We start from the raw sequence: 53,975 nt of genomic DNA on the forward strand, positions 1-53,975 counted from the left end.
GCTACCAAAAGTAACGACTAGCCGAGAAGCCCCCACTTCAAACAGTCCGTTAGGACGTTAAGTGGCGGGTAGTTCACTTTTGTTTACACACTTAAAAGAAACAAGCATATGATATTATATACTAATCCAAAAACCATATAGTCTACTTTCTAAGAGCACTGATCTGTGTTCTTTTTTTAATGAAGCTTTTGTTCATTTTTTTGCTATATTTTTTAAAATTTATTTATTACACTTAAAAAATATTCACGAAAATATTTACATATTAATTAGATTTTTCTAGTTGCTCGAGATTTCCATCAATACGATCAAAAATTTAAGCCTTGTATTTCATCCTGTTGAAATACCATCCAGCACAACCCCATGTACCCGTAATTTTTCACTTAACAATTTTGGTTCATATTATTTGGAGCTTAGAATAGCTATTCACTAGATCATACAATATCTCAAAAATAAACCTTCTGACCATCATATATTTTTCAACCCTGTGTATTGTAGGCTTTAATAGTTCCCAAATTGAATATGAACGAATAAAACCCAGAAGTGACTTCTATTAGTCCAAACACTTCACATTACTATTACATACTCTATAAAATGTTTGGATTTTATTATTTCAATCAAAACTTAAAGTTAGGAGGATTTAATATGGCAGATTGTACAGGTTTAGCTTGTTTTTTATTCTCTTCGTGGCCAACAGGAACAGTTGTTACAGTTACTACTAGATCAGGTCAAATTATTGGACCTGCTACTTTTTCACTTTTCTTTCCAAATATATGTGCAGTAGTATTGGTAGAAGATGATGTGATAACCCCCTCTTCTACCAATACTATATTCATCAGTTGTGAAGATATAGAAAGTGTTACTTTAACCACTCCTTAAGATGATTCATAGTGTTCTCGCTTAATCCATATTTAAGACATTCTAATGAATGTCTTTTTTTATGAAAAATCTAACCAGTATACCCTAAAATGTATCATTCTATTGTATCTAGTATTTCAATAAATTACTTTAATTTAAATTTTTTCTCTTCTAAAGGTTACTTGTCTACACATCGTTCTATAAACTTTCATATGATATAGTATATTGTTTTTAAAGGAGGGATAAATTTGTTCTTATGCAATTTATTTGGTTGTTCGGGTGGAGTATGTAGTATTTTTAAAAATTTACAACCAGGCGAAGTCGTTACTGTGACAGGTAAATCTGGGAATATTATTGGACCTGCTATCTTTACAAATTTTAACCCTAATACTTGTATCGTCACATTAGAAGAGGAAAATTCAGTTACTCCTCCTACTACAAGTATTACTAAGATTAGTTGTAAAGAAATAGAAAGTGTTACGTTTATCTCATAATATATTTTAAACCTAGAGCAGGGGTTGAAATATGAAGCTCTTATACATTACTTCTGGTTACTCAAAAATCTATCAATATCTAGATCAAAGCATACAAGGGGCTCTTATCGATCAAAATTTCGAATGGTCAGCAGTTCAGCCAAGTGAATTAATACCGCAATTAGATTTCATTACAACAACATTTCATCCCGATATTGTTTTCACCTTATTAGGAAATCATCTACCACAAAAAGCAATTCAATATTTTAAAAAACGGAACATTAAATTAGCTGTCTGGCTAACTGAGGATCCATTTTATATAGATACTTCTCTTCTTCTATTAAAAAACTTCGATTTTATATTTACTATTGATAGTGAAGCACTTAAATATTATGCAGCTTTAGGATATACCAATGTATATCATTTACCATTAGCAACTAATATAGATGTATTTAAACCTAATCTAAAAAATCCAAAATATAAAAGTGAAGTATTGTTCATTGGATATCCTTATCCTAACCGAGTAAATTTGATGCAGTTTCTCTTAGAAAAAACGCCTTATCACTATACTATTATTGGTCAACACTGGAGAAATAAGTTATTAAAAAAATGGAAGAATCACCAAAGAATTAAGGTTATAGAAGAATGGATTCCACCTCAAGAAGTTGCGCTCTATTATAATAACGCTAGTGTTATTTTAAATCCTCACCGTAGTCATCTATTTCCACAGAATAAAAATAAAAATAAAGTAAAAAATAATACAATTAATAATCGTACTTTTGATATTGCGGCTTGCCAAGGCTTTCAAATTATTGAAGAAAAACCTGACATTTCATCTTTCTTCAATGAAGATGAAATTATATCCTATAACAGCTTTGAGGACTGTTTAAACAAGATATCTTTTCATTTAGATGATACAATTCCGAAAAAATTAATGGTCGAAAAAATTTATTCAAAAGTGATTACACAGCACACTTTTTATGAGAGAATATACTTTATTTCTACTATTTTACAATCACAACTTCAGTAATTTACTAAATTAATAATATCTTTTCTTCTATAATCATTCTGAATAAATAAAAATGCTTTTTCAATTTCATGAAGAGGCATTTTTATTTATCTTTTTCCTATAAATAGCCCTTTCACAATTTCTCTGAAAGTTTTATTAAGCTCGTTTTCAATTCTACATGTTATTCTAAATTCTGCTTATATTATAACTACATCTAGAGTAACATCCCTGGTCAGAGTGGTTAACTAATAAAGTTAACCACTTTGTTGCGCCAAATACTTTTTATTTCTCGATATTTAACTCCTGGAATGAATTCTCGTTTATTAATACTATATTAGTGACATTGATTTTCCTCATAAGCATTTTTTGTAAAGGACCTGTTCTTCCACAGCAAGTCCTTTTTAATTTGTTTACTAATATATCGTTTTTGTTGATTTTCCGTTGACATCTTGTTGATTTTTTATGCACATTTAAAAGAAACAAACATACGCTATGGTATGTAAACTCTCTGCTCATAGAGTTCTACCTTTCTTATCGAAGAGCATACTTATATGTGTCCTCTTTTTCGCTTGTTATGAAATATCGTTTGTGTTATAATTCCTCATTACCCAGTTCCTTTAATGACAGGCTCCATAACTGCAAGCAAAGCATACAATATTAAAAATTTACTCATGAAAATCTGATTACTATCTACAGATTTTTTCATCTCATAAGACATTCACCTACCTTACTAAGAGTGCATATAAAAATGCGCTCTTTTTATTTGTTGTTAAATACAAATTACATCTATTCACTAACCTCATACTTGTACATATTATAATTACTATCTTTCTATATAATGTGAGCATATCACCTCCATTATGATTGGGTATAAGGATCGCTCTTTTATATTTCTAATGCATATTTTTATACACAATTCATATACATTAAATAACCTGATATGTCTTCAACTAATATTTTGATGACATTCCACTTTTTTAGACAACAAGCCCTCCGGTCGTTGTCTTTTTTCTTTTTCCTCTCCCAATGAGGACTTTGTTTTCACTTGGCACATACACTTAAAACATACATAAGATATATTGCTGTCACATCTTCACTTTTCGATATAAATCTTGCTCAAGGGGCGCTTTCTCGGGCGCTCCTTTTTTATTTTCAATTAACTATTATTCGAAAAATCAGAAAAGAATATACAGTTTTTTTTCTGAATACTCGTGATATTATTTTGTTACTGGTGTTCATCAACTCGAGCATTCAGTAACACCATCCACAGACTCTACTCTCATCCTTCCCTTTTGAGAGTAGAAATACTATTTTTGAACTATCCTAATTAGTATTTTTTTTATTGATTAAACCTATTTTAAAATGGGGTAGCAAGTTCGTTTACAAACTAGTTAGCACTTTTTATATTTCTTATATATAAATTTCCACAAATACATCATACTTAGTTGCTAATTCCTCCAGAGCTGGATTCTTTAGTTTTTATAATAAAATTCAAATTAAACTGCACAATGAGGGTACATAAGATAAATATCACCTAGAATTAACTATCTATTTCCGGTAGAAGATTCCCTCCCCAATCTGTGTGAAGGTGTGATAACATCAGCAGATAGATGGGAGATGAGCGTATGTCAAAATGTTTACAACTATACCATTGTACATATCACCCCTTTATAACAGAATATGTGAGTTTGGTTGCAGAAAAATCCACGCAATCGTTAAATTATCAATGTTCTATCGTCCACACTTGCTGAAATTGTGAAAAAAAAGCTAAGGTAGGGACAGTGGTTAGTCAAAGTACAATATATTTCAGTTCTCACCGTAGGAACTACGGACGAATCCTGCAAAGATAACTGGTGGATACACCGGAGTTTAATTAGTCACATATCTATATAGCCTACATAAACTAAAAATGTACAATTGCTTACTTTATATTTTTTATCCTGCAATATAGAAAATGAACATCAAAAATTAAACGTTCAAAAAATTAGATAGTTTAATTCCTTTCAAGAAAGCTATGGTCACTTGAAAATATCATAGGTATTTCGTTTAAAATAAACATTTTTTATGAGAAGGGAATGGAAATTATGCACAACTTTCATTTCATTTGTGATCAATTTGCTACAATCCTTAAAGGAAAAAGTAAAATAAGTCAAAGTGGTTGTTCCGTGTCTTTTCATCGTGATTTTAGGGTACTAGTTCAAGGAAAACCAAGTGCGTATGTAGTACCCGTTGGAGTAAGTTTCGAATCTATGGATCAAAATGGTAATGCATTAAATTTAGGAGAAATTGCTGTTCTACAAGAAGAAATCCCTTTATTTTTGAAATCAATTGTACAACAAGGAATTATCGTTAGTGCTTTACATAATCACGGGTTATACATGACCCCATTAATCATGTATATTCATATCCAATCAGTGGATCCCCCGTTACATTTTGCGAAAAAATTAGCAACTTCCTTTTTATCTTTAAGTAGCCCTCCTATTGCAGATATCAATGATGACCAATAAATGAATTATATGTATTTATTTTTTTGTTAATAGTTTTATTCATTACATGCCACCTCATTTCAAAATAAAAAAGGACACCTATCCCTAAAATAGCTTTAATTGCTGTTTTAATGAATTGGCGTCTTCTAATTTTCTAACCGGGCCTAGTCTTAATTCATTTCGTTTTCAGAAATTATTTTTTATAAAATCAATCCTAAACACATTCTTAACTTTTATTTTACTTGAAACATGTATTTTTTATAATTTTTATGCACCGATAAGATAAGCCCCATCATTATCATATTTGAAAACAGTGAACTCCCTCCATATGACAAAAAAGGAAGTGCAATTCCTTTTACCGGCATTATCCCAACAATCATACCGATATTTTGGAAGATTTGCAGTGTTAACACACTAATTGTCCCCGCACATAGTAATGTACCAAACAGATTTTCTGCTGAATAAGCAATTATAGTTACTCGATATATAAGAAGTAACAAGACCAATACAACGAGAGCCGCTATTATAAATCCACCTTCTTCAGCGATGGTAGCAAAAATAAAATCAGTATGCTTTTCAGGAATATATACACTTCCTTGACCGAATCCTTTTCCATTCAATTCACCACTTCCAACAGCTAAAAGAGATTGTTGCGTTTGATACCCTTGATCTGCATTTTCAGCTGGATTGAGCCAACCTATAATGCGTGATTGTTGGTGAGGTTTTAACCTAGTAACTAATTCTTTAAAGAAAAAATCTGGATATCTTACGTATGTAAATATTAATGTAGATAATAGAGTTACCGGAATGAATGTACAAAATACAATTAATTTCTTTTGAATCCCCGATATAAATAAAATAAATACAATAGATGCTGCGTATAAGAACACCATCCCTGTATCTGGCTGACTGTATACTAGAGCAATAGGAGGAATTGAAACTAACATAATTTTTCCAATCAACATGAAATCAGTTTTATATGTCCGCATCATATATTTAGCGTTATGATTCACTACTAAATTTGCGACAAATATAATTAGTGCAATTTTGAAAAACTCCGATGGTTGAATTTGACCAATAACAGGAAATTGAAACCATCTTTTTGCTCCCAATTTAACGGGAGTAAACGTTGATTCTGGTAGTATTTTTAATATAACAATTGACGCAAATCCAATAATATACAATGGCCAAGATAACTTTTGCCATTGATCCCAATCAATACTTGCAACAAATATTAACAGTCCAAAACCAATTATATAGTTCCTACCTTGCTGAAATGCAAAGTTTGTACTTCCATACTGGCCAGTTTGTTGACTACTATAAATTGCAGTGATACTAATAATACAAAACATGCATAAAATCAAAGTTAATTTTTTATCTAAACTACTTAGTAATTCTATTATTTTACTCATGAAACCCTCCTATAATACTCAACAAATTCCATACTTCATAATAATGACTAGCATCTTTTTTATATGCTTTTAATTATTCAAATGAAAATTATATTATAACGCAAAATTTTATTTTTTTTAAACTTTCCCTTAAGGTTTCACTTTAAATAGTTAAAGTAATAATAAGTAAATCTTAATTTTTTCTAAACTAAAATAAATCAGTCTTTTTTATCCAGAATTACTTAGTTTCTAACTTCTTTAAAAAATAATAGGCACTCTAAAGACCTTAATAATCCTATTTCTAGCCTACAAAGGAGGACTTTTGTTTAAAGCGGACAATCTGATACTAAAAAACTGTAATAATTGTTTTTCATATTAAATACTTAATTCTATTTCTTTTACTTCCGCCGCCTCATAATTCATAAATACCCCTACTGACTGTGTTCTCATCAAGTAATTCAAAATTGAATGTCCTGTATATTTCCCCTCTAGACACGTGAATAAAACTTAACATGTCGTCAATACTGTAGGCGAGGCTTTTAATAAATCTGCCTTAAATTCTTCCCACTCTAACTCTCTTGGTCGAGAGCCGAGCAGTTAGCTTTTGTTGGCTGCTCTTTTTTATTTCATCGTCACATTATGATGAAATAGTCATATATTATCTTGAATTTAAAAAACCTAATTCACTTTTCAACATCACACTTTCCCCTTAAAAAGGTCTTTTTATAGATGCTCTGTTTAGGTTTGTCAGCATAAAACGAAACATTCCGTCAATACTAAAGATAGGCGAAAGCCAGAACTCATTTAACCGTCCCTGTAGTTCTTCTCTTTTCTGTATTAAGCAGCTAGCTTTCACTAGCTGCTCTTTTATTTACACATATCGTAAGACTTCGAATACACTATGTTTGAAAGTGCTCTGTTTTATCAAAAGGCAATTCAGCGACGATTACCTTTTTTATTTCTCAATACTAAGTACATGGTATCAAAATCCCAATAATGGTAATATAAAGGTACCTTCAGTTGTTGAATGTCATGCCCTTTTAAAAGGCCCTGTCTAAAAACAGGGCCTTTTAAATTTATCTCCTACTAAAATAGCATTTTCATTATAAATCTTTCTATAAACGCTCTAATTTCCTCGGTATCAAATTATATCCCATGAAACAGGCGTCCCTTTTTCGATATCCTTACTCGCTTTTTTTCCGATAATTTTGGATAAGTGTTTTGGTAATAAGCCATTCCCTGGCCTAATAGCTTTAACATTTTCATTTGTAAAGACTTCTCCCGCTTTTATGTTTTCTACTACATATAATGATCTTCTAAATTTTAAAGAATCTTTTTCTATATCAGTAGGGCCATAATATACATTCCCCAAAGATTCCCATGCTTTTTCAGTTTCGCTTACTAATAATTTAAATTCAGCTGGTTCCATTGAAAATTTAGCGTCAACTCCTCCATCCAATTTCGAGAGCGTTAAATGTTTCTCAATTACTGTGGCCCCCAAAGCAACGCTCGCTACAGATACACCTACTCCCAGTGTATGATCAGATAAACCTACCTCACATTTAAATAACTCCTTCATATGAGGTATAGTAACTATATTTGTAAATTTTGGAGATGCAGGATACGTACTTGTACATTTTAATAGAATTAGTTCTTTACACCCTTCTTCTCTCGCAGCCCTTACTGTTTCATCTAGTTCAGCAATTGAAGCCATACCTGTCGAAATGATTAGTGGTTTTCCTGTTGCGGCTACTTTACGTATGAGAGGAATATCAGTATTTTCAAAAGATGCGATTTTATAACATGAAACATTTAATGTCTCTAGAAAGTCTACAGCTGTTTCATCAAACGGCGTACTAAATGGTATCATTCCTAACTCTATACAGCGATCAAAAATTGGTTTATGCCACTCCCATGGTGTATAAGCCTCTTTATATAAATGATAAAGTGATTTGCCTTTCCATAAACTTTTTGTATCGTGAATTAAAAAATCACCATTTTCTATATTTAAAGTCATTGTATCTGGTGTATATGTTTGAATTTTAAATCCTTGTGCCCCAGCCTCCGCAGCTGCCTCTACAATTTTCAACGCCCTATCTAATGATTGATTATGATTCCCTGACATTTCTGCAATAATAAATGGTGGCAGGCTATTGCCAATCTCTCTACCTCCGATATATATATTACTCATTTTTTTCACCTTCAAGTTCTTTTTTTATAGCTTCTTTTCTTGCCTCCCATTGTTCGCGGGACAAGGTCATTGTAATGACATCTATATAATCATTGTCCCTATAAATATAATCTTCATATCTTCCATCTTCTTTGAAACCAAGTTTCTGATGGAAGTTTAAACTAATACGGTTTGATTCTATTATTTCTGCACATACTTTGTGTATGTCTTTAATCTCAAAAATAAAGTCTAATGCTAATAAACCTAATACAGTTCCGGCATGTCTTACACTTTGTTTTTCACCTATATAAAATCCCCAATAACAAGTTCGATCCATTTTATCTATTTTTGTAAAATTAACAAAGCCAATTGGTTTTTCTTTATATGTTAATAATTTTGCAACCTTTGTATCATCTATTAATAGCTTTTCATACCACTTTAAATGTTCGTCTATTGTTATTTGATGATCTTTATACATAACCGACCGAATTTCTTTTGTATTCCGCCAATTTAAAATAATTTCTAAATCTTTTTTTTCTAAACTTTCCAATTCAAAATCCTCAATATCTAACATACTATCCTCCTAAAATAATTTTTGCTATTTCATTTGTATTACTGGCACACTGTATAGAAAGAGCTTTATTAGACATTTCTTTCACTATTTTAGAATCTGATAAAAGTTTGTTTAGATATTTTGTAATTGCTTTATCCGAAACACTTTCAGCTGTACCAATATTCCATGTAGCTCCAACTTTCTCTACAGCCTTGGTTACTGCAATTTGATTTTGGGCAGTTGTAATTGTTATAGAAGGTAATCCAAGAAAGCATCGTTCCCATGTGGTTGTGCCCCCAGCTCCTATCCCTAAATCCGCTCGTACGAGAAGCTCTTCCATATTCTCTATTTGACAATAATATGAAGCGTTAGAAACACTCTTACAATAAGTTTGAATCTCCTCTTTATTCGGATTTTGACTTCCTACCACAACGTCTATTTTTAAGCTATCTTTATTTATATTTTGTAAGGCTCTTAACGTTTTTAGTGTCTCATTTGTTACATCATGGCCACCAAAAAAAATAAAAATCTTCTCAATTTCTCCTGTTCTTTTTCGTACAGTTTTCTTAGCGGCATGAAACTCTGGCCGTAATATAGCGTATTTAGGCCCCAATTTTACTAATGAGTGCTCTGGTATTAAATCTTTATAGCGACCATTAAGGTTATCGTATAAATTTTGGTCTAGTAACAAATCACAGTCGTGCATTCGATTTGCAAGATCATCGATTACCATAATTTTTCGTACAGTTTTTCTTAAAGCAGACTCCCACTTATTATCTAATCCATAATGATCAACAATTAACCAATCACACTTGGGCAGCTGCGACAAAATATCATTGGTCTGCTGTGCATCAACAAACCAATGATATTTTAGCCAATTTATATAACTCCCGTTTTCTGAACTTAAGAAATTCGTATTTTCACCATCTCCATCTAATACAAACACATGAAATCCTTTATTTAAAATATATTGATGCAAATCACCTTGCAGCTTACGACAAATGAAATATACTTGAGCACCTTTATTTCGCAACTCTTGAGCCAGTGTTAAACAACGCATAATATGACCGGTACCTATTTCAATAGATGCGTCGGCGCGAAAGGCAATTTTTTTCTCAAGCAAGATACTCCCTCCTCACTAAAAGTACTATAACTTATTAACTTATAATTTCGTTTCCCTATTTAGCTCATCTACTAATGATTGTTGATTTGCCCATTTCAATTTCACATGATTATTCATTTCAATAAGTTCAGGATTTCTAAGGATGTAATCTTTTATTTGATGAAAAAATAAAGGTTTAGATTTTACATTCAGACCTTTATAAAGTTCATTGAACATATCTAAATCCGGTTGTTCATCTAATGTTAACCTCCAAGTAGGGTAACAAAATGGTGGAGGAAGTTTCACTATATTGATACGAAATAAATGTGGATTATTAATAAAATAAAACGGAAGGTATTCTGCATAGGTTAAAGGTTTTGGGGTTTGTAGTAGTCGTTCAATTGCCTCTAATGTAAAAATATCGCCTGCTGTTCCGACAGGTAACGTACTTAACTCTGCCTGTGTATAATCTGCACCACTTTTCAAATGTTCATCTAGTAAAAAAGTATTAATTTCTGGTGACACAGCTGGGCAATCTCCTGTAATCCGTATGACAATGTTTGCATTTTCTTGTTTTGCAGCTTGGAACATGCGATCAGCGGTATTTTCAGGATCACCTCTAAAAATCTTAGCCTTTCCATCTAAATTAAATTTTTCCAAAGGGTCATCTTGTGCAATATCTGAAGTAGCAAGTATGACCTGGTGCTTTCCTGGAATAGCTAATGTATTTATAAGACATCGTTCAATGGAAGGAACACCTTGTATTGGCAATATTGCCTTTAAAGGTAACCTAGTAGATTTTAACCGGCAAAGTACAATTATTACTACCTTTGGAGGTTCAATAACCTCTTTTGTTAATGGGGTACCTGCAGGCAAACTATATACAGCTACCTGAGGTAATAATTTCTCTGCTTCAAACTCGTTCAGCGCATTTTCTATAACGTTTAATTCCATTGTTACTTTATTAGCTGTAATAATCTCTCCTTTTTTAATATCAACTTTTGTAACCGCTCTTAACAATTTTGGGTTTTGCAATTTTAATAGCACCCCTTTCATTTAATTTTTAGCAACTTTATAAAACGAAAGAACTTTTCTCACAGCTTGTATTACATCCCGCACATCAGCTTCTGTCATTTTAGGAAATAGAGGCAGCGTAATAATTTCCTCATATACGTTTTCTGCTTGCGGACAAATACCTTTTCCATAACCTAATTTTTGATAAAACGGTTGTAAATGTACGGGTATATAGTGCACATTCACACCGATATTTTCTCTTTGTAACGCCTCGTAAACTTCTTTTCGATTACATTTTAATAATTTAGTATTTAAACGAATAATATAAAGGTGCCAGCTTGAATCGGTTTGAGGCAATTGCTTTGGTATGATGATTTCAGATAAACAACTAAATTCTTTATTATAGATGTCTACATATTTCTTTCGAATCTTAATAAAAGAGTCTAATTTACTTAACTGTGATAAACCAAGAGCAGCTTGTATATCCGTTATTCTATAGTTGTAACCTAAGAATTGCATTTCATAATACCAAGGCCCATGATTTTCAAGAAGTTTTCGAGGATTCCTTTCAATTCCATGCGTACGGAATTGAACAAGTTTTTCATAAAACAGAGGATTATTTGTGGTAATTACTCCGCCCTCTCCGGTAGTAATATGTTTCACCGGATGAAAGCTAAACATTGTCATATCACCAATTGAACCAATCTTTTTATTATTAAATGTAGCTCCTAATGCGTGGGCTGCATCTTCAATGATAATCAAATTATTTTCTTGTGCTATTTTTTGTATTGCTTCTAACTCTACAGGCTGCCCAGTAAAGTGTACGGGAATAATGGCTTTTGTTTTGTTTGTAATCTTTTCCTCTATAGATTTAGGACTAATGTTATATGTTTCATTGTCAATATCGGCGAATACCGGCTTTCCCCCCTGGTATAAAATACAATTTGCACTTGCTACAAATGTCATAGGAGTTGTAATTACCTCGTCTCCCTCAGTTATGCCAGCTGCATAGCAGGCAGCATGCAATGCAGCTGTACCATTTGAAAAGGAAACAGCGTATTTCGCTCCCACATATTTCGCTATAGCCTCCTCAAACTGTTGAACCATTGGTCCTGTTGTTAAAAAGTCCCCTTTTAATACGTCTACAACAGCCTGAATGTCATATTCATCAATTTGTTGCTGACCATATGGTAAATAAGTTTCTCTAACAGGCTTTCCTCCATGCATACCGAGAATTCCCCTTACCATTACTCTTTCTCCTTAGGATAAATTTTTAAAGATTTAATCCACTCTTCTGTTTTACTAACTCCATCTTCTAAAGAAACTTTCGGTTCCCAATTTAATATTGTTTTTGCTTTTTCATAATTACATAATAATTTTTGGATTTCACTTTGCGGATGGATATGAGTTACATGTTGAATACTTACTTTATTTCCCGAAATCAATTCTGCTAATTTATTAATGGATATATCTTGTCCTGTTCCAGCGTTGATAATATGACCATTTGCTTTTGCAGAGTATCCTGCTGCCACAACAAAATCTGCACAATCTTCAACGTATAAAAGGTCTCTCGTTTGTTTCCCATCCCCATAAATATTTAATGATACATTATCTAATTTATTATTTATAAAAATGGCAACAACCCCACCTTCACCACCTGTTTTCTGGAATGGACCATACGTATTAAATGGGCGAATAACCACTGCAGGTAGCTTATAAGCATAATAGTAAGATAAAACCATGTTTTCAGCAGCAATTTTCGATCCAGCATATGGAGAAGCTGGTTTAATCGGGTCTAATTCTGATATTCCTTGTATATTAGTAGCTTTATCATATACCATACAAGTGCTCATAAAGACCATTTTGACATGATACTTAAGACATTGTTCTAGCAAATTAAAAGTTCCTATTGTATCATTCTCAAAAGTTGTTCTAGCATCATCTATACTATCTTGAACATTGATACTCGCTGCTAAATGATAACAAAGGTCAAATGAATTATTTTCAAATAATTGAGCAACTAATTTTTTATCTTTAATATCCCCTTGAATGCATTGCTTTAAATTTAAATCGTGTGCAAATTCGGTAATATTTGCAGTAGTTGAATTTGCTAAGTTGTCTAATATCCATACTTCATGCTTATCCTGCAATAATCTCTTTACAACCCACCTACCAATAAAACCTGCACCACCTGTTACTAATATTTTCATAGTTTCTCCCCTCCTGTTAATAGTTGCTGGTTTAATATTAAATTTCTAAGCTCTTCTTTTGAAATCGCATTTTGATTATCAGAACGGTAAAACCCTGCTTTCGCCTTTTCTGCATTTTCATATTGTGTATCCTTTTTTAATGGGCTAGGAATGATAAACATATCTGGTAATTCAAAAGCCTGTAAAGACTCATCATGTGTCATAAGTTCTTCATACATTTTTTCACCTGGTTTTAATCCAATTTCTTCAATTTTTATATTCTCCTTAGGCAACCCATATAACTTTGTAACTTCTTCTATCATCACTTCACTTAAATCTTTTAATGAAATAACTGGCATTTTTAATATAAAAGTTTCACCACCCTTTGCTATTTTCATTGCTTCAATTGTTAACATTGTTGCTTGATTCAGTGTCATCATAAATCTACTCATATTAAGATCCGTTACAGTTATTTTTTGGTTTTCTTTAATTTGATTTTTAAATAAAGGAATGACAGAGCCTCTTGATCCCATCACATTTCCGAAACGAACACTTGCAAATATCGTTTCACTTGAACCTTTTGAATATTCCGCTGATGTAATCAACCTTTCAGCAGTCAACTTTGTTGCACCGTAATTATTTGTTGGTGAAATTGCTTTATCAGAACTCGTAAAAACCACCTTTTTTACTTTCTGAGCAATTGCCGCTTTTATTACATTTTGTGTTCCAAAAATATTGGTCAAAACTGCTTCAAACGGATTATATTCACAAAAAGAAACATGCTTCATCGCGGCCACATGAAATACATAATCAATATTTTCCATCGCACTAAATACTCGATCATAATTGCGTATATCCCCAATTAAATAACGAATATTTTGACTTTTATCTCTAAATTCTTCTTGTAATAAAAATTGATTATGTTCACTTCTACTAAAAACCCTTACCACTTTTGGCTTTTCCTGTAGAACATTATAAAGAATGCTTTTTCCAATTGTTCCTGTTCCACCAATAATTAATACGTTTTTATCTTTAAAAAACATGAAAATATATACCTCCTCATATTAAAAAATTACTTTTAGCTAAGAAGAACCTCTCTTCAATTTGTGTGTAGTTCCATAGGCATGTCATTTGTTGAGAGCTAAACTAGGTTGCTGGATATTAAAACGTATGTTCCTGTCGCGAGTTTAAGATACATATTAATCATCGAAAACTGAGGATATAATCTTTCACTTCAAATATTTATAGATGGTGATGCGTTTAATCTTTTTCACCTTGAATTAAATTTATTAATCTTTTTGTGCATGCTTCTTGCGGATAGTTTTCATTAATAAATTTTTTTCTTAATTCTTTTGCTAAATCAGATTGTAAAGGATCATGTAGAACTTTTTTAATCGTGCTAGTCATATCCTCCATGGAATGATTTACAAGCCAATCTAATGTATCGTAATATTTATAATCCCTTTCCTCTAATAAAGATTTATAAACAACTACAGGTATGTCTAACAACATTGCCTCTAATCCTACTGTTGAATTTGAGATAACCACAAGATTTGCATGTAAAATAACATCATACATGTTCACTTCATTTGTTATATATTTAACATTTGGATATAAGTTACTTAATTTAATATATTCTCCTACTAAATTACGCCCTTTTTCCCAAGGGTGAGGCTTTATAATAACCGTAATATTTTTGTCTTTCACTAGCTTTTCTGTCAGTTCAGTATAAAATGAAGTTTTAAATGGCTGGGTTGCAATAAAAACCACTTTTGTAGAGGGGTCTATTTTTAATTTATTAAAAAGATTCTTTTTATCCATATATAACCTATCAAAGATTTCATCATATCTGGGGTGCCCTAGTATTTCAATTTGAGATTCACTTACCCCTTTTTGAAGGTACCAATCTTCTTCATATTTCCCATATACGACCTGTTTTGTTGCGAAAACCGGAAAGTATGCTTCTTCTCCCATTATTGCACCATGCTGCAGACAATAACTTGGTATCCCCTCACTACTAGAAAGAAACGTAAGCGCTCTACTTGTTATATCTTCCGTAGTACCAACAATCACACCAGAAATATCTTGTTCTTTAAAAATAAAATGCGCCATATTAAGTTTCTCGATCATGATAGGAAGGTCGCTGAGTAATTTTTTTTGAAAAAACATGTTTGAAAATAGTGGGTGCTTATTAAACTTTAAAAAGATTTCTTTAGCTTTTTCTATAAAAACATGTGCGGTATTAGTGGCTTTATTTATATAATCAAGTGCACAAACTGTAGGAAGACCGTAGAGTTCGGTCTTTTTTGATCTAGTTAATATCTTTGTTTGATTTGGATTAAAGTGGGTAAAGTTACTTACTGAAAAACGGAGATAATCTGAATTTAGGAGAATTGCTCCATTTTGATTTTTTCTTTTTATTTTTGATTGAAATGCAGAAATTATTTTTTCAAACTCTAACTGTAACTGTGCTTCTGCTATTGGCTCAATTGACAATTGCTTGTAAAAATTATTATCTTTCATTTTATTTTTTATATCTTCATCTAAATATTGGTAAAAATTACTTAGTAATGGTAATGGAATGTTATAATGCTTTAACCCTGAAAAAATATTTATATACTCTAGATTTAATAGCCAGTAATTTTTCAAATAAATGTCACTCAATTTTTCACCCTCTTTTTTTTCTTAGATCTTCTCTTAATTCTTTGCATGTTCTTTGTGGTGGTAATAATTGTACAAATTCATTTTTTTCTTCTGCAAATAACTGTGCATGTATTGAATGAGGAGTAATATAATTAATATCTAAAATTTCATCTAAGGGATAAAAATCCCAATAGTGATTTAATCTCCAAAAGAAACGTGCATCTCCTATCCGGTAAAACTGAGGATCTTCATCCCAGTAAGAATTCCACCTTTTTTCAAGAATTGGTAAAACAGATGCTCTATGCATAATAGAACAATGATCAATGGTACATGGTGCATTATTCGTAATTTTTTTTGCAGGTCTTTCAACCGTTTTAATAGGCATATCTGATTCATCTATATGAATCGTTTTTGATGCAGAGTAAATAATTTGAACATCTTCATTCTCATCAAGATAACTAGACATCTTTTTAAGACGTTCTTCTTCATATTGATTATCATCTGTAATATAAGTTATATATTCCCCTTTAGCATGCTTAAGTGCCTCATTAATTAAAGCAGCATATCTTACTTTTTTTGTCCTTTCAGAAATATGAGCTACATTACTTTTATAAAAATGTACATTTTCCTTATTTATGAATGGGTGAATCACCTTCTGGGTCAATTCATCTGAATCATCATCCATTATAAAAAGCTCGAAATCCTGAAAGGTTTGGTTTAATACACTTAATATCGATTTTTCAACAAATGCAGGCTTATTGTAACTTGTCATTATAACTGAAATTTTAGGCAAATATCCCTCTCCTCCTTATCAATAAATACAAAAACAGTTACGTTATTATATAAATAGAAAGGACAAACCGTTCCGATAATTTTAAAAAAGGTTACTTTATCTATAAAAAATTAATAGCAGTATTTATATTCACCTATGTCCTTTTTTTTCGATTATAGTCCATACCATATCTATGAAGAAGTAATAAACTATTTAAGTATAAAAAAGAAAGTGTCGATAAAGCTTTAATTATTAGATTTCAACAGAATAACACATTCAATATTCTCAATAGAGGTGAATACTTTGCAACCCAAAATATCAATTATCCTTACTAGTTATAATAAGCCGTCATTAATTAATCAAGTTATTGAAAGTGTTCTAATGCAAACTTATAAAGAATGGGAACTTTTTATTATGGATGATAACTCCTGTCTAGAAACTATAAATGTCATAAAAAATTATTTAGAGGATCCTCGAATTACTTATAAGAATAGTTTTATACAAGATGATGAACGATATAAAACTACAAGATATGCAACACTTATCAATGAGGCACTTCCATTAACCTGTGGGGATTATATTTGCTATTTAACGGATGACACTATATACCTTCCAAACAGATTAGCTGAAATGTTATCTTTCTTAGAAAAAAACCCTGAAATTGATGTAGTCTACTCTTCCCAATACGTTAAATATGTTGATTATAACCTACAACCTACAAATGAATTTGTAAGAGAAGCTTCGAAAATTTTATATACAGCTGCTAATGTTGTAGATCACTGTTCAGTTATGCATACTAAAAGAATATTATTAAAAGTCTATGAAAAGTACCGTGGATATTGGGATACAAACCCTTTATATTGGTTTGCTGGAGATGCAATGTTTTGGAAACGCCTAAATACATTTCAACCTTTTTATCCCATTCCCAAAGTGCTCGATATTACTTTTAAAACACCATTCTCTTTCCAAAACCTATATGCTAACCTCCCTTCTAAAGATTTAAATGGTATTTTGTTTAGTAATTCATACGGAGAAGTATTTTTAATTGATAACTTTAAACGCAGGCTTATTTCAAAAGACATGCTTTCTTACTTCAAATATAATCAAAATGAAATTGTTTTAATTCCCGATCCATTTATCTACAAATATACAGAAGGTCCCCCCATAACCCTTACAGAGTCAATTCCAAATCTACGGGTTGTGCAAAATGAAAAAGGAGAGTTATTTTATATAGAAAACAATCAAAAACGTCCGTTTATTAACACCGTAGCATTTCGCAAATTTAAATTTTCAGTTCAAGAAATTATTAAAGTTTCACAACGTAGTTTAAATCAACTTTCAGATGGATCACCTATTTATCCAAATTTATCTCATCATGCGATTTTACCGGAAGGAAAAGTATTTATCTACCATCACAATTATTTCATCATGACAGATTATATGCTTCATCCCATAGATAAAGATATATTGCAAAAACTATATTTATTAAAGAACTGTATACCAATTTCAAAGACCAATTTATCCTACTTTCATATGGGCCCTCCTATTTCAACATACCCTTCTTACCTAGCTGAAAAATACTTAGAATAGTACTAAGAAGGAGTGTTATCAATAAAATAATAGAAAAAGCTCCTGAACTAAGTACTATGCTTGCCTACAGTATTATTAAAGAATTAAACGGATTGATAAAAAAGGACCTAAATAAAAGTCCCTATTGTTATACTAGTATCTCCTAATAGGGTGCTAGAATTTATTTAGATGATCAAAGATTCTTCTTAACTTGTAAAATAAATTATCATAAAAAGGGGACGCAAATAAAAATGCGTCCTCTTTTTATATCGAATCAAACTAATCCATTAAAATGTTTTTCATGAATATGGATTAGTAATATTTTTAAGAAAAACATTATCTAACATCTTAGCTGTTACAATAAGTAGATTCGTATAATTCACACCAATGACAAGTATTACTTATTACTTATGTTTTTACCCTTTTCTGTATATTATAATAAAAAATTGTGAAATTTTATCGCATTATGTAAGACACTTAATATCAAATGTATTACTTTTACTATGAACTAAATGTATTTTATAGGACTATTATAGATAAACAGGGTGCTAAATTGATTCTTAAGAAGTCATTAGCATTTAATTTATCTAAAAATTGAAAAAATATGTGTAGATAGATATCATCTTAAATACATATATAATTAACTTTAATTTTCTGACACAATTTCACATAATTATTAAACTGATTTTTTGCGTACATTATGAAAAGAATTGCACCGTGTCAGTCTTTAAAAGATTATATATCATAACTTTAAGAGAGGAAGGAAAACTATGAAGATGAAAAGAAAAATCATTATGACAACAGCACTTGCAGCTACATTAGCTACAGGTGCACTACCTACTACCTCGGTGTTTGCTGCAGAAAAAGAGGCTCCTATTCAACCAAAAGAGGCACAATTGAGTATTCAGCCTTTTGCACAAAATAATTTGGAAACAGCCGTTCAAGCTGCCTTAAATGGTCCAGAAGTCAAAAAAATTAAAGTATTTGAGCATGAGTTTAATGTAAAAGAAATAGAAGTAGTAAATCTAGGTGCAGGAAAAAAATATGTTAAGGGGCAAATTTCTCATCATTTAAGTTTTCGTCCAGATGATCAATTTTATTATGAGTTTACAGTACAAGATGGAAAGGTACTAGATAAACCTGTATTTAATATTGATAGAGGTGGTTGGACACCATTTGCTGCTCCACTTTTATCAATTCTTGCTGCGTATAATGGAATTCCAGTTAATCCAAATGATCTAAATGCACTTGGTCAGCAGATTGGTAAAGTTATAGATGGAAGCTGGGAACATGCGGCCCAATCAATTGCAACTGTAGTTAGTCTAAGTTTTAATGAGTAAAATTTTTCAATTTTTATTATCATTGTAGAGATTCACTTTTCGTAATTAGCCTAGTTATAAGAGAATCTAAAACAGCTATTAATAAATTTTTACCGCTCAGTCACATTATCTTGATTTGTTTACCACCTTATCATTCATTATATGTCACAAAATAGAAGTCTTTTTTAAGGCTTCTGTTTTGTTTGTATAAAATACGAGCACCGGTTGCTTTTTGAAGGCTATACTTCGATTTTTCAAAAATACGTTTGGCTATTAGGCACAATTCATAAAAACAAATTATTAAAGTCTCAAATAATTTACTCCCCCTATTTTCCAAAAATACCTTTAAAGTATATAAAGTGGTAGTTCATTCATAAAAAAGAAAGAGATAATTAGAACGTTGCTTCATTTTCACAGAAATAAAAAAGGAATCCTTTACGGATCCCTTTTTGCAATGCACTCTTTTTCAAATGGTACATTTTGCACCTACTTTTAGTATAGCTTACAATTCCAATAAAATAAATAGGATTAAATAAAATTCAATTCATGTATTTTCATAAAAGTATATGAATCTAGAAATTAATACTACTAGGTTCACTTACAAAAGATTTGTGTTCTTTCACTATTAATAAAACATCATACTTCTTTATAATATTACAAATATAATTACGTATTTTTAAACCTTTCTCCTGAACATTCTATTAGTTGTTCCACAGCAATCTTTCGCGCATGTTCCTCACTATCTATCAAAGTCAATCCTTGTGATATATAACTCCAAAATTCATATCCACAATCCTCCATCCATCTATACGCTTCTGTTGTGTATAGACCATCCTTTCTTTTAATGATTTGAACCTTATAGTTTTTACTTGGAGAAAAAATCTCTTGTATAACCCGCTCCATTTATGCAATATCCCCCTAAAATAAGGGCTAGGCTTTTTCACCTAACCCTACTAATATATTTACCCGTGTTTAATCAATCTCATACGGACATCTTCGTCTGCACTATAAAGTTGTAACGTATTTAAATCATAATTTTGTACCTGATATCTAAAACTCTCAGTTCTCTGAGTCTTATGACCGTTCTCAGTTACGCTTGTTAGTTTTAATGTTAATTGTAAAGAAGGTACATCTAACTCGTATGTTCCCTTCATTAGATTATCTCTACTTGGAAAATCCCCATACTTATAAAAAGAAAATGTCATATCACCTTTTAAATCAAATATTGTTTTGAATCCGTCTCCTAAATCAATACCATACTTACCTACAATAGACCTTTCATTTTTAATGTACCTAGATGTATTAGAATCGTTTATTCCTAACTCTTCATCAGTACCAACTATACCTTTGAACATACCTGTTTCGGCTTGGCTCTTGTCTGATTGACTTGAGTTAGGTGAAGATGATTTGGGAACAAAACTTGATGAAGCGTCTTCACTAGATGAATCAGAAGAACTTTGTACTCCTTTTGATTCATTCTTTAGTTTTTCAAACACTGGTAGCCAAATACGATTACCTTCTGATAGCCTACTGTCTGCCTTTTCAATTACTTCCTTATCCGCTTCCATTGAGAAGTCTTTTTTCTTGAATACCTTTTCTATTTCTTCAAAGGAGCCCCTATACTTACTGACTGCTTTAAGGACTTCTTTGTGATCTTCCTTGTATTTAGAAGGGGCATCTATAGACTCTATCTTATCCAGTACTTTCATATAGTCTTTAATGGAAACTAAGACTTCTTCCCTTGATTTACTACCTTTTTGGTAGTATTTTATTGAATCTTTATAAAAAATTAACCGCTTCACTAAATCTTTCTCCATGTCTAACATGTATTGTGGATAATCCTCTTCTAAAACTCGAATCCTTTGAATATCTTTCTCGTCATCTTTTAAGCTAGTAGACTTTTTATCTTGTTCAGTAGCTTTCGCTTTGCTTGACTCTTCTGTCTTTACTTCTGTCTTTGCTTCTTTCTTTGGTGAATCTTGAATCGTAGCACAACCCCCTAATAACATAACCGGAATCGCTAACTTGAGTAGTTTCTTCGATTTCATACGTCATACCCCTTTAATAATCGTTGTTATTTTCTTAACCGCTTACCTTTTTAGGATTTAATTTATAAATACGGAATTCACCTTCTGTATCATCATTTAAATTCCTTTCTACTTTCTTCTCTGCTTTACGTTTCGCATCAGGGAGGTCTTTATCTATTTCATCAAAAATCGGTTGCCATGTACTCAGTACGTCTATAATCATATCATTGGCTTTGCCGAATCCCTCAGGTAGTTTAATCATCTTATCTGCTTTAAACTCTTTATCTACCTGTCTGAAATCTGACTGTGTAAGTCCATATGTTTCAGTTGTACAACCTGTTATAACATAACAGGTAAGGTTAATGTTACAAGTATCTTTTCTTTCATTTTTTGCAACCCCTATAAAAAGCAGCAACTATACAGTTGCTGCTTCTAATATTTCTTTTTGTATTTCAACACGCTTAACTTGGTGGGGATCTTTTGAAAGAATTGTAAATGCATATCCTTCACTAAATAACGTTTGTCCTTCCTGGATATCATAATTCTGCATTAGAATCCAACCACCAATTGTATCAACATCACTATCATTCATATGTAATCCTAACAAATCATTTATTTCACTAATACGTACTTTACCTTCTACGACAACATGATCATTATTCATTTGCTGAATTGGTGAAAGCTCATCTCCATCATATTCATCACGGATTTCGCCTACAATTTCTTCTAGTATATCCTCGATTGTTACCAAACCAGCTGTGCCGCCGTATTCATCATATAATACAGCCAATGGAATACGTTTCGTTTGCATTTTTAATAATAAATCATGTATTGGTATGGTTTCTATTGCTTCAATTACTGGACGCGTATACGAGGAAATAGAATTAAATTCTTTTGATTCATTACTCATATAACGAATCAAGAAATCTTTCACATTCACCATGCCGATGATTTCATCTTTGTCTTCTCCAAATACAGGGTAGCGTGTGTACTTTTCATTACGGATTATATTTATATGATCCGCTAAAGAATTGTCTACATGAAGCCCTATAATTTCTGTACGAGGGACCATTATTTCTTTTGCAATACGATTATCAAATTCAAAAATATTATTTACATATTTATATTCAGCTTGATTAATTTCTCCACGTTCATAACTTTCCGAAAGAATCAATCGTAATTCTTCTTCTGTATGTACGACATCATGCTCTGATGCTGGTTTTAAACCAAATAGTCTTGTTATCATCCTTGCAGAGCCATTCAACAAACTAATAAACGGATACATGATTTTGTGGAACCAGATAAGCGGTGCTGAAAGCAATAAAGTAACCTTATCAGCCTTTTGAATCGCAAATGTTTTGGGTGCCAATTCACCAACTACAACATGTAAGTACGTCATAAAAGTAAAAGCAATTCCTAAAGATAATACACCTGCAATGGAAGGATTGAGATTCCACTTATCAAATAAAGGATGTAAAAGTCTCTCAATAGTTGGTTCACCTAATGCCCCTAGTCCCATTGCTGTAACTGTAATACCTAATTGACAAGCCGACAAATATTCATCCAGGTTTGACGTTACTTTCTTAGCTGCCAACGCACCCTTCTTTCCTTCTAATACAAATTGATCAATCTTTGATCCTCTTACTTTTACAATAGCAAACTCAATTGCCACGAAAAACGCGGTACATGCGACTAAAACTGCTACCATAATTAAATTAAATATGTCCAACTAATCCCCTTAGTTTCGTAAAAACTAAAGGATTCACCTCCTGATATATTTTCATTTTCCCTACTTACTATTTATTACTTGCGTGTAATATAAGATTGTTTACAATCTACAGTCTCAAAATAATAAGAGGTACTCTAAGAAAATCGAGGTTATTTAGCCAACTATCCGAGTCAACGTCTGAGTCCAATACATATCCACCGCCTAAATTAAATTATCTATATGTTAGCATAGGTAATAAATTACAGTCAACACTTATATTTCAAATACTTAGAAAATGATTTAAAGAACTTCCCTCCTATCATTTTCTCCCCTCACTACCTAATATAGCTAACACTGTTTATAACCTAAAAGCTCCAATAACATTAGGCCGTTACTTCTCTCTTTCATTCTGCGCATGTTTACTTCATATAATAAAATATTTTTTCAAAAACCACTTCATAAAAGAACGTAAGTTCGTGTATAATAAGAACGGATGTTCTTATTATTAGGAGGAATTATGATGTATGACTATTCAATTTTACCGAATAGAATCATTTTATGTGTTGATCTTCGAAGCTTTTATGCCTCAGTTAGTTGTATTAAATTGGGCTTAGATCCGCTTCATACAAAATTAGCTGTAGTCGGGGATGTAAATAGAAACGGTTCAATTGTTCTAGCCGCAACTCCACCATTAAAAGCAATGGGTGTAAAGAAGATGGCAAGGCTATACGAGATTCCTCGACAAAAAGATATTCTTATTGTGAATCCAATTATGGGAACATATATTAAGTGCTCCAATTACATAACGAAGTTAGCTCTACAATATGTTCCTATTGAAGACTTTCATCAATACAGCATCGATGAATTTTTTATGGATATTACCGATAGCATCCATCTATTTGCCCGAAATCCACATGAATTTGCATTACAGTTTAAACGTGAAATATATGAACATACACGAATGGAATGCACAATTGGAATTGCTCCTAACCTGTTGATGAGTAAGGTCGCTTTAGATATTGAAGCAAAGCAAAATACAGACGGAATTGCTTATTGGAAATACGAAGATGTACCTACAAAATTATGGAGCATACGGCCACTTAGTAAGTTTTGGGGAATTTCACATAAAACTGAAACAAAGTTAAATCGAAAAGGAATACATTCAATTGGAGATTTAGCTAATTATCCTCTTAAATATTTAAAACAAAGCTTTGGCGTGATTGGAGAAGAATTACACTTACATAGCCATGGAATTGACTTTAGTCGCATTTCAGAAAAATATGTCCCTGCCACAACTTCTATTGGAAAAAGCCAAATTCTCATGCGTGACTACACAATAGAAGAATTTCCAATTATCCTGCTGGAACATACCGAAGAAGTTTGCTATCGATTAAGACAACAAAACAAACTTGCTCAAACCGTTCATTTCTCTATTGGTTATAGCAAGAATTGTGCAGGCGGCATTAGAAAAATACATACTTTAAGCCGTCCCACAAATTTAACGATGGATATTTATCATATCTGTACATACTTTTTACATCAGCAATATACTGGTGAACCCATTCGTAGTATAAACATATCCTTAACAAACCTACTTCAAGAAGGAGAAGAACAAATTTCACTTTTTGATAATGTCACGCAACGAGAACAAGAAATAAAGCTAACGAAAGTAATGGATGAAATACGCACGAAATTTGGAAAGAATAGCATATTAAGAGGAATTTCGTATACAAATAATGCAACAGCTAGATACAGAAACACACTATTAGGAGGACACAAAGCATGAACAACGCTAATATGCCAAGAGGCAGAGGAATGGTAAAATGGGCGCCATTCGCAGCAATGCCAGAACAATTCGCCGGAATACGGAAAATAATCAAAGAGAAAAATAAAATAGCACGTCCTATTTTAACCTCTGAAGAAAAAGAACTGATTGAGAATATGCTTTTATGTTCCTTATTATCCGAAGAAGAAATACTAATTACATATTATGAAGACGGCTATTTACTTACTAATTATATGACCATAATCGATATAGATCCGTTAAATAACGCTATCATATGTACGGATGCTTTCCATAATCAGATGACACTGTATTTTTCAGATATACTGGATGTAAAATAGAATAGATTTAAACATTTAGATTGTTATAAAGGAGTGTATAAAATGCAAGGGAATCAGATAAGAACGAATACAGCAAGAACAGTTATTCATAATGATATAAATAACTATCCCTATTTAAATATACCTATGATTATCAATGAGAACAATGGAATAACTTACGAGGTTTTAAGCACTGGTTTTCATAATAATGATGCAGTAGCAATAATAACAACGGACGGTTTCACTACAACTAGGGTAAATACACCAATCGTAACAGTAAAAAACGATGATAGTAGTATCCAAGTATTCCGTTTACCTTTAGAATTGGATTATTGGGTGCTTTCATGTATGCGCGCTGCTTCAACAGGAAAAAATCCGTTCCCATGTAAAGTTGCTTTTGGAATCATTGATACTAAAATTCATGTGGAATTCAAGTGAGAAAGGAGCAAATTAATTTGTTCCTTTTATCGTTTTTGGAACATTAATTTTTCTTAAGCTGATGGGCATGTAGCGGTATCCCTCACTATTAAATTTCAAATGCATGAAAATGAGGAAAAGTTTAAAATAATTTATATACAAATGAAATAATCCAGCGAGAGTATCAAACTGTATACAATTTGCCTTTTCACACTAAAAAATGATACTAAGGTCATTGAAAGGCACCTCAGGGTGTCTTTTTCTTAATTCTAATCTGCAGTAACAAATTCATATTTTTTTATATAAAATATGGAAAAAATAATTTATAATTCTACTTAGAGTAATATAACGTTTTAAATATAAAAATTATAGAAAAAATGGTGGTGATTGATTTTATGTTTAATATTTCAAAGGGTGCGATGATAGATACAATAAACAATATGATTTACAACATTGCTCTTTATGTCTTTGTATTTATTATTTGCATGTGGATTTTAGTGTGTATTGTTCGATTATTTGTAAGGGGCTTATCAAGGGTAATACCTATAACGTATACCCCTCCGTTGCAATCTAAAGGAAATGGAAAAAGAAAACAAAATAAAAAAAGGAATGCGTCTTATAGGATTCAAACAGCTGGAAAGAAAGCAAAAACAAATAAAGTTGTAAATTCTGATTTGGATGATGAAGATGATTTTAATGACTATTATGATGACTACAGTTCTCCTAGTTATTATAGCTCTTCTGATAGTTCAAGTTCTGATAGTTCATATAATAACTCCAATTATAATAGCACTTCTAGTTACAAAAATGAAGATTCCTCTAGGTATGATAGTCCTTCTTATAATTCTAATTATAATAGTAACTCAGATGAAAATGATTACTAATAAAATACTAACTTGCATGATAGTACACAACCTATTTGTCATAAGAATGCATACATCTATGTTTTCAAAATATATTAAATTACAACAGTCATTATGGATGCGAATCTAATCCATAATATTAAACTTAAAATGGTTCAATACGGAGAAAGACGCCTTAAGGTGTCTTTTCTTTGTCAGGAATAGCTACCCAGCTATTAAAACAGCACGCAAAACCTTGACGCTATTTTATAACACTCAAAAAATAGACAATGATTTTTACTTCTTACTTCACAAAACAATTTTCACTCTTTGATTTACTTTATTTGACGATGTTCATGCAAATTGAATCATTCTATCCACTAAACAAGAAATAATTCTCCAAGCGTTGAATATATTACTCATTAATGTAATTTCCTCATATAATTGATTTCTCGTTTCATCTAAACCTATATCCTTAGACTTCTACGATTGAAATATGCTCTACGGAAGAAACATTCCTTCACTACTACGTCAATTAAATCTTTTCTTGCTGCAGTAGTTTCTCTAATTCATGACGAAATGTATGAGTTTTCTCAACATCCTTTAAGATATCCTCTAGGTTCTCATTTGCTATAAAATCTCTGATAGAATGGTTAAAAACCATTAACCTACCATATCTTTTCTCTATTTCTTTAAATCACGCTTCTTTTTCCAAACGCTTAAAATTTTTACGAATGAATTTTCCCCTTTTTGAAGGGATGGACATAAAGAGTCCTCCTAATACATCACCGATTACATCTCCCATGTGAAAACCTCCTTTTTTCTATTGTAACATTTAGAAAAAACGATACATAGCAACATTTCCAATACACTTCAAATAACGATTCGTTACCAATTAGAGTGAACGGTAGAACTTGCGTTATTGTTTTTTCTTATCTCGACAGAATACGACATCACCATTTACCTTAATTTGGTATAATCATCTGTGGAATTTTACAATTTTTCAAAATGGAGGAATTAAACATGTTCAAAAAGTTGAGTACCATTGCATTAGGAAGTGCTTTAGCTATGAGTCTAGTTGCTTGTGATGATTCGTCAAACAAAGCTTCTACAGAAAAGAAAGATGAACCAAAACAAGAGGCTAAGAAAGAAGCAAAACAAGACCAAAAACAAGAAACGAAAAAGGACAATAAAAAGAAGATAACGGTTGCCGATGTGGATACCATTAAAACTGGTGATCCTGTAACTGGTGAAGGCGGAGATAAATACGAGGATCTAGTTGCTAAATATGGCGAACCTGACATCAAATCTGATTCTACAAGTAAAAATGTAAAAACGTATACTGCTAGTTGGAGTAAAAATGCAAAAGGTGGCACAGGAGCTAATTTCACCGTTAGTTTCATTGAAAAAGATGGTCAAAAGTTAGCAGTAAGTAAAACTCAAATAGGGATGGAATAAATCCTAGTCATAGAAATCATGGTTATGAGGAAACTTCTAAATCTTGATAAAACAAGCACTCGAATGGGTGCTTGTTTTATCATTTGAAAGTAATGAATCACCGGAAATTCCGCTTATTAACAAACGATTTATTCTTCTTACATTTACGACCATACAAAAAACATGTAGTACCCTATATTTTACGTACTGGAAAAGCAAAATCATAGATACATCCTTTTCAACTTGATATGCTCAGTTCTCATAATATAATTCCGTACTAGATATCTCTGTTTTAGATTCTTTATATATAACTTGATCCTTTTAATGATTAGATATTAAATCCCGTTTTATTTTCATAAAGTTGTAATGGCGCAACCCCCATTCAACTTATTTTTATATATTTTTAGGTTTAGTAGGCAGAAATAACAATTAAAAATAAATTCAAATTGAAAGAGGTGATCCAAATTATGTTTAAAAATGAGGAAGAGCTGCAAAAAGCTTTTGAAGCAGCAAAGGCGACCTTAGCAATTGAGGGATTGACTGTTACAAAGGAAATGGAGAAAGTCATAAAGGATAAGTTACGGGGAAAAATTACTATGGAGGAATTGATTAAACTAGCAGATGATATTGCCAGACGCAAATAAATAATTTTTCACTTTAAAATCTGTAACCTTGATACTCGCTTTTCACAAAAATAATAATAAAACCATTTTGGAAAGAGATTCAACAAAATGGTTTTTTACTCTTAAATGAGCCTTGCACTTTATAATAACTCTCTTGGAATTCGTTAATAAAACGCCGCAATACAATGTTATTATCTCACCAAAGATAGACTTTACGTTTATAAGACCGTTCCTTCTCACCATCCTTAAACCATTGACGCACTACTCGTTGAGTTTCTGTTATAACAACAGTTTATGTAAAAAAGGTGAATCTCCTATTTCACAGTAAAAGATTTTTGAACTGCGCGAAGCTCTTCTTTTGTTAATCGTTGCTTCTTTTCATTAGAAAAGTAAATCTGATAATGAACGTTCTTTACATTCCATTCTATATCATGGCATTCATTCTTTGTATGATTGAATACTTGGCGAGTCTTATCAAATGCATTGATCTCTTGAAAGGATTTTTGCGGATGCACTTCTTTCCCTTTTGTAATTTCAACAATTAGTTTCTGATCCCCTTTACTTGAATAAACGATAGAAACATGTTCTGCATTTTCATTTGCAACCGTCATCGAATCTACCTTAAATGGTAATTTAGTAGGATATGATACTGGAAAAGGGAGTTCTTTTTGTGCAGTGGCCATGACTTCTTGCGATATTGGATACATATTCACTTCTTTTGCATAACAGCCTGTAAGCATAGTAACAAAAATCAAAATAACGAACGAAAATTTTTTCATTCCATTCCCTCCCATTTATAACATATGTAACTTTTTGGCATACATTCTCGAATGGAACAGGATAAAAATTTGAAAAATAAAAAATGCCCAAGATAATTCCTTAAGAAATTATCATGAGCATTCTCCACGCACATAGTTGGATTGAAGGTCAATTAGTTCATTTTTAAACAGATTTATGCTTTTCACTTCCTACTTTTGACCATAGTAATTTTTTTAGATTCATAGTTCCTGAGATTAGCAAGCCACCTATTACTAAAATCGCACCAAATAGATGATACATTGTAATGTTTTCTTTGAGTATTAACCAAGCTAGTAAATAACCAAAAATCGGAGTTAAGAATAAATAGTTGTTCGCTTTTATAGGATCTTTCTTTAATAAATAAAACCATAGTAACATAGACACAATTGAAGTCATCACGACCTGCCAAAATAGACCCATTGCAAAATTCATATCTAAATTGATGTACGGATTTGTATCTAATAAGAAACTTAAAGGAACTGCAAATAGACTACCAAATATAATTTGCCAAGTATTAATGACCAGGCGGTCGATTTTCATATCATATTTTGTGAAACATACACTCCCAATCCCCATAGATAACATGCCTATCGCAAGAATAATGACACCCGATACAGTGGCTTGTGTATCTTTTAGATAGGGATATACGACTATGAGTAAACCAAATGCCGCAATACACATTCCAGCCCATTCTTGTTTTGTTACTTTTCTACTTAAAAAAATAGATGACAATAAAGCAACAACAAATGGATTTACAGTGATAAACAAGTTAAATAAACTAGATGATACCAACTTTAATGATAAGAAACAACAGCCTACATACAAAGTAGTATTTAATATTCCTAGTACAACTAATTGCCTCCACTCTACCCCTTTAGGCCATCTGTTAGATCTAATAAAATAAGTAAAGATAAACATGATAAGACCAGCACTAATAAGCCTCGTAGTTGCAAACATTAATGGGGATGAAGATAAAAGCCCAATTTTTGTAGCGATCGCGCCTGATGCCCATAAAATACTAAACAATATACCAATTAAAATCTCCATACATACCATACTCCTTTCCTACTGAACAAATAGTAAAACAACCGATTTTATCAAAAAATAAAATCGGTTGTTTATGTGAAGAACTATACATTACCTGTTTTAAAATCAGACAGTAACTTCTTCTTTCCAATTATCCATACTGAAACGCTCACCTAAATCACGATGTTCTATAATATACGCACGTAAATGTTTTGCCTTCTGAACAATTGCCTGATCACCACTTCTTTCTGCAATCTGATCTAGCCAATCGTAACATCTTGCAACAGGTATATCTTTTTCAAAATGAATCTTAGATAGGAAGAATACAACATCTTTAAAATTGATTCTTGAAATTACTTTAGATAGTGAAGTAATTAACTCCTCTTCAAATGTCTCATCTAGTTCATCGCGTTTGACAATAAATCTTTCTAAATCAGGATTATATGTCTTTTTATCTTTGAAGATATCAGATGGATTAAAATCTCCATCAAATACATAGTCTAGACAAAGGAAAACGCGGCTATCTTTAGAGAAATTAGCAGCTGCATGTCCAATTGCTGCATCAAGGAACCAAATTTCTCCTTTTCTAATACGGAATACCGCTTCTTCATCTGAATGGAAAGCCTTTTCATTATCTTCTAAAGCTAAGAAGACACGGAAGCGTTGTTTAGTACTATGAGAAAATTCAACGAAGTCTTTATGTGGAATAACCATCGCATCCACTAAATTACGTGTTCGAACCATCTTTAAATTGTCAAAAGTGAAGTATTCTTCAAGAAGTGAGTTAATGTATGGTAACTGCTTGCCGTACTCCGTTTGTTGGGCTGCATGATCAAAGTCACGATACATTGTATCGTTTTTGTCATTCGAAGCATTCCATAACGAATTATTCATCCAATAACCCGAACTAAATTCATCATACTCCTCTGGTATAACTGGAAAATTTGCGATTGTATCCAAATCTTTCTTTAATAATTCCTCGTTTAAATTAAATTTACCAATGATATAAGATGCCATATTAATTGTTCTCCCCTTTAATTATAATGTGAACATTACTAAACCGCAATATAAGTGACGTAATAATCTGATTATGTATTATTTTCAGAATCGAGATTAAAAGATTATTTGCATAGATTAATAACGTGTATATTATTTCGAAAAAATAACATACCTTACCTAACATTGCATAATAACTTAATGTGCATTTATCAATCGCATTGTTTTTGAAATATTCCTGAAATCAAAAATATACAATTCATATTGAGACATATGGTCACAATACCTACATTTTATATTTTTGTCTGTTTCACAAACATGCGGTACATTCAAGTTTCGAACCACTTCTAATACATGCTCTTTGCAAACAAACAAAAAATCACCTTATTTCTATAAAGTAAAAATTAATTATTGTAGTTCTTTTTTTACTTAGCACAAGCCCTTTAAAACAATTTCCAGTCCCGCGCGGATTTACAGAAAATTGAAATCAAAACTACAAATTTAGTATAGGAAAAAAACAACAACAAGTCTACGGACTTTTATTTAAACATTCTGAATTAATAGTCTTGAGATGGATTTCTATCTCTATAAAACACCGTAACCAAGCCTTCATTTAATGATTTACTGAAAATTCTGTAAAAATCAGAGAAATATTAATTGTATTTATACAACCAATTATTTGGTGTAGTACCTTACTGTTTGTAACACCACTTTATATTGATACGATATAGTTAATGCACGAACCTATTTCAAACATCCTAAACCAGAATACTTCAACTAACTTGAGACAAAATGCTTAATGTCTAATCTGCAGCAGTACAATGGATATTTCCTAGTCATACGTTATTAAAATTTAGTTACTTCCATTCTTGCCAATATTCAGTATTCATGAGCCGAACAAACGTTAACACGCATAAATACTCAGCTGATATCTGAATAGGTGAATGGCATTGCTACGAAGGATAAAAGAAAAGGTTTATTGAGTATAATCTTAAATTTCACGAACTCTTTGTTTGAAAAATAACGTTGTACTGCTTATATTCCTTGTATTCTTTTCGTTTACAGATTGAAATTTTGTTTAAATTCTTTTTTTAAATCCCGCATCGGAAGTAACTCTTTTTCCATATAAATATCCCCTCCATAGTAAACAGGTTTTAGTACTTTCTATTTCCTGTCTGCTATAAGGGGATTATTCAAAGCTACCTCTTATTTCATTTATTTTTGTTTTCGTTTCAATTCGAACGCTTTTGTTCGGCGATCTTTCATCTCAAAAATGAAATTTCCATTCACATTTATTTTTTCATCCTGTAAACGTTCCAGGCACTCATCTATGACAGCAATTTCGTTATCATAGTCTTTCAGTTTACGAAACGTCATTACATACGATTTATATAATGCTGGCGCGTTGTAGCCGTTATTTCTTGCTTTATCGAATAACTCTATAGCTATTTCTAAATTGCCAGCCTTACGTTCTGCATCTCCTTTTTCCAAGTAAGGCATCCCCTCATCAAAACCTCTATCCCAGTTGTGTGAATTCTTTATTTCAGATAAAGGTACCCTTGCATGGAAAGGGTTAATAGTAGTTGTTTCATCCTTTTTAACTACAACAGCACTGCCGTGTTCTTTTAAAAATTTCCAAACATCAATCAGATGATATGTAGGTACATTTCTACCTAATTTCTCTAACGCTTGTTGTTGATCTATCTCAAAGTTATGTACTTCATCATCGCCTACATATATCCAAGCACTCACAGACTTAGCGAATTTACTCTTTAGTATCTTACTACCATTCGCGGTTAGAAGTGTATGTGTTTCCTCTTGGTACTTCTCTAAGTTTCCCCCGTAGATGAGATTGATTTCATTACGAAAATTACGCGTAATAAATACAACAGCATTCAAGTTTTTGTCTTCAACTTTGTCAAACGCTCGAGGCTTTTTTCCGAAGTAATGCTCATCAATTTCATTTACAAATAAAACAGGAGCAGTTTCATATTTTAAAGCAGGCATAGTAGAGCTACGAGAGTAACCATTATCACGCTCTACAAATAACGGAATAACACGGTTCGTTAATCTATTGTTTGTTTCATTTAACACCCTAGTTATTTCTTTACTTTCAAGTTCAATTGCTTCGTCCTCTGTTAATTCAGTTGCCACGAAACGAATATCCGTTTCATAGTGCTCGCGAATTTTTTCAGCTTCATACGCTCTTTCATGGAATACATTATTACGATTTCCTCGTCCCTTCCCCACATAAAAAATTTCGCCAGTCTCTTTGATGAACCATTCGTATACGTAAAAATCAGTCGCGACACTCCCCGTAGATACACCAACAGGTAATGATGAAATTACATCATTTGCGTATGATGTGCCATCGATAGAAAAACCTAACCCGTTATTTTTGTTTTCTTTCTGTTCGTCTTCATTTATTTTGTCAGTTGATTTTCTCATTTCTTCAAGAGAATTTTGATGTTCTTGTTTCTTTTTGTTTCCGAAAAACTTATTCAATAATCCCATAATTGCCTCCCCTTTTATTCTACTAACAATCCAATCTTTCCATTTCATTTTACCAAGTGATAACATATTTTACGAATATGCCCTCACTCTTTACGCTTTGTTATCTCGTGTATTGATACTATTTTTGTACAAATGCAATTCCACTTCCTCTCTCTATTCGGCATCCTTTACAATAATATTGTGTCGAATGTTACTTGTGGTTTAAGATAGAATAATGAGCTTTCTAATTGAAATGTTCTTATTAAATGGTATAGTACTTTAGTCATATTTTCACAAAGGAAGTGTACAGCATGGAATGGATACGAATCCCTGTAGGACCAATTAAAGCAAATGCATATATTTTATCTAATGATGACAAAGCATGCGTCATTTTTGATCCAGGCGGTGAACCTGACAAAATTAATCAGTACATACAAATACATGATTTAACTCCAAAAGCTATCCTTTTAACTCATGCTCATTTTGATCATATCGGGGCAGTAGATGGAGTAAGAACAAAGTGGGATATTCCCGTGTATCTTCATCAGGCAGAACGGGATTGGCTATCAGACGCAGAATTAAATCGTTCTGCACTTCCTGGTAGAAAGAAAACAACGGCAGAACCTGCGGATTATCTGATTGAAACGGAAGAGGATATTTATATAGATTCCTTTTCATTCAAAGTATTGTTTACCCCTGGGCACTCACCTGGAAGCGTATCTTACTTTATCAAAAATGAAAATATTCTTATCTCAGGAGATGTACTATTTAAAGGGGGTATCGGCCGAACGGATATAAGCGGAGGAGATCTTAATCTATTAATGAAAACAATCCAAGAAAAACTATTTAGTCTCCCTGAAAGAACGCTTGTTTTAAGTGGGCATGGAGATGTTACAGATATTCAGACTGAGCGAAAACAAAACCCGTTTCTAAGAAACCTGAGATAACGTTTATTTCATCATCTTGACAGGAATTTGCATGGTGAGATTTTCGTATTTTAGAGATAATATTTTAGAAAAAGTAATAGTGGGAGTTATACCACATGGGAAAAGTTTTATTAAATTATGCATGTAACAACAATGCCAATCTTTTTTCAAAAGAAAGGTTGGCATAAATCCCCCTCCCCTCACACCTTACTTTCTCTTAGCAACAAACAAAACGCTACCCAAATCACAGCAGCGCTTACAACAATTCCTATACATGTAATCAAAACTATTAATTCTCATATCATTTATTTCTTTGTTTCCATACCCCATTCTCTCTACGAAAAGTATTCTTTCCATTCATGAAGTCAGCTGTGTTACCAGGAATGCTATATTTCTTATTCTTTTTCTTAGCCTTCTTCTTCAGCCTCTTCTCTTCTTGAACAGCTTGCAGATCAGCCTTCCATTCTTTCAACAAATCCTTTTCACGTCGCATCGAATTTGTACCTCTTAGAATAAAATATGAATCCAATAATTGGGTTCTTTCTATTTATATACTCATTTTATCCAGATGTCCATTTTGTTCACATACACGTTTAAAGTGTATTTTCTATATAACAAATAAATAATTACCTGCTATGGAAGAAACTCGTTCATTTTGAAATAAATTGATTAACATGGAAATACCGGTCCTTGGACCTTATGCAATCCACTACAGAATATCGAGCGCTTTTTTTCTATAATAGTTACCTTGTCTTGCTTTATATACAGATTGTCTGCACAAAACAACAATAGTAAAAAAGCATAAAAAAAGAACTAATACATTTTTTTAGTTCTTTTTTACGATTCTATGATCACGTATTTCATTTTTTTATATGTATTACTCATTCTTATTTGGTCACGATGTACCCCTGTTATCATTATTTTTATTGTTGTAATTCACCTTTTTAATTTTGAATTCAACTTCATCTTTCTTATAAAGTTCGCATGCCAGTATATAATCCGTAATTAATTCATGTATATGCTCCAAACCACCTTTACCATATAAATCTCCATTTAAATACAGTTATGTACATCACAATCCATACGCTATATTAGTAATTTTTCTTGTGTCTGTTGATAAATATAAAAACGCTGCCTAATACACTTAATGAAAGCACAAAACATAACAATATATCAGGTAAAAATGCTAAAGGAACGATTTCTATCGATTGAAAAATAATAATGGCAATGATACCTACAGAAAGAATGTTATATAGTACATTATTTGTTTTATACTGTATTTCTTTCCCTCTTTCGTCTTTTGCTTCATCACTGGATTGAAATTGTATTACGTATATCTGACTGATGCATATTACAACAAAAAATATAATTTTTAACCAAAACATATCACTCACTCCTCCTGATAATCGAACACGTCAGTTATTGGCTTTTCAAATTCCTTTGCAATTTTAAAAGCAAGAATTAGAGAAGGGTTATATTTATTCTTTTCAAGAGTAGCAATAGTTTGTCGACTTACTCCCACCCTTTTTGCCAGTTCTTCTTGTGTCCAACCTTTTTCCGCTCGGCAAACTACGATTCTATTATGTAACAAAAGCAACACCTCTTAGAAAAATTGTAATGTATTTCTTACAATTCGTAAAGTATTTTTGACAAACTTATATTACGTACATAAAAAATATCCCTCTATACAAAGGGATATAGCGTTACAACTTTTAAAAACTAATAATCTTATATTAATCTACAATTTTGTGTGCTTTAGGTACATAAGAAAGGACATTACATATTAAATATGTAATGTCCTTTAATTTATCTAAGCCTATTCATTTTAGGTCTTGATTATTAGAAATTCACACAATCTTTTTAAATACCATTCTATCCTAGTAAACAATCCGTTTTTACAGATGGTACTTGCTGCAAATGAACTCTTTCGAATATTAAACCTATTTCACCAAAAATTTTTCTAATTCTTCAGCTAAAAGTCTAGCTCCATTAGGACTTAATGTAATTTTTCCATCTGCTAAAGTTATATTTCTCTCAGTTACCTCTCCAGTAATTTGGCAAGCATTATTAGGCGAATATCTTTTTAAAATTATATTTTCATTATCAACAAAAATTTCTAATGGTGATTTAATCCCTATGCCTAGAGTATCTCTGAGTTCTTTTGGTATTACAACTCTGCCTAACTCATCAACTTTTCGAACAATTCCAGTTGCTTTCATACTATTATTCCCCCTAATAAATTGCCCTGTAATGTATGGTAATTCAAACTTATATACTCCTGAATGTATTTGTTGATATTTTGGTACTTCTTTTGTTCTATTAAACATTAGTAATCCCCCTTAGTATTTAAATATAATTCGATTTAATTTTTTGCTGCCATCACTGTATTCTCCTTTAAATGCAATTCAATTTTGGCTACCGATTACTCTTTATTCTATATATACTATTCTTTAGCTTAGACTTCTTGTGTAACCGTACTTTAGTCCCACTAATATCTAAGTCAATTTTTTCTTCCTCTAAAGCCTCAATTTTCTCTTTATGTTCCTTTTCAATTCTATCTCTTTCTTCTTTTCTCTTAGTCGCTTTGGGACCAATTACGAACAGAATTAAGAATATACTCACCATTACAACAAAAGTAATCACTAGTACCTCTCCCCCTTTGCCAAAACTTCATACAACAAAATTCTTTTTAATGTATTAGACTTAACTCAGAAATCTAGAGGAGGACGAGCACTAGCTTAATTGCACAGAAACATTATAGAAATTACCTGCACTATTCCTCCTTCTCCTTATATAAAACAAGATTATAAATGACGCAGTAAGGCCGGTACTAACAATGTCATTACAAATATAAAAATTGAACTATATCTCAAACTTGAACTCCATTTTCCATATTTGGGATGTTCAAATTTCTTATAAAGCATACCTAATGCTAGAGATATTAAAAACATTAATACAGCTGTCCCTAAAATTATGGAAGTAATTAAGCCCACCATATTACTCATAAAGGTTTGAAAATCAAAAGAACGTGTCGTCAACATTAACACTGGTAGAATCCTTATTAAAAGTATGAGAATAAATGAACCTACTCCAAAATATATAGATCTTTTTTTCCACTTTATATGTTTAAACCATAACGAAGCCCCAAAAACTAATAATGATATTAAAATTACTACAGAAAGTATAAGGAAAATAACATCAAAGAATGCAGGCACACTCGCATGGACTGCACCATCTATTTTACCTCCCCCCTCTTTTATTACATCACTGCCACCATTAAACAAAGAACCAAACCAGTCTACAATCCAATCGGTCATCCACGAAATATCGAATGGTAAATCTTCGTTTTTTGTTTGCGCAGGAGCAACTGAGTTGAAAATTTTCAAATTCTCCTCCCTCTTCATTAAAAATTACCCCCTTTATTTTAAGTATATAAATTTCCTTAACCAAAACTAAGAAAGTATTAAATCATCCTTGATTAAATAGAAGAACCACACTTATGAATAGAAATTTCATTTGTTACATTTGTACACTCGCTTTTTGATAACTATCCATTGCATTTAGCATTGTCCCTATTTTGGAATAAGTAAAAAAGTACCCATCCAATTGTGATACGCATAATAATTGGATGAGTACTTCATTACACATTCTTTATTCTATTTTTATTGATATAGAAGAGGTTTATACATTTCATGGTGATACCAATTAAATAATTTTTAAATATTACTACGTAATTCAATCGATTTAAGAAAATAAAATTTCACAAACCTTTGATGATAGCTTCTTGGTTTATCGGATAGAACATATGTATGAAAAACGCAGCATAATATCGGTTTTTCTAACCTTGTAAATGACTTAATATATATCTTTGTGTATTTATGTCTTGGCGTTTTAATGCCGTTACTGATTCTCGATTAACATCTGATACAGGTAATGGTTCTCCATATATATCAAATAATCTTATACCGAACTTACTTAAAATCCGTATATTATTAAGATTCCTACTCTCTTGTGTATAACTAATAATATGGCGTAAATTAATCCCAAAACTTATCATAAACTAATGCTCCCTCTTCAATGTAAATAGATATGGATATACTTCTATCTATTCTCGAGGAATCCCTTGAAACTTAATAAGCCCTATATATTTCTCAATACCATAACAGTATAGGCTCTCTCTTTTTCTACTATAGTGCTACGCCACTTCTTATAAGAAGTATTCAATAGACAACAGTTAATAAATCAAAATCAAAACAAGCATTAACGAAACTTGTACTGTCTTAACTATACTTTTTCAAATTTAAAAGCATGTACATTATTATAATTCAGAATATTCTGTATATTAGTGAAAAAAATCGTAGTTAAATTTAATTTATCTAATTCCTGTTATTATCAGAATAAGCCTTTACAGAGAAATGGGGGATATTATGACTGTTCAAGAAAAAAGTAATAAGCAATTGATGGAATTATTACATGAATGGTATGAAGAAATTCGTTTATATCATGTAAAAGAAGCAAAACAGACATATCTACAAGTAAAAGAACGTTTAAAGGAAATAGAAACAGACCAATATGTATCATTCTATTATTCCCTACTGAATTTTAGATATAAAGTCTTGGTAGATGGAATGAGTATTACAAAAGATTCTTTTAATCAAATAGAAAAACTCCCTAATATTAAAGAGGAATTTTCATTTTTAGCTTACTATTATTATTTCTTTAAGGCAATCCACTCTACAATTTTAGCAAATTATACTGAAGCGAAAACACACTATGAAAAGGCAAAAGAACTTTTAATTGATATACCTGATGAAGTAGAAAAAGCCGAGTTTGAGTATAGATTTTCAACTTACTGTTATCAATCTTATCAACCATTTGAAGCGATTCAACATGTAGTAAAATCCAAAGAAATATACCGGAATCATGTAGGCTATGAAATTAATATTGCTTTATGCGACAATGTATATGGACTGGCTTGTATAGATCTAAGAGAATTTGAAAGAGCGGAAGAATGTCTCAATACGGTTATTGATGTTTGTAAGAAGTATGATGAAGAACAATTATTATTACGAGTACGATCCAATTTAGGCTGGTTATATAATATTCAAGATTTATATCCATTGGCGATTAGACAGAGTTCTGAAATTATAAATATCATACCGAACCATTTTAAAGCATTATTTGTCTTAGCAAGAGCATATTATAAATTAGAAGGCGGTGAAACAGCAAAAGCATATATCGAGAAAGGAATAAAGTATACAAATGAATCAGGAAATGAGGAATATAAGCATCGTTTCGCAGTTTTAAATGAACTAATCACAGAACTACCTAGAATTAAACTAGAAAAAGTTGTTACTGATGCAATTTCTTATTTTGAAAAAGAGGACATGTGGGATTGTGTAAAAGAATATGCAGAGATTTTAGCACTCCAATTTTACGAGGCAAATAATCATGTTAAAGCGAGCAAATATTTCTATATTAGTAATAATGCTGATAAGAAACATTTGAGAAAAGGAGCGTTAAAGTAATGAAAAAAATAAAAAAAGTGTTATTGAGTATGGTAGTAGTAAGTGCATTAGCATGTAGCATGATTAGTTTAAATGTATCACAAAACTCTTCGTTTAATGGTGGAGATACGCCAGCACCAACAAAACCGATTGTCTCTAGCGGGGTATCTATTGATTAACGAAATACATTTTTCTCGCTTCAGAAATCAGAAAATTCAGCCTCTTAATCCTTGAAAAATGTTGAATAAAATGGATAAAATATCGAACCCCTAGTCCGAAACACATTTGTTTCGGACTATTCACGTTCTTCTTTCAACTTTTCTATATAATTGTGAGCAGAATGAAAAATATCAAAAAGTTGATTGAGAAAAAGCACTGCTAAAATCTTCAGCAATGCTTTACGATTAGACGTACCATGATAATGAGGATCTACTTTCTTTTATTCATGAGTACTATAGGTTCATATATATTTACTTTAATTTCAAGATACGTTCTATTTCCTCTACACTCAACTTACTTGCTTTTGCAATAGTTTCAAGTGGTACGCCAATTTCATGCATTCCTCGGATCATTTGCATCTTACCTTGCTCAATGCCTTTTTCCATGCCCTCTTGTTCTGCATGCGCTAGCTTAGCCTGTTCATCTAGAAGTAATTTCTCTCGAGCTTCATATACTGTTCGGAAAGAAGAATCATGGCTCATATTTTCCCCTTTATTTATTGCCTTTTGTAAGATTGGATCTTGATTCATTGCAATCTCCTCCAACGTTCGAGTTAAATGTTCATCTTCATGTGCTGGTAATAATAACATCCAACGAACAAATGTATTTTCCCAAAACTTTATTTTCGTTTATTCTTTATCTGGCCAAATTTTCGCGTTTGGTTCTAATAACCACTTGTGGTCTTCCTCCATGATACGATCATTCCATGGGTTATTCTCAAGATGTCGAATCATCCAACAAAAATACATTGCATATCCAGGCGCAGTTGCTTGCGGATGGTCTAGTTCACCTGGAATTGTAATAAAACTATTATGTACAACGCGATAAGCATCCTCACCTACCATCGCACATCCAAATCCCTGTGGCTTGTTAAAGCGATAATAATATACCTCCGGTTGATCATGGTGATGCGGTGGATAACTGGACCATCTCCCTGGATAAGAAATAACTTCTCCTACAACCATATTCGAATATGCTGCATTGTTATAGTCAAAAATTGTACGAATAACACGCTGCGCTGTTCCCTCCCATACGCCTTCTCCAGCTACGACACTTTGACACTCATTTGGAGTATATAACTTTGACGCAAATTCTTGGTCATTATCTGTTTTTTGAACAAGCACTTCACTATCTGAAAGAGCAGTAATTGTAACCTTCACATTTTTAGCCACATGTAAACACCAAGGGTTTTCTTCAAACACAGACTGTCTTTGAATAACTTGTTCCATTCCTTCCCACTCTAAACGTATGGCCCCTTCTAGTAAAAGAACTGCCGTTTCATTCTTATTATCAAATAACAGCTCTTCTTTTCCATTAGAAATCTTATATATGCCTATATCCATTAACATATCACTGCAATGACCGTTCATTTCTGTTAATACATTATATCCTTCATTTAATTCACCTAATTTACCTAACATGATGTTCTCCTCCTTTTTTAAAGTATTCCCCGAAAGAATTCTCCTTCCTCAAGCGTGTGAAGGGCGTAGCCCTACGATAGGTGGGAGATGACTTTCGGTTTGGCATAGCCAAAAACTTTTGATAAACTTGCTATATGAATTTCTTTGATAACTTGATATAGAAGGTTGCAGGAAGAAAATAGAGTGCGAAAACCAAGCCATTCGGTTCCTGCGTAAAATATCAACCGTACCAAAAGAGCATCCATGCGTTGGACATCTAGGGGTGGAACACCCCGAAGTAACGCTCAGGGAGACGAAAGGTTACTTTCGTCGTGGAACTGAGAAGCTCCCACTTTAAGCTTTGCTAAGTGGCGAGTAGTTCACTGGCTACTCTATCATTCTCTACCTTTGTCAGCTAACTAAATTATGAGTTCCTTCTATTATTTAATGAAGAAACCTTTTCTGATTGTGCTTTGTTTTCACTTCCGAAAATGAGCATATGATTTTTAACGTTTTCGTATGCGGCCTCAATTACATCTTGATGATACATAAAGTAATCTGAATAAGGAGTATTTAGGACAGCAGTGTTAACCGTAGAAACTATATTCTGAAACGTCGCTGTTGCTACATTAATTTTTCGAACACCATGTTGAATACATTGCTTGAAATCCTCTGGGCTAATGCCAGACCCACCATGTAATACTAAAGGAATATCGACTATCCCATTAATCTCCTGCAAGCGGTCTAATCGTAAATCAGGGTCTCCATTGTACATCCCGTGCGCATTTCCAATCGCAACAGCTAACGCATCAACATCTGTTTCTTCTGCAAATCTTTTTGCTTCTTTAGTACTTGTCAGCATCATTTCAATATCTTCTGATCCGTCCTCACTACCACCTACTCTGCCAATCTCAGCCTCTACTGTCGCTCCGTACTGTTTCGCAAGCTCCACAACTTCTTTTGTCCTTTGGATATTCTCTTCTAACGGATAGTGAGAGCCATCAAACATAACCGAACTAAAACCAATTTCTAATGTCTCTTTAATTTTTTCAAACGTCATACCGTGATCAAAGTGAACTGCTACTGGAACAGTTGCTTTTTTCGCTGCAGCTATCATCAAAGGGCCAATCATATGAATGGGCGAATGATTCAAACGAACTTCCGCAATTTGTAGAATAAGCGGCGAACTTAACTCTTCTGCTGCTTGAATAGCTCCCATTACCATTTCCATATTAGCGACACTAAAAGCCCCAACCCCATAATTCTCTTGATTTGCTTTAATTAAAATATCTTTCATTTGAACTAATGGCATTACATACTCCCCTATTTCAATATTATTTATTAAATGTAAAACCAACCGTCACGCCTTTTTACCCCTTTTGTAAGAAGACATGTTGATTACCATACCATTTACTTAGGGATAATCTTAAAATGCTTAAATTACAAACCTGCTTTTTCTTGTATAAATTTTCGAGCTTTTAATGCGTATTCAAAAGGATTCGCTAAAGCTGGATCTTGCTCTGCTTCTACCACAAACCAGCCCTTATAATCAGAGTTTGCAAGAATAGTAAACACTTCATCAAATCCAATTACACCATCCCCAGGGACTGTAAATACCCCATTCTTCACTGCCTGTAAGAAGCTCAATTCGTTTTCCTTTACAGCATCTACTACTTCCTGGCGAATATCTTTTAAATGTACATGTTTAATACGAGGTAAATATTTTTTCAAAACATAAAGCGGCTCTTCTCCTGAAAAAACAAGATGACCTGTATCAAAAAGTAGGGATACAAGCTCTGGATTCGTCATATCCATTAACTTTTCAATTTCTGCCGTTGTTTGAACACCCGTACCCATATGGTGATGGTATACAATATGTAGCCCCTTTTCCTGAGCTAATTTACCGAGGTGATGTAACCCATCCGCTAGCTTTTCCCACTCTTCTTCTGTAAAAACAGGCTTATTTTTAAATAGTGGTACATCCATTAAACCTTGAATACTATGCCCTTGCTCTGAAACAACGATGACTTTTGCACCCATGTCATGCAAGAAATCCCTATGCTTAATAAATGCTTCTACCGTCTCTTCAAGCGGCTTCGTTGTCAAGAAGGCACTAAACCATGCACTAGCAATCTCTAGGTTTCGTAATTCCAAAGATTTTTTCAATACAGCTGTATTCCTCGGGTATTTATTACCTACTTCACTTCCATTAAATCCAGCTAGTGCCATCTCACTAATACATTGTTCAAACGTATTTTCTGCTCCTAGCTCCGGCATATCATCATTTGTCCAAGCAATTGGTGCAATTCCAAGCTTAATCGTATTTTCTTTGAACATCCCCTTGTCTCTCCTCTTCGCAAAATGTTATAGAATCTTGCCAACCTCTCTTATCTGATTGTTAAAAAGAGAGCTTCCTAGACAATATGCATGTAGATAAAAGCTCTCTTTGTGTCCTAATCTAATATAATCTTGCCTTTTGCAAGTTACTTATTTTACTCTCATACGAAGCTTGTACACTTGGACTATTAGATACTTCTGCAACACCTACATGCCACCATGAATCGTATCCATTGGTCATTGTTTTTGGTAATACTTTAATATCAATTAATGTAGAAACTGTTTGTTTTTTCGCATCCTTAAGCGCTTCCTGTAATTGTTCTATAGATGTAACATGATACGTTTTTACACCATATCCAGCCGCGCTAGCTGCAAAATCAATTTTCATAATAGACCCGTTTAATTTACGTGTTTCCTGGTTTCGGTAGCGAAACTCTGTTCCAAAGCTGCCCATTCCGTTGCCCATTTGTAAGTTATTAATGCAGCCAAATCCGGAGTTATCAAACAATAAGACGTTAATTTTTTTGTTTTCTTGAAGACTTGTGACAAGCTCAGAATGAAGCATTTGGTAACTACCATCCCCTACCATTGCATATACTTCCTTCGATGGTTCAGCTAGCTTTGCACCTAGTGCGCCCGCAACCTCATAGCCCATGCAAGAGTATCCATACTCCATGTGATATGTATTTGGTTTTCTTGCTGCCCACATTCTTTGTAAATCACCCGGAAGACTTCCTGCCGCTCCAACGATAATCGCATCTTCATCAAGTAATGTATTGATTTGTCCAATGACTGCAGTCTGTGTTAATTGTGTACCAAGTGTGTCTACATACTCATTTAACTTTCCATCAAAATGGCCTTCTACTTCTGGTGTGAAATCTTGACCTGTAAAACGAATATTATGTAAACGTGATAATTCTGTTTCCCAAGCCTCTTTTGCATCTTCAATTTCTACTGTGTAACTAGATCGATAATCCATTACTTGCAGTTCATCTATTAGAGCAAGAAGCGCTTCTTTTGCATCTGCTATAACCTTCAATGCATCAAGTTTGTTCGCATGAAATTCCGAAATGTTAATGTTTAAAAACTCAACCTCTTTATTCTGGAACAATTGTTTAGATGCCGTTGTAAAATCAGTAAATCTTGTCCCGATTCCGATAACAAGATCGGCTTCCTTTGCAATTGTATTAGCTGCTAAATTCCCAGTTACCCCAATACCGCCAAGATTATATGGATGGCTACTTTCAATCGCACTTTTCCCAGCTTGCGTTTCTCCAAATGGAATGCGGAATGTTTCAGCAAACTGTTTAAGTTCCTCTGCCGCTTCTGCGTATCTTATACCACCACCGCAAATCATAATTGGCTTTTTCTTTCTCTTAATCATTTCAACCGCATCCGCTAAACTGGCTTTTGTAGGTAGACGACGTTCAATACGATGAACACGCTTTTGGAAGAAGTAACTTGGAAAATCCCAAGCTTCCCCTTGAACATCTTGTGGTAAACAAATTGTTACAGCTCCTGTGTCTGCCGGATTCGTTAAAACACGCATGGCTTGAATCATAGCTGTCATCAACTGTTCAGGACGGTTCACACGGTCCCAATACTTACTTACCGCACGAAAAGCATCATTCGTAGAAATAGATAAGTCATGCGTTTGTTCAATTTGTTGAAGAACAGGATCAGGTTGTCTCGTTGCAAATACATCACCTGGAAGTAATAAAACGGGAATATTATTCGCAGAAGCTGTTGCAGCAGAGGTAATCATATTTGCTGATCCAGGACCAACAGAAGAAGTACATGCCATAATTTGTTTTCTGTGTTTTTGTTTAGCAAAAGCCATCGCAGCATTTGCCATTCCTTGTTCATTTCTCCCTTGATATACTTCTAATTCCCCTGCGTCTTCTTCTAAAGCTTGACCTAGGCCAACTACATTTCCATGACCAAAAATCGTAAAGATTCCCTTAATAAACTTTTGTTGCTTTCCATCAAACTCTACGTATTGCTGATTCAAAAATCTCACCAAAGCATGCGCCGTCGTCATTCTAACAGTTTGCATATTGTTTACTCCTTTCCATCTCTATCAGTCATTCTGCATATGAAAAAGGAGTATCAGGAATTTGATAGACTCCTAATACTTCCTTCTTATGTTTTACTACCTTCGTTACTTTCGCTTACAAGCACCTAGAGAGATTCTACTTCTCTCTTCATGATTACTTTTCCCAACGAGATGTAAGCATTTTCTTTCTCGTATAAAACTCAACGCCGTCAGTACCATTCGCATGAAGATCACCATAGAAAGAGTCTTTCCAGCCAGAGAACGGGAAGAATGCCATTGGTGCTGGAACTCCAACATTCACACCTAACATACCCGATTCAATTGTTTCACGGAATTGACGTACACTTGCTCCGCTATCTGTATAAATGCAAGCACCATTTGCAAAGCGAGATTCATTCGCAATTTCAATCGCTTCTTCTAATGATTTCACACGAACAATGGATAAAACAGGAGCAAATATCTCATCTTGCCAGATTTTCATTTCTTTTGTCACATGGTCAAAAATTGTTGGGCCAACGAAGTAGCCAGCTCCTTTTACAGCCGTATCTTCGCGTCCATCACGAACTAATGTAGCGCCCTGTTCTACACCTGAATCGATGTAACCAATTGTACGCTCTTTATGGTTATCACGAATAACTGGTCCTAAAAATACATCTTCATCAAGACCATTGCCGATTACGATTTTATTTGCTTCTTCTACGAGTCTTTCAACTAATTGATCTGCAATTTCTTCTTCTACTGTTACTACAGAAGCAGCCATACAACGCTCACCAGCTGAACCGAATGCAGCACTAATAATTTGCTTTGTTGCTAGTTCAAGATTCGCATCATTTAATACAATGGAATGGTTCTTCGCACCCGCTAGTGCTTGAACTCGTTTTAAGTTTTCTGTTCCTTTTTTGTATACATATTCTGCGACAGGCTGAGAACCTACAAATGAAATTGCCTTCACTAATTTATGTTCCAGAAGACCATTTACTACATCGTGTGCGCCATTTACGATATTTAATACACCTTTAGGTAAACCAGCTTCTTCAGCTAATTCAGCTAATTTTGCCGCTAGAAGTGGCGTGCGCTCTGAAGGTTTTAACACAAATGTATTACCGCAAGCAATTGCAAGTGGGAACATCCAGCATGGAACCATCATTGGGAAGTTAAAAGGTGTAATTCCGCCTATAACACCAATTGGGTAACGATACATACCAGACTCAATACCTGTCGCAATATCAGGAAGCTGTTTTCCCATCATTAATGTAGGAGCACCTGCAGCAAACTCCACGCACTCAATACCACGAAGAACTTCACCGTAAGCTTCGTTATAGCTTTTTCCGTTTTCAATCGTAATAAGTTTCGCTAACTCTTCCCAGTTATCTACTAATAATTGTTGATATTTAAATAGAATACGAGCACGTTTTGGCACAGCTGTTTTGGACCAAGATTTGAATGCTTCATTTGCTGCTAATACAGCTTGTTCAACATCTACTTTTGTTGAAAGTGGTACCTGGGCGATTACTTCTCCTGTTGCAGGATTATATACAGCTTCCATCTTAGTTGAAATAGATTCTACCCATTCGCCGCCAATGTAGTTTTTTACAATTTGTGCTGTTTGTACTGTCATATTCATTCTCTCCCTTTTATGTAATGTAGAAGCGTCCAATAGGATACGCCCTTACTTGATTATTGATTCATAACGTTTCTATACCAATTCCTCAGCCGTCTCCATGAATGCAGAAATCTCTTCACGTGTTGGCATTGCATCAGAACAGCTATGTTTAGAAATAACGATTGAAGCAGAAGCACCACCTAATCGCATCGCTTGAGGAATCTCAAGCCCTTGCATTAGGCCATAAATAAACGCAGAAGCATACGAGTCGCCAGCGCCAAACGTCTTTAACACCTTTGTTTTAAAGATACCGCCTCGGTGAGATTGACCGTCCCTCGTATAAGCGATTGAACCATCCCCGCCGTGTTTAATTACAACGATTTTCGCATGATGAGAAAACCATCTTTCAGCCGTAACTTGGTCATTAGATTGTTCGTAGTTTAATAGTTTTTCCATCATATCGAATTCTTCACGCGTTCCAATAATAACATCAGATTTTTCAGCCGCTAGATTGTAATACACAGCCGTTTCAGCTTCTGACTGCCATGTATACGGGCGGTAATCTACATCAAAAAATACAACTACATCATGCTTACGCGCATATTCTAGTGCTAAAAATACCGCCTCGCGAGAAGAACTTTTCGCTAAAGCTGTTCCCGAAATTAAGAGTGCTTTTGATTGTTTAATATATTCCTCAGATACTTCTGTTGGATCAAGATTTAAATCTGCGACATTGTCGCGGTACATTAAAATACTGCAATCTTGAGGACTTTTAATTTCTGTAAAAGCTAGACCTGTCACTGCACCAGTACGATCAATACATATCTGATCTGTGTTAATATTGTTTTCCTTTAAGTATCCTGTAATAAAGCGGCCCATTTGATCATCAGACACTTTACCGATAAATCCTGTTTGTAAGCCAAGACGCGCCGCACCAATTGCGATATTCGCAGGAGATCCCCCCACATACTTAGTAAACGTTCTTGTTTCTTCCATAGGACGTTGTGTTTCATTGGCATTTAAATCAACGCATAAACGTCCAACTGCAATTAGGTCTAATGGACAATCTTCTTTAAAAATAAGTGGATTCATTGTTTCTACCTCCCATGCTTTATGAAAGAGTGAATGATATGGTTCATATTTTTTATAAACCTACTATTCATAACTCTTTATCTATCTAGAAGTAAGCGCTCTCTTTATTGATTTAATGCAGGCTGTTTATGTTCAATTTGAACAGTTTTTCCTGTTAGTAATGATTCCTTCGCAGCTTTCGCAATTCTTTCTGCCTGTAACCCATCATTACCACTGCAAATAACAGCTTGTCCTTCTATAATTGACTTTGTAAATTGTGTTACTTCTTCAATGTAAGCCTGCGTGTAGCGCTCTAAGAAGAAATAAAGCGGCTTATCTTTTACAACACCTTCTGTTTTTGAAACTTGTACTGTTGTCGGGCAACAATTATCCGCAGTGACCGCCCCTTTTTCACCAAATACTTCAAGACGCTGATCATATCCATAAACAGCTTGGCGGCTATTATCAATTACGCCTAAAGCTCCATTCGCAAATTTCAATGTGACTATTGCTGTATCAACATCATTTACTTCCTGAATGGATGGATCAATTAATGTTGTGCCATATGCAAATACTTCAACAACTTCACTATTCATCACATACCTAGCCATATCAAAATCATGAATCATCATATCCATAAACAATCCACCTGAAGAGCAAACATATTCAATACTTGGCGGTTGTGGATCTCTAGACGTAATTTTTAAAATATGTGGGTGTCCCACTTCTCCTTGTTGAATAAGATCATAGACTTTTCTGAAGTTAGGATCGAAACGACGATTAAAACCTACTTGAAGAGATACGCCTTGTTCTTTTACTACTTCTAATGCATCTAATGTTTCTTCTACTGAGAAACTAACAGGCTTTTCACAGAAAATATGTTTTTTCGCAAGAGCCGCTTCTTTAATAATTTGCGCATGTGTATTTGTTGGTGAACATATAAAGACAGCATCAATTTCTGGATCTGCTAATAAATCCTGATAGTTTGTAGTCAGAGTGGAAATCCCTTTATCCTCAGCCCACTTTTCTAGATGACTAATCACTACATCTGAAACCGCTTTAATTTTTACTTGTGGCATAAGCTGCAAGTTATCAACATGCAGTTTCCCAATTCGTCCAGCCCCAATAATTCCAATCGTTAAAACATTCATATGATTTCTCCCTCTTTATTTAAATTTAAGAAAAAAATGAAAGTCTATAAGGTTTAGCCTAATAATTTTAGTTAAGCGCTTTCCCTATTTTTCTTCATTATACACACTTGATTCTAAATTGAAAACATTTTTATTTTTTTGAATAATCTTCTTTTCATCCAAATTTCACATTTCGTAAGTAAACGTACTACGTCCATATACAAATTAATAATTAGAAACAAATAATCTAAACAGCTACAAAAATAATCTTTTAAAATACTGATACAACAAAGAAAACGAAGCCTTTTAAAGGCTAAACTCCCATCTATAAGGTATTCCCTTCTTTTCATACTCACTATTATTTTATTGTCCGATAAGTAAATAGAATGCCCCTATAAAAGAAAGTTGTAAATTGTCAAAAAATTTAATTGACGGCCTCATAATGTAAGCGTATACTTTTTTTATCAAAAAGAATTAAGCGCTTAACCAAAAAAATAACTTATCGGTGGTGGGAGAATGAACGCAATGAGTTCACACAAAACATTTATGGACAAGATTGGTATTCCTTCTAATTTAACTTGGGGATACATAGGGATTATTGTTTTTATGATTGGGGATGGTTTAGAACAAGGATGGTTATCCCCTTATCTCGTTGAAAAAGGACTAACACTAGAACACGCTGCTTTTCTGTTTACTATTTACGGGATTACTGTATCTGCTTCTTCTTGGTTTTCAGGGGTATTTGTACAAATGTGGGGACCAAGAAAAGTCATGACGTTTGGTTTAGTATCATTCATTTTAGGTTCAATCGGATTCATCGGTATAGGAATTCAACATATGAATTATCCCGTAATATTAATTTGCTATGCCCTACGAGGGTTTGGTTATCCCTTATTTGCCTATTCTTTCCTAGTTTGGGTATCTTACAGTACTCCTCAGCAAATGCTTTCAAGAGCAGTTGGCTGGTTCTGGTTCGTATTCCAGCTAGGGCTTAGTGTTATAGGAGCCTTTTATTCTAGCTATATGGTTCCTAAAATCGGAGAAATCGCTACATTATGGAGCGCTTTAATTTTTGTTGTCATCGGGGGATTGTTCTCAATTGTTGTAAATAAGGACAGATTTAAAGCACAAACCGTAAGCGCTAACAAATCAAGTGAGTTACTAAAAGGCATTACCATCGCATTTGAAAATCCTAAGGTTGGCATAGGTGGTATTGTTAAAATTATAAACTCGGCCGCTCAGTTTGGATTTGTTGTTTTCCTGCCTACCTATATGATGAAATATAATTTTACAATGACTGAATGGCTACAAATTTGGGGTACTCTATTCTTTGTAAATATGGTATTTAATATTATTTTTGGTATTGTTGGAGACAAGTTTGGTTGGGTAAATACGATTAAATGGTTCGGAGGAGTCGGTTGCGGAATTGTAACTCTTGCACTCTATTATGTACCACAAATGGTAGGACATAATTATTGGGCAATATTATTTGTTGCCTGTTGCTACGGAGCAACACTTGCCGGTTATGTACCTCTTACAGCTTTAGTCCCATCTTTATCTCCTGAAAATAAAGGAGCAGCAATGTCTGTTTTAAATTTAGGTTCAGGATTATCAGCATTTGTTGGGCCATTAGTAGTAACTGCTTTCATCGGTCCATTAGGTGTTGGCGGCGTGATGTGGATCTTTGCTGGCTTGTACTTCTTTGGTGCATTTCTAACTCATTTCCTTACTATTCCAAAGGAAAATGAGATGAAACAAGATTTAAATACGAAAAGCGGCGAGCAATTCTCAGTATAAACTCTAATTAAAAAGAAGGTCATCATAACTGCACATAGTTACGATGACCTTCTTTTTGTTACATTCAAGTAGGCTATTAAAAAAGCTTTCATGTAATATCCTTTACTGAGGATCGCTCTACTAACTGAGGAATAATTGTAATTTTTTGCTTAGCATGTTCCTTCATTTCCATCGTTTTTAAGAGTTGTTCAAACGTACATGCTGCCATTTGTGTAATTGGCTGTTCAATCGTCGTTAACCCTGGATCTGCAATTTCAGCATAGATTGTATTATCAAATCCGATAATTGATAAATCTTCCGGAATTGAAAGCCCTTGTTTTCTTGCTTCATTCATAAGGCATATTGCAATTAAATCTGTACAAGCAAAAACCGCTGTAGGTCTGTTAGGTAAATTAAGTAATTCTTTACTTGCACGTTTGCTATCTTCCACTGTCGAATAGCAGCTAATGATAGCATCATCATCTAATAGGATACCTGAATCTGTAAGAGCCTGCTTGAAACCATTTAGTCTCCCTAAGCTACTTTTTCTATCCTTCTCCATCATAATTGTTAAAGATGTATGGCCTTTCTGCGTTAGATAATTCCCAGCTAGATAGCCTCCCCTCATATCATCAGTTGTCACAACATGAGTCGTAATGGAAGGATGATCTACGGTAAATAAGACAAGTGGTAAATCTCGATTTACGATTTTTTTAACAAGTTTATAATCATTTAGTTCCGTTGCAATAATAATGCCATCTACTTGCTTTTTAAATAGTAAATCAATGTATTCGTGCTCACGCTTTGTTTGATGGTCTGTACTACATAAAATGAGTGTATACCCTGATTCTCGTGCACTATTTTCAAAAGCTCTTGCTACTTCAGCAAAAAATGGGTTTGAGATATCTGGGACAAGTACCCCAATCGTATATGTTTTTTTACCTGTTAACGCTGCTGCTACACTACTTGGCTGATAATCTAATTCGTCCATTACCTGGTTTACTTTGTTTATTGTTTTTTCACTAATACGCCCTGTTTGATTAATTACCTTAGATACAGTCGCTATTGATACACCTGCTTTTTCCGCAACATCATAAATTGTTGGTTTCACTTTAATTGTCCCTTCTTAATCATCTTTTTCTATATTTTATCATAAATATATTTTGCTTCTTGGTACACAAATGGAATTCTTTTAAAATTTGTAAGTATTTCTATCTTATAGCGTAACGCTTCATACTTACGAGCTAATCAACCTTGATAAAGCACCGGTAGAAAAGTATTTGACTAATTTGATTATTAGACATTTAATATCCACATGCAAGACACTACAATATTACTCATAAAATTATGTAATACAATTGACTACATCTTAAGTCGCTAAAAAGAATTATCTCCTTTATTTTTTATCGTCACCCTTCCACAGTACCTCCATATGTTGTATAGAGATATCTCCTTCTACATTTCATTGATGCCTCTTTCAAGTCCTAATACACACCTTAAAAAGAGCACTTTTAAAAAGTGCTCTTTTTACTTTGCATGTCACTCTTCCTACAATGAAGTAAGATCTTAACTTATGAATAATTTATTGAACCCTTGCTAATAATATAAATAAATTGGTAATAGCCAATCTGTATCCATAATGAATCTCTAATTTTCTTGAATTCTCCCTGAGGCAAGGCGGCTATTTTTTATAGCTGCCTTTCTTGTATGAATTTTGAACTACCCCCACTTTCACTTTGTTTAGAAGTGAGGGATTCCTAAGTAAAGAGTTCTATCGAACTCTAATTGATTAGGCTAACCCCGCAGTCCTTGCGGTTAGAAGCCTTATCGCTTCATTCTTTATATTGATACTTGCGTTAATATCCCTATCATGGTGTATACGACAAGAAGGACAGTCCCATTCACGTAGGTTTAAATTTTTAACGTCTTTATTTT

General features: G+C 33.1%; 50 protein-coding genes and 2 pseudogenes. 16 read left to right on the plus strand and 36 right to left on the minus strand.

Going from position 1 to position 53,975, the window contains the following annotated elements:
- Positions 1-642: 642 nt before the first annotated feature.
- The 4 genes from COK05_RS23020 (at position 643) to COK05_RS23035 (ending at position 4,844) form a co-directional block, all read left to right on the plus strand.
- Positions 643-876, plus strand: coding sequence for a CGEA protein (locus tag COK05_RS23020; protein WP_098614403.1), 234 nt, complete (start codon positions 643-645; stop codon positions 874-876).
- A 227-nt stretch (positions 877-1,103) separates the two neighbouring features.
- A complete protein-coding gene (locus COK05_RS23025; protein ID WP_000477970.1) occupies positions 1,104-1,349 on the plus strand; it encodes a hypothetical protein in 246 nt (81 codons plus the stop codon).
- A gap of 31 nt (positions 1,350-1,380) precedes the next feature.
- A complete protein-coding gene (locus COK05_RS23030) occupies positions 1,381-2,358 on the plus strand; it encodes a CgeB family protein (protein ID WP_098614404.1) in 978 nt (325 codons plus the stop codon).
- A 2,063-nt stretch (positions 2,359-4,421) separates the two neighbouring features.
- Positions 4,422-4,844 (plus strand): DUF1259 domain-containing protein, encoded by a 423-nt coding sequence (locus tag COK05_RS23035; RefSeq protein ID WP_098614405.1) that lies wholly within the window; start codon positions 4,422-4,424, stop codon positions 4,842-4,844.
- 212 nt (positions 4,845-5,056) lie between these two features.
- On the opposite strand, the gene COK05_RS23040 is transcribed toward COK05_RS23035, so the two are convergent.
- The 10 genes from COK05_RS23040 to COK05_RS23085 form a co-directional block, all read right to left on the minus strand.
- The gene (locus COK05_RS23040; RefSeq protein WP_098614406.1) at positions 5,057-6,235 is read right to left on the minus strand and encodes an FtsW/RodA/SpoVE family cell cycle protein; all 1,179 of its coding nucleotides are present in this window, start codon (positions 6,233-6,235) and stop codon (positions 5,057-5,059) included.
- Between the two features lie 1,120 nt (positions 6,236-7,355).
- A complete protein-coding gene (gene pseI, locus COK05_RS23045) occupies positions 7,356-8,405 on the minus strand; it encodes a pseudaminic acid synthase (RefSeq protein WP_098614407.1) in 1,050 nt (349 codons plus the stop codon).
- Positions 8,398-8,958, minus strand: a complete 561-nt coding sequence (gene pseH / locus COK05_RS23050) for a UDP-4-amino-4,6-dideoxy-N-acetyl-beta-L-altrosamine N-acetyltransferase (RefSeq protein ID WP_098614408.1) — start codon at positions 8,956-8,958, stop codon at positions 8,398-8,400. The genes pseI and pseH overlap by 8 nt, the downstream gene beginning before the upstream one ends.
- A 1-nt stretch (position 8,959) precedes the next feature.
- Complete coding sequence (gene pseG, locus COK05_RS23055) at positions 8,960-10,060, minus strand: UDP-2,4-diacetamido-2,4,6-trideoxy-beta-L-altropyranose hydrolase (protein WP_098614409.1); 1,101 nt, start codon at positions 10,058-10,060, stop codon at positions 8,960-8,962.
- Between the two features lie 39 nt (positions 10,061-10,099).
- Entirely contained in the window at positions 10,100-11,095 is a 996-nt protein-coding gene (locus COK05_RS23060) for a cytidylyltransferase domain-containing protein (protein ID WP_098614410.1), read from the minus strand.
- Positions 11,096-12,301 (minus strand): UDP-4-amino-4,6-dideoxy-N-acetyl-beta-L-altrosamine transaminase, encoded by a 1,206-nt coding sequence (gene pseC, locus COK05_RS23065; RefSeq protein WP_098614411.1) that lies wholly within the window; start codon positions 12,299-12,301, stop codon positions 11,096-11,098.
- Positions 12,301-13,263, minus strand: coding sequence for a GDP-mannose 4,6-dehydratase (locus COK05_RS23070; protein WP_098614412.1), 963 nt, complete (start codon positions 13,261-13,263; stop codon positions 12,301-12,303). Before COK05_RS23070 ends, pseC begins: the two co-directional genes overlap by 1 nt.
- The gene (locus COK05_RS23075) at positions 13,260-14,285 is read right to left on the minus strand and encodes an SDR family NAD(P)-dependent oxidoreductase (RefSeq protein WP_098614413.1); all 1,026 of its coding nucleotides are present in this window, start codon (positions 14,283-14,285) and stop codon (positions 13,260-13,262) included. Before COK05_RS23075 ends, COK05_RS23070 begins: the two co-directional genes overlap by 4 nt.
- 217 nt (positions 14,286-14,502) lie before the next feature.
- Positions 14,503-15,906, minus strand: a complete 1,404-nt coding sequence (locus COK05_RS23080) for a CDP-glycerol glycerophosphotransferase family protein (protein WP_098614414.1) — start codon at positions 15,904-15,906, stop codon at positions 14,503-14,505.
- 4 nt (positions 15,907-15,910) lie between these two features.
- Positions 15,911-16,678 carry a glycosyltransferase family 2 protein gene (locus COK05_RS23085; protein ID WP_098614415.1) on the minus strand — a complete coding sequence of 256 codons (768 nt, stop codon included), beginning with the start codon at positions 16,676-16,678 and terminating at the stop codon, positions 15,911-15,913.
- A gap of 282 nt (positions 16,679-16,960) precedes the next feature.
- On the opposite strand from COK05_RS23085, the gene COK05_RS23090 reads away from it, so the two are divergent.
- Both COK05_RS23090 and COK05_RS23095 read left to right on the plus strand, forming a co-directional pair.
- The gene (locus COK05_RS23090) at positions 16,961-18,247 is read left to right on the plus strand and encodes a glycosyltransferase family 2 protein (protein ID WP_098614416.1); all 1,287 of its coding nucleotides are present in this window, start codon (positions 16,961-16,963) and stop codon (positions 18,245-18,247) included.
- A 749-nt stretch (positions 18,248-18,996) separates the two neighbouring features.
- Positions 18,997-19,566: a hypothetical protein gene (locus COK05_RS23095; protein WP_000782792.1), complete on the plus strand. Its 570-nt coding sequence runs from the start codon at positions 18,997-18,999 to the stop codon at positions 19,564-19,566.
- A 645-nt stretch (positions 19,567-20,211) separates the two neighbouring features.
- Here COK05_RS23095 and COK05_RS23105 read toward each other — a convergent pair.
- The 4 genes from COK05_RS23105 to COK05_RS23120 are packed head-to-tail and all read right to left on the minus strand — an operon-like array spanning position 20,212 to position 23,301.
- The gene (locus COK05_RS23105; RefSeq protein ID WP_098614417.1) at positions 20,212-20,448 is read right to left on the minus strand and encodes a hypothetical protein; all 237 of its coding nucleotides are present in this window, start codon (positions 20,446-20,448) and stop codon (positions 20,212-20,214) included.
- Between the two features lie 59 nt (positions 20,449-20,507).
- Entirely contained in the window at positions 20,508-21,593 is a 1,086-nt protein-coding gene (locus COK05_RS23110) for a DUF3994 domain-containing protein (protein WP_098614418.1), read from the minus strand.
- A 34-nt stretch (positions 21,594-21,627) separates the two neighbouring features.
- Entirely contained in the window at positions 21,628-21,987 is a 360-nt protein-coding gene (locus COK05_RS31100; protein ID WP_255290349.1) for a hypothetical protein, read from the minus strand.
- Positions 21,988-23,301 (minus strand): hemolysin family protein, encoded by a 1,314-nt coding sequence (locus COK05_RS23120; protein WP_098614419.1) that lies wholly within the window; start codon positions 23,299-23,301, stop codon positions 21,988-21,990. It abuts the gene before it with no gap.
- A gap of 499 nt (positions 23,302-23,800) precedes the next feature.
- Between COK05_RS23120 and COK05_RS23125 the strand changes: the two genes are divergently transcribed.
- The 4 genes from COK05_RS23125 (at position 23,801) to COK05_RS23140 (ending at position 26,684) form a co-directional block, all read left to right on the plus strand.
- The gene (locus COK05_RS23125; protein ID WP_098614420.1) at positions 23,801-25,066 is read left to right on the plus strand and encodes a Y-family DNA polymerase; all 1,266 of its coding nucleotides are present in this window, start codon (positions 23,801-23,803) and stop codon (positions 25,064-25,066) included.
- Positions 25,063-25,404 (plus strand): YolD-like family protein, encoded by a 342-nt coding sequence (locus COK05_RS23130; protein WP_098614421.1) that lies wholly within the window; start codon positions 25,063-25,065, stop codon positions 25,402-25,404. Before COK05_RS23125 ends, COK05_RS23130 begins: the two co-directional genes overlap by 4 nt.
- 42 nt (positions 25,405-25,446) lie before the next feature.
- Positions 25,447-25,821 (plus strand): hypothetical protein, encoded by a 375-nt coding sequence (locus COK05_RS23135; RefSeq protein WP_098614422.1) that lies wholly within the window; start codon positions 25,447-25,449, stop codon positions 25,819-25,821.
- A gap of 374 nt (positions 25,822-26,195) precedes the next feature.
- Positions 26,196-26,684 carry a hypothetical protein gene (locus COK05_RS23140; RefSeq protein ID WP_098614423.1) on the plus strand — a complete coding sequence of 163 codons (489 nt, stop codon included), beginning with the start codon at positions 26,196-26,198 and terminating at the stop codon, positions 26,682-26,684.
- 493 nt (positions 26,685-27,177) lie between these two features.
- Here COK05_RS23140 and COK05_RS32100 read toward each other — a convergent pair.
- Positions 27,178-27,447: pseudogene (locus tag COK05_RS32100) on the minus strand (hypothetical protein).
- Positions 27,448-27,665: 218 nt separating this feature from the next.
- On the opposite strand from COK05_RS32100, the gene COK05_RS23150 reads away from it, so the two are divergent.
- Together COK05_RS23150 and COK05_RS31420 are read left to right on the plus strand one after the other, a co-directional pair.
- Complete coding sequence (locus COK05_RS23150) at positions 27,666-28,100, plus strand: hypothetical protein (RefSeq protein ID WP_098614424.1); 435 nt, start codon at positions 27,666-27,668, stop codon at positions 28,098-28,100.
- A 446-nt stretch (positions 28,101-28,546) separates the two neighbouring features.
- The gene (locus COK05_RS31420) at positions 28,547-28,723 is read left to right on the plus strand and encodes an antitoxin VbhA family protein (protein WP_163051259.1); all 177 of its coding nucleotides are present in this window, start codon (positions 28,547-28,549) and stop codon (positions 28,721-28,723) included.
- Between the two features lie 293 nt (positions 28,724-29,016).
- Here the strand turns inward: COK05_RS31420 and COK05_RS23155 are convergent, their stop codons facing one another.
- The 4 genes from COK05_RS23155 to COK05_RS23170 form a co-directional block, all read right to left on the minus strand.
- Positions 29,017-29,481 (minus strand): hypothetical protein, encoded by a 465-nt coding sequence (locus COK05_RS23155; RefSeq protein ID WP_098614425.1) that lies wholly within the window; start codon positions 29,479-29,481, stop codon positions 29,017-29,019.
- Between the two features lie 163 nt (positions 29,482-29,644).
- Entirely contained in the window at positions 29,645-30,556 is a 912-nt protein-coding gene (locus COK05_RS23160; RefSeq protein WP_176539458.1) for a DMT family transporter, read from the minus strand.
- A gap of 96 nt (positions 30,557-30,652) precedes the next feature.
- Positions 30,653-31,543 carry an aspartyl/asparaginyl beta-hydroxylase domain-containing protein gene (locus COK05_RS23165; RefSeq protein ID WP_098614427.1) on the minus strand — a complete coding sequence of 297 codons (891 nt, stop codon included), beginning with the start codon at positions 31,541-31,543 and terminating at the stop codon, positions 30,653-30,655.
- 1,194 nt (positions 31,544-32,737) lie between these two features.
- Positions 32,738-34,036: a GIY-YIG nuclease family protein gene (locus tag COK05_RS23170; RefSeq protein WP_098614445.1), complete on the minus strand. Its 1,299-nt coding sequence runs from the start codon at positions 34,034-34,036 to the stop codon at positions 32,738-32,740.
- Positions 34,037-34,326: 290 nt separating this feature from the next.
- On the opposite strand from COK05_RS23170, the gene COK05_RS23175 reads away from it, so the two are divergent.
- The gene (locus COK05_RS23175; protein ID WP_098614428.1) at positions 34,327-34,962 is read left to right on the plus strand and encodes an MBL fold metallo-hydrolase; all 636 of its coding nucleotides are present in this window, start codon (positions 34,327-34,329) and stop codon (positions 34,960-34,962) included.
- A 280-nt stretch (positions 34,963-35,242) separates the two neighbouring features.
- On the opposite strand, the gene COK05_RS23180 is transcribed toward COK05_RS23175, so the two are convergent.
- The 7 genes from COK05_RS23180 to COK05_RS23210 all read right to left on the minus strand — a co-directional run bounded on the left by COK05_RS23180 (position 35,243) and on the right by COK05_RS23210 (position 38,998).
- Positions 35,243-35,434, minus strand: a complete 192-nt coding sequence (locus tag COK05_RS23180) for a hypothetical protein (RefSeq protein WP_098614429.1) — start codon at positions 35,432-35,434, stop codon at positions 35,243-35,245.
- Between the two features lie 598 nt (positions 35,435-36,032).
- Positions 36,033-36,326 carry a hypothetical protein gene (locus COK05_RS23185; RefSeq protein ID WP_141539226.1) on the minus strand — a complete coding sequence of 98 codons (294 nt, stop codon included), beginning with the start codon at positions 36,324-36,326 and terminating at the stop codon, positions 36,033-36,035.
- 5 nt (positions 36,327-36,331) lie between these two features.
- Entirely contained in the window at positions 36,332-36,532 is a 201-nt protein-coding gene (locus tag COK05_RS23190) for a helix-turn-helix transcriptional regulator (RefSeq protein WP_141539227.1), read from the minus strand.
- A gap of 349 nt (positions 36,533-36,881) precedes the next feature.
- Positions 36,882-37,160, minus strand: a complete 279-nt coding sequence (locus COK05_RS23195) for an AbrB/MazE/SpoVT family DNA-binding domain-containing protein (RefSeq protein WP_098614446.1) — start codon at positions 37,158-37,160, stop codon at positions 36,882-36,884.
- Between the two features lie 196 nt (positions 37,161-37,356).
- On the minus strand, positions 37,357-37,584 hold the full coding sequence (locus COK05_RS23200; RefSeq protein ID WP_098614431.1) for a hypothetical protein: 228 nt from the start codon (positions 37,582-37,584) through the stop codon (positions 37,357-37,359).
- A 161-nt stretch (positions 37,585-37,745) separates the two neighbouring features.
- On the minus strand, positions 37,746-38,345 hold the full coding sequence (locus COK05_RS23205; RefSeq protein ID WP_098614432.1) for a hypothetical protein: 600 nt from the start codon (positions 38,343-38,345) through the stop codon (positions 37,746-37,748).
- A gap of 434 nt (positions 38,346-38,779) precedes the next feature.
- A complete protein-coding gene (locus COK05_RS23210; RefSeq protein ID WP_098614433.1) occupies positions 38,780-38,998 on the minus strand; it encodes a hypothetical protein in 219 nt (72 codons plus the stop codon).
- A 370-nt stretch (positions 38,999-39,368) separates the two neighbouring features.
- Between COK05_RS23210 and COK05_RS23215 the strand changes: the two genes are divergently transcribed.
- Together COK05_RS23215 and COK05_RS23220 are read left to right on the plus strand one after the other, a co-directional pair.
- The gene (locus tag COK05_RS23215; RefSeq protein WP_141539228.1) at positions 39,369-40,469 is read left to right on the plus strand and encodes a hypothetical protein; all 1,101 of its coding nucleotides are present in this window, start codon (positions 39,369-39,371) and stop codon (positions 40,467-40,469) included.
- Complete coding sequence (locus COK05_RS23220; protein ID WP_000721407.1) at positions 40,469-40,627, plus strand: Phr family secreted Rap phosphatase inhibitor; 159 nt, start codon at positions 40,469-40,471, stop codon at positions 40,625-40,627. The genes COK05_RS23215 and COK05_RS23220 overlap by 1 nt, the downstream gene beginning before the upstream one ends.
- Positions 40,628-40,918: 291 nt before the next feature.
- Here COK05_RS23220 and COK05_RS23225 read toward each other — a convergent pair.
- From COK05_RS23225 to iolG, 8 genes and pseudogenes are all read right to left on the minus strand, one after another.
- Positions 40,919-41,293: pseudogene (locus COK05_RS23225) on the minus strand (Rpn family recombination-promoting nuclease/putative transposase); the annotation flags it as partial.
- 3 nt (positions 41,294-41,296) lie between these two features.
- A complete protein-coding gene (locus tag COK05_RS23230) occupies positions 41,297-42,088 on the minus strand; it encodes a 5-deoxy-glucuronate isomerase (RefSeq protein WP_098614435.1) in 792 nt (263 codons plus the stop codon).
- A 403-nt stretch (positions 42,089-42,491) separates the two neighbouring features.
- On the minus strand, positions 42,492-43,379 hold the full coding sequence (locus tag COK05_RS23240; RefSeq protein ID WP_098614437.1) for a class II fructose-bisphosphate aldolase: 888 nt from the start codon (positions 43,377-43,379) through the stop codon (positions 42,492-42,494).
- 128 nt (positions 43,380-43,507) lie between these two features.
- Positions 43,508-44,404, minus strand: a complete 897-nt coding sequence (gene iolE / locus COK05_RS23245; protein WP_098614438.1) for a myo-inosose-2 dehydratase — start codon at positions 44,402-44,404, stop codon at positions 43,508-43,510.
- A gap of 121 nt (positions 44,405-44,525) precedes the next feature.
- On the minus strand, positions 44,526-46,460 hold the full coding sequence (gene iolD, locus COK05_RS23250) for a 3D-(3,5/4)-trihydroxycyclohexane-1,2-dione acylhydrolase (decyclizing) (RefSeq protein ID WP_098614439.1): 1,935 nt from the start codon (positions 46,458-46,460) through the stop codon (positions 44,526-44,528).
- Positions 46,461-46,614: 154 nt separating this feature from the next.
- On the minus strand, positions 46,615-48,078 hold the full coding sequence (locus COK05_RS23255) for a CoA-acylating methylmalonate-semialdehyde dehydrogenase (protein ID WP_098614440.1): 1,464 nt from the start codon (positions 48,076-48,078) through the stop codon (positions 46,615-46,617).
- A 78-nt stretch (positions 48,079-48,156) separates the two neighbouring features.
- Positions 48,157-49,155, minus strand: coding sequence for a 5-dehydro-2-deoxygluconokinase (gene iolC / locus COK05_RS23260; RefSeq protein ID WP_098614441.1), 999 nt, complete (start codon positions 49,153-49,155; stop codon positions 48,157-48,159).
- A 104-nt stretch (positions 49,156-49,259) separates the two neighbouring features.
- Complete coding sequence (gene iolG / locus COK05_RS23265; protein ID WP_098614442.1) at positions 49,260-50,285, minus strand: inositol 2-dehydrogenase; 1,026 nt, start codon at positions 50,283-50,285, stop codon at positions 49,260-49,262.
- Positions 50,286-50,780: 495 nt separating this feature from the next.
- Between iolG and COK05_RS23275 the strand changes: the two genes are divergently transcribed.
- Entirely contained in the window at positions 50,781-52,061 is a 1,281-nt protein-coding gene (locus COK05_RS23275) for an MFS transporter (RefSeq protein ID WP_098614443.1), read from the plus strand.
- Positions 52,062-52,149: 88 nt separating this feature from the next.
- Here the strand turns inward: COK05_RS23275 and COK05_RS23280 are convergent, their stop codons facing one another.
- On the minus strand, positions 52,150-53,151 hold the full coding sequence (locus COK05_RS23280) for a LacI family DNA-binding transcriptional regulator (RefSeq protein ID WP_071730367.1): 1,002 nt from the start codon (positions 53,149-53,151) through the stop codon (positions 52,150-52,152).
- A gap of 678 nt (positions 53,152-53,829) precedes the next feature.
- Positions 53,830-53,975 (minus strand): zinc ribbon domain-containing protein (locus tag COK05_RS23285; RefSeq protein ID WP_141539229.1); only part of this gene is annotated, 146 nt, incomplete at its 5' end.

Origin of the sequence: Bacillus cereus (assembly GCF_002567495.1) — a bacterium.
In the GTDB taxonomy this organism is placed as follows: Bacteria; Bacillota; Bacilli; order Bacillales; family Bacillaceae_G; genus Bacillus_A; species Bacillus_A cereus_AQ.

Excerpts from the sequence above, each read along its gene's own strand:
- COK05_RS23020 (WP_098614403.1), top strand. The coding sequence starts at position 643 with ATGGCAGATTGTACAGGTTTAGCTTGTTTTTTATTCTCTTCGTGGCCA.
- COK05_RS23030 (WP_098614404.1), top strand. The coding sequence starts at position 1,381 with ATGAAGCTCTTATACATTACTTCTGGTTACTCAAAAATCTATCAATAT.
- COK05_RS23035 (WP_098614405.1), top strand. The coding sequence starts at position 4,422 with ATGCACAACTTTCATTTCATTTGTGATCAATTTGCTACAATCCTTAAA.
- COK05_RS23040 (WP_098614406.1), bottom strand. The coding sequence starts at position 6,235 with ATGAGTAAAATAATAGAATTACTAAGTAGTTTAGATAAAAAATTAACT.
- pseI (WP_098614407.1), bottom strand. The coding sequence starts at position 8,405 with ATGAGTAATATATATATCGGAGGTAGAGAGATTGGCAATAGCCTGCCA.
- pseH (WP_098614408.1), bottom strand. The coding sequence starts at position 8,958 with ATGTTAGATATTGAGGATTTTGAATTGGAAAGTTTAGAAAAAAAAGAT.
- COK05_RS23060 (WP_098614410.1), bottom strand. The coding sequence starts at position 11,095 with ATGAAAGGGGTGCTATTAAAATTGCAAAACCCAAAATTGTTAAGAGCG.
- pseC (WP_098614411.1), bottom strand. The coding sequence starts at position 12,301 with ATGGTAAGGGGAATTCTCGGTATGCATGGAGGAAAGCCTGTTAGAGAA.
- COK05_RS23070 (WP_098614412.1), bottom strand. The coding sequence starts at position 13,263 with ATGAAAATATTAGTAACAGGTGGTGCAGGTTTTATTGGTAGGTGGGTT.
- COK05_RS23075 (WP_098614413.1), bottom strand. The coding sequence starts at position 14,285 with ATGTTTTTTAAAGATAAAAACGTATTAATTATTGGTGGAACAGGAACA.
- COK05_RS23095 (WP_000782792.1), top strand. The coding sequence starts at position 18,997 with ATGAAGATGAAAAGAAAAATCATTATGACAACAGCACTTGCAGCTACA.
- COK05_RS23105 (WP_098614417.1), bottom strand. The coding sequence starts at position 20,448 with ATGGAGCGGGTTATACAAGAGATTTTTTCTCCAAGTAAAAACTATAAG.
- COK05_RS23110 (WP_098614418.1), bottom strand. The coding sequence starts at position 21,593 with ATGAAATCGAAGAAACTACTCAAGTTAGCGATTCCGGTTATGTTATTA.
- COK05_RS23125 (WP_098614420.1), top strand. The coding sequence starts at position 23,801 with ATGTATGACTATTCAATTTTACCGAATAGAATCATTTTATGTGTTGAT.
- COK05_RS23130 (WP_098614421.1), top strand. The coding sequence starts at position 25,063 with ATGAACAACGCTAATATGCCAAGAGGCAGAGGAATGGTAAAATGGGCG.
- COK05_RS23135 (WP_098614422.1), top strand. The coding sequence starts at position 25,447 with ATGCAAGGGAATCAGATAAGAACGAATACAGCAAGAACAGTTATTCAT.
- COK05_RS23140 (WP_098614423.1), top strand. The coding sequence starts at position 26,196 with ATGTTTAATATTTCAAAGGGTGCGATGATAGATACAATAAACAATATG.
- COK05_RS23150 (WP_098614424.1), top strand. The coding sequence starts at position 27,666 with ATGTTCAAAAAGTTGAGTACCATTGCATTAGGAAGTGCTTTAGCTATG.
- COK05_RS31420 (WP_163051259.1), top strand. The coding sequence starts at position 28,547 with ATGTTTAAAAATGAGGAAGAGCTGCAAAAAGCTTTTGAAGCAGCAAAG.
- COK05_RS23155 (WP_098614425.1), bottom strand. The coding sequence starts at position 29,481 with ATGAAAAAATTTTCGTTCGTTATTTTGATTTTTGTTACTATGCTTACA.
- COK05_RS23160 (WP_176539458.1), bottom strand. The coding sequence starts at position 30,556 with ATGGTATGTATGGAGATTTTAATTGGTATATTGTTTAGTATTTTATGG.
- COK05_RS23165 (WP_098614427.1), bottom strand. The coding sequence starts at position 31,543 with ATGGCATCTTATATCATTGGTAAATTTAATTTAAACGAGGAATTATTA.
- COK05_RS23170 (WP_098614445.1), bottom strand. The coding sequence starts at position 34,036 with ATGGGATTATTGAATAAGTTTTTCGGAAACAAAAAGAAACAAGAACAT.
- COK05_RS23175 (WP_098614428.1), top strand. The coding sequence starts at position 34,327 with ATGGAATGGATACGAATCCCTGTAGGACCAATTAAAGCAAATGCATAT.
- COK05_RS23180 (WP_098614429.1), bottom strand. The coding sequence starts at position 35,434 with ATGCGACGTGAAAAGGATTTGTTGAAAGAATGGAAGGCTGATCTGCAA.
- COK05_RS23185 (WP_141539226.1), bottom strand. The coding sequence starts at position 36,326 with ATGTTTTGGTTAAAAATTATATTTTTTGTTGTAATATGCATCAGTCAG.
- COK05_RS23195 (WP_098614446.1), bottom strand. The coding sequence starts at position 37,160 with ATGAAAGCAACTGGAATTGTTCGAAAAGTTGATGAGTTAGGCAGAGTT.
- COK05_RS23205 (WP_098614432.1), bottom strand. The coding sequence starts at position 38,345 with ATGAAGAGGGAGGAGAATTTGAAAATTTTCAACTCAGTTGCTCCTGCG.
- COK05_RS23210 (WP_098614433.1), bottom strand. The coding sequence starts at position 38,998 with ATGATAAGTTTTGGGATTAATTTACGCCATATTATTAGTTATACACAA.
- COK05_RS23215 (WP_141539228.1), top strand. The coding sequence starts at position 39,369 with ATGACTGTTCAAGAAAAAAGTAATAAGCAATTGATGGAATTATTACAT.
- COK05_RS23220 (WP_000721407.1), top strand. The coding sequence starts at position 40,469 with ATGAAAAAAATAAAAAAAGTGTTATTGAGTATGGTAGTAGTAAGTGCA.
- COK05_RS23230 (WP_098614435.1), bottom strand. The coding sequence starts at position 42,088 with ATGTTAGGTAAATTAGGTGAATTAAATGAAGGATATAATGTATTAACA.
- COK05_RS23240 (WP_098614437.1), bottom strand. The coding sequence starts at position 43,379 with ATGCCATTAGTTCAAATGAAAGATATTTTAATTAAAGCAAATCAAGAG.
- iolE (WP_098614438.1), bottom strand. The coding sequence starts at position 44,404 with ATGTTCAAAGAAAATACGATTAAGCTTGGAATTGCACCAATTGCTTGG.
- iolD (WP_098614439.1), bottom strand. The coding sequence starts at position 46,460 with ATGCAAACTGTTAGAATGACGACGGCGCATGCTTTGGTGAGATTTTTG.
- COK05_RS23255 (WP_098614440.1), bottom strand. The coding sequence starts at position 48,078 with ATGACAGTACAAACAGCACAAATTGTAAAAAACTACATTGGCGGCGAA.
- iolC (WP_098614441.1), bottom strand. The coding sequence starts at position 49,155 with ATGAATCCACTTATTTTTAAAGAAGATTGTCCATTAGACCTAATTGCA.
- iolG (WP_098614442.1), bottom strand. The coding sequence starts at position 50,285 with ATGAATGTTTTAACGATTGGAATTATTGGGGCTGGACGAATTGGGAAA.
- COK05_RS23275 (WP_098614443.1), top strand. The coding sequence starts at position 50,781 with ATGAACGCAATGAGTTCACACAAAACATTTATGGACAAGATTGGTATT.